We start from the raw sequence: 56,086 nt of genomic DNA on the forward strand, positions 1-56,086 counted from the left end.
GACGACCGGGTTGATAGGCCGGAGGTGGAAGCACGGTAACGTGTGGAGCTGACCGGTACTAATAGGCCGAGGACTTGACCACAAAGCAGACTTTTTTGAGAAGTGTCTTGCTCGCGTCCACTACGCAATTCTGAGACAGCAAACAACTGCTGTCTGACAGGGTTGCGGCGGTTATGGCGGGAAGGAAACACCCGGTTACATTCCGAACCCGGAAGTTAAGCTTCTCAGCGCCGATGGTACTGCACTCGGGAGGGTGTGGGAGAGTAGGTCATCGCCGCACAATTCTTGTGAGAGAGGGCCACCCTTCGGGGTGGCCCTCTTTTTTTGTTTGTCCTTCTTCTCACACTGCGAGAGTCCTCGCCTGACGTCCACTCCGACGTCCTCGAGGCTGTAATCGGCCGGCCACCGGGCAAGCGGCCTTCATCCGGCTCATGGACGTTCCTGGGCTTGCTAGGCTGGAAGACACCGGGCCACCCCAGGGGTGGCCTTCGTCGCGTAAGGCCCGTGGGCGGGCGGCGACCAGCCACGGTGGACCGTCGTTGTGAGTCCGCTGGGTGAGCCAACGAAATGGACCAGAAGTGAACAGAGATAACGGATCGGACGGCGGACAGCGCGGGCGCGGCGACTACGGGGACAGGCGCTCCAGCGGAGGCGACAGGAGCGGGGGGTACGGCTCTCGCGGGCGAGACTCTGGCGGTGACCGTCCGTTCCGTTCTGACGACAGGTCGCGTTCCTACGGGCGAGACCGGGCGCCACGGCGGGACGACGGCTATCGGGACGATCGCGGTCCCCGGCGAGAAGGTGACGAGCGTCGTTCGTTCCAGGATCGGGATGATCGTGGTCCGCGTCGTGAGGGCGGCTACGGCGATCGTCGCGAGGGCAGGTACGGGGACCGTCGCGAGGGCGGATCCCGTGACGATCGAGGCCCGCGCCGGGAAGGCGGCTACGGCGATCGTGGCCAGGGCCGTGAGGGCGGATACCGGGACAACCGTGGCCCTCGACGCGAGGGGGACGATCGCGGACCTCGCAGTGACGATCGCCGTACCTATCGGGACCGTGATGACCGGGGTCCACGCCGTGAGGGTGACGAGCGTCGTTCGTTCCGGGATCGGGATGATCGTGGTCCGCGTCGTGAGGGCGGCTACGGCGATCGGCGCGAGGGCAGGTACGGGGACCGTCGCGAGGGCGGATCCCGTGACGATCGAGGCCCGCGCCGGGAAGGCGGCTACGGCGATCGTGGTCCGCGTGAGGGCGGTTTCGGTGATCGTGGTCCGCGTCGTGAGGGCGGTTTCGGCGATCGTGGTCCGCGTCGTGAGGGCGGCTACGGCGATCGTCGTGAAGGGAGGTCCGGGGACCGTCGCGAGGGTGGATTCCGTGATGACCGGGGTCCGCGCCGTGAGGGTGACGAGCGTCGTTCGTTCCGGGATCGGGATGATCGTGGTCCGCGTCGTGAGGGCAGCTACGGCGATCGGCGCGAGGGTGGCCCCGCGCGCTCGTTCTCACGCGACGATCGAGGCCCTCGTCGTGAAGGCGGCCACGGCGATCGTGGTCCGCGTCGTGAAGGCGGCTACGGTGATCGTGGTCCGCGTCGTGAAGGCGGCTACGGTGATCGTGGTCCGCGTCGTGAAGGTGACTACGGTGATCGTGGTCCGCGTCGTGAAGGTGACTACGGTGATCGTGGTCCGCGACGTGAGGGCGGTTTCGGTGATCGTGGTCCGCGTCGTGAGGGCGGCTACGGCGATCGGCGTGAAGGCAGGTCCGGGGACCGTCGCGAGGGCGGGTTCCGTGACGACCGAGGCCCGCGTCGTGAGGGCGGCTACAGCGGCCGACGCGAGGGCGATGGAGGCTCGCGTCGTGGCGGCGGTTATGGCGACCGTCGTGAGGGCGAGCGCGGTCCCCGGCGTGAGGGTGGCCCCAGCCGCCCGTTCTCGCGGGATGACCGCGGTGAGCGCCCCAGCTCCCCGGGCACCCGTGCCAGGTACGGCAGGTCCGACCGGGAGGACGAGGCTCCGAAGCGCGAGAAGCTGCCCGATGTCCCGCTCGACATCACCGCGGACGAGCTCGACAAGGAAGTCCGCGAAGAACTGCGTTCCCTCCCTGGCGACCTCGCCGAGCTGGTGGGCCGGCACCTCGTCGCCGCTGAGCGGGCGCTCGAGGACGACGACCCCGACCGGGCGCACGAGCACACGAAGGTGGCACGCAGGTTCGCGGCCAGGATCGGCGTCGTACGTGAGGCCGCCGGCATCGTCGCCTACCGCGCGGGGCACTTCTCCGAGGCGCTGAGCGATCTGCGCGCGGCCAGGAGGATGACGGGCTCGGAGGCGTACCTGCCGGTCATGGCCGACTGCGAACGCGGTCTCGGCCGCCCCGAGCGGGCGATCGACCTCGTACGTTCACCAGAAGCCGAACGACTCGACCGAGCCGGACGCATCGAGCTGACCATCGTCGAGTCCGGCGCCCGCCGTGACCTGGGCCAGCACGACGCCGCTGTGATCACCTTGCAGCGGCTTCCCGAGCTGCGGGATCCGCAGCCCAGGCCGTGGTCGGCGCGGCTGGCGTTCGCGTACGCGGACGCGCTGGCCGATGCCGGGCAGCAGGAGGCGGCCGCGGAGTGGTTCGGCAGGGCGATGGCGTTCGACGAGGACGGGGAGACGGACGCGGCGGAACGGTACGCCGAGCTGACCGGTGCCGTCATCGAGGACGTCGAGGAGGACTTCGACGACGACGCCGACGCCGATGAGGCGGGTGCGGAAGCGGACGGCCTCCTGGAGGAGGAGCCGGTCTCCGAGGGTGGCGCGGCGGAAGAGCCCGCCGACGTACTGGATCGAGAGCCGCGGTCAGAGGACCCGTCCGACGGCCCCGAGCCGGAGCGAGCGGGCCCGGCTGAAGCACCGGATCAGGAGGGTTCGGCTGCCGTACCCGATCGGGAGCCGGCGCAGGCGAGCACGGACGAGGTGCGGGACGGAGGACCCGAGCAGCCCGGCCCGGCCGGCGCCGCAGAGGGCCCGGCCGATCAGCAGGACACGCCAGAGGCAACGGCACAGGTCCAGGCTCCGGGCATCACCCCGGCGTTCATCGAGCCGAACTTCGGCGACGTGCTCGACGAGCGTGACGATTCCGCCTCGGAGGACAAGCCCAAGACCGACGACTGACGTCTGAAGGGCTCTCCCGCGTCTCGCCGTACTGGGACCACCCCGCGGTGCCGCTGCCGTCGTGGCGCGTTGCTGCCGCACCGCTGTAATCGCGGTGTTCCGGTATGGCGGGACGCGGGGTGTGGCTCCACACGGCTCCCGCCGCCCGGATACGTACACCCGCGCATCCCGCTGTGCCGCTGCATAGCTGCGATCCCGCCGTACCGCTATGAACCCGCCGTACCCCTGCTGTCGCTGTATTCCGGTACGGCGGGATGCGCGGGTGTGGCCCTTCACGGGCCCTTTGCCAGGGGACGGCCCCGGAGCTGAGCCGTCCCACACATATGGGGCGATGAGGTGACGACTCCCCCAAACGGAACTGTGGTACGGCGGGGGCTGGGCCGCTACGGTGAGACGCGGTTGAGCCAGTGGAGGATCCCCGCCACGTTCGACGGAGCACCGCTCAACATCTCCAGCTGCTCACCCGCACCACCGTCGTCATCCGGCTCCGGCGCACTGTAACGCTCCTTCGTACGCTCCCTGACCATGGCCACGGCGTGGTCCAGATCCATCCCCTCAGAATGGGCCTGCTTGGTGAGATCCACCCAGATGCGAAGCTCCTCCGCGGACCGTTCGAGAATCTCCTGCACGGCGTCAACCGGCCCGTAGTGGCTGAACAGCAGCCGTTGTGGCCCAAGCGCCTCGAACAACGCGATCGAGTCGAGCGCCGTCTGCAGGTCGAAGTCCGGGGGCGGCGTCGCGGGACGGAGGTCGCCTGTTTCGGGCAGGTAGACACCGGCCGCATCACCGACGTACAGATCGCCGGTGGCGGAGTCGATCAGCCCCACGTGATGTTTCGCGTGGCCGGGCGAGTAATGGCTGTTCAGCGTACGTCCGTTGCCCAGGTCGATGGCCCCGGTGTCGCCGAGGGCGACGATGCGTTCAGCGTCAGTGGGGGACAGTTCGCCGAAAAGCGTGTCGAGCTTGTCGCCCCACACCATCCGCGCACTGGCCATCAACCGTGACGGATCAGCGAGGTGGCGGGCGCCCTTCTCGTGTACGACGATTTGCGCGGACGGGAAGAACTTGGCGATGTCGCCCACCCCGCCCGCATGGTCCAGATGAATGTGGGTCACCACGACGGTGGCCAGATCCTCCGGTCCGACACCGAGCGAGGCGAGCGCATCACGCACTACGGGCGCCGAGGTCGACGTACCCGTCTCCACCAGGCACGGTCGATCACCCAGAATCAGATAACCGGCGGTGATGCCCGTGTATCCAGCCATTTTGGTGTCGATTTCATAGACGTCGCCGCCCAGCGCGGTGATGTTGTCCACAGGCACTCCCGAGCGTCCAGCTGTTGTCCCCAGAACGGCGTTCCAGCCGATCCGGACTCCTCCTCATCGTAGAGAGTGATCCCATCAGAGCACCGACAGGAGGACAACAGTGGACAGAAACGAAGTCTTGCTGGTGGGCCGGCTCTCCGCGGCGGTCGAAGAGCACCCCATGCCCAGCGGCGACACCGTGACGAAGTGGCGCATCACTGTGCGCCGCCGCCGCCACAGACGCGGAGCCGCCCTGACGGACAGCATCCCGTGCGTCACCTTCGACCCGGAGACGGCCGCCATAGTCCGCAGTCTCAAACCGCGCGACTACATCGAGGTGACAGGGGCCTTCCGCTGTCGTGTCTTCGGCCCGTCCGCAGGCAAGATCTGGCGATACGAGGTGGAAGTGAGCTCCGCCAAACCGTACGAAGCCGACCTCCCTCGACCCGACGCCCTCCCGGACGACCCCACCCTCAGCCCCAACGGAAGCCTCGCCGCCCTGATCCCCCGTCAGGTGGCCTACCTGGCACCGGCCAGCTGACCCCGACACCGGCGGCTGGTCTTGCGGCGTGGAACGGGCAGCAGATCGAGGACCGCTCGCGCCAGGCGGACGGCGCCGGAAGGTGGCCGCTGAAGGCGCCCGCGTGCCCAGCGCGACAGGGGAGGGTGCTCCGCCTCGGTGTGTGGAAGGCGCTGGATGTGATCGCGAGGACCGCGTGTCCCGCCGAGTGCGGGGCGCTGGGTCAGTCGATGGCGAACGTACGGAGGACCAGGCCAGTCCTGGGCTTTGGGCCGAAGGAGGTGGATTTGCGGGGCACTCGTTCACCGCCCGCGGCGACGGCCAGCACGTCCTCGACCGCGAGGGGCTTGAGGAGCACTGCTGTGCCGCCGGTACGGATGGCCAGCCGCACTGCTGCGTCCGTGTCGTGGTGCACGACGCGTACGGCCTGTTCGTCGTCACGCATGCCCCAAACCTTGGGCAGCACGAACTCCGTGAGGATGGAGGTGTTGAGGGAGTTCCAGCGCTCGGAGCGGTCGGGCGGCATGGCGCGGGCGAGCTGCATCGGGTCAGGGTCGGTGAGCAGGTGTGCGCCGCCTTCACCGGCGAGCAGAAAGGCCGGTTCGGGAGCCTCCTCCAGCGCGGCCAAGCCCTGCGCCAGGTCGTCGAAGTCGCGAACACGCCATGAGCCCTTGGCCTTGGCCGCCGCCTCGGCGAGGGGAAGGTCAGGGATCACGCGGTGGATGGCCTGGAGGTTGGGCGGGTACGCGGTGGAGTCGACGAGCAGGGCCAACCCGAAGTCCCACGGTCCGACGACGGGCTCCGCGTCCTCCGGTGGCCTGGTCTGTGCGCGGTGGTGGGTGGCGTGCTCCTGCCGCTGGAGTACGCGGTACGTCGCGTACCGGTGGTGGCCGTCGGCGATCAGCGCTTGGCGGTTGTGAAGGTCGGCGTTTATGGCATCGATTTCGGACGTGTCCGTGATCGCCCATAGGCGGTGCGTGAGGCCGTCTTCCGTGTGTGCGGATACGAGGGGAGACCGCGTCGAAGCCACCTCGTCCACCACGCGGGTGGCCGTGCCGTGGTCGCCGTCGTAGAGGAGGAAAATGGGTTCGAGGTTGGCCTGGGTGGTGCTCATGAGGGCGTGCCGGTCGGCGATCGGTCCCGGCATGACGTCCTCGTGGGGCAGGATGATGCGCTGCCCCGGGTCGGCCAGGCCTACGTCGCCGATCAAGCCGCGTTGCAGAACACCTGGCCCGCTCTGCTCGTACACGTAGAGCGCCGGCGCCTCGTCCGGCACCAGGATGCCGGAGTCGAGCCAGGCCCTCAGCGTGTCCCTGGCCCCGGTGTAGCGGTTTTCGACCGCTGTCTCGTTCGGCGGGGAAGGGGCGGCTTCTGCCATGGGGGCCGGTTCGGCGTCGGTTGAGGGGCTGCCGTTGGTTGTGATGTCCGTTGGGATTCGGCGGCTGAGCGAGGGCTCTGGTTCCCCTTGCCGGTGGGTGGCCGGGCGCTGGGCTGGGGAGTCGCCGCGAGGGGAGCGGGGAAGGATGAGGCGGACGACGTTGTTTGGATGGGAGTCCAGGAGGGCGTCAACGTCGGAGTCGGAGATCAGGTCGTACGGTGGAGAGGTCACCTTGGCGGGATCTTCGACAGCGAAACGTACGCCTCGGAAGGGCCGTAGCACGAGTCCATCCGGCAACGGCAGTTCAGGAGTCCCCATACCGGGCATGCTCCCATAAATGCTTGTGCCTTCCGGAAGTCACCCCTTGGTTGCAGTCGTGCCCGTTCCGCAGCAGGGCGGGGCGGGATCGCCGCTCACCGCTGAAGGAGTCCTCACGCATGACCCACGATGGAAACGTTCACGATGACGACTCGGGCGCTCCCCGAGGTGGTGTCTACGATTGGTACCAGCGTGGGGTGAAGTTGCTGAAGGAAGGCAGCCCGGCTGCCGCCGCCGCGTTGCTGGAGCGCGCCGCCGCGGCTGAGCCGGAGTCGCGCAGCATTCTGGAGGCGTTGGCTCGGGCGCAGTTCAACTCACGGCAGTACGCGGAGGCCGCGGCCAGTTTCCGGCAGATCGTGGACGCTAATCCGGCTGAGGATTATGCCTACTTCGGGCTGGGGTTGTCGTTGTGGCGGACTGGGGATGTGGAGGGCGCCCAGGAACCGCTGGCCATCGCGGTGGCCATGCGTCCGGATGAGCGGCACTATGTCTCGGCCTTGAAGAGTGTTCGCGCTACCTTGCGGGCTCGCCGAGAGATGTAGCCAGGGAGTGCCGGGACGACGTAGGTTGGCTGGCCCTTTCTCCTTTGCGGTCGGTCTCGTCCTTGTTCGGAGCGGGTGTGGGTCGGGACGCGAGGCCGGTCGGTTGGGATCGGGCGTTCGTGCGGTGGTGTCTGGGCTGAGATGCGCGGTCTGGGGGTATCGGTGGGTGCGCAAACCCGTCGGCACGTTGGTCTAGTTGGGCTGCGAGCTGGTGCGGGGCCTCCCTGGTAGGCGGGGTGAGCGTAGCGGCTGGGCCTGGGAAGTGCGCAGGGCAGGGTGGGAGTTGAGGTGAGGTGTGCGTGGATGGTCGGCCCTTCTGCAGATGGGTGTAGGGCTGGCGCTAGAGTCTCACGCGGCGAAAAAGGCGAACGGGGAGAGGCGCTGTGCTGATCGACGGCTATGACACCCTGCTGCTCGACCTCGACGGCGTGGTCTACCTCGGCAGTCACGCGGTTCCCGGGGCTCCGGCGGCGTTGGAGGAGGCTCAGCGGCGAGGGGTGCGGCTCGCGTACGTCACCAACAACGCCTCCCGTACGCCTGCCGCCATCGCCACCCACCTGCGTGAGCTCGGAGCGCCTGCGACGGCCGGTGACGTGGTGACCTCGGCGCAGGCGGCCGCCCGGCTGATCGCCGAGAGGGTGCCGCCCGGGTCGAACGTGCTCGTCGTCGGCGGCTCGGGGCTGCGGCTGGCCGTACGGGATCGAGGATTGCGGCCTGTCTCGACGGCTGCCGAGTCGCCCGTCGCCGTGGTGCAGGGGATCGCGCCCGGCTTGTCGTACGGGCTGCTGTCGGAAGGGGCGCTGGCCGTGCGGCAGGGGGCGTGGTTCGTGGCCTCCAACGGGGACAGCACGATGCCTACGCAGCGGGGGGAATTGCCGGGGAACGGGGCGATGGTCCGGGTGATTGCCGCAGCCACCGGGGTCGAGCCCGTTTACGCGGGCAAGCCGGACCCGCCGCTGCATCGGGAGTCCATGATCCGTACGGGGGCTCGCCGGCCACTGGTCGTGGGAGATCGGCTGGACACCGATATCGAGGGGGCATCCAATGCGGGCGTCGACAGCCTGCTGGTGCTGACCGGGGTGGCCACGGCCGTCGATGTGCTGACGGCGGGTCCGCGGCATCGGCCCACCTATGTCGGTGCGGACCTGCGCGCGTTGCTCCTGCCGTATCCCGAGGTGCGGGACGGGGTTTGCGGAGGGTGGCGGGCCTGGTGGCAGGACGGCGTTCTGCGCCTCGACGGTGACGGGAGCCGGATCGACGGGTTGCGGGCCGCCTGCGACGCGGCCTGGGCTGTGGCTGGTACGGGGCGGATCGAGGAGGACGCCGTCAAGCCCGTGCTGGATCGGCTCGGTTGAGCGGATGGCGGCATCGTGCCGGAGCAGGGCGACCAGGTCATCCGGGTGGCTGAGCTGAAGCTGAGCTGCCCGGTCGGGTGGTCGGCTCAGGCGATTCTGTGGCTTGTGTGGCGGGTGAACTGCCAGGCGCCCACCGCCAGCAGCAGCGACGAGGCAGCCACCAGCGCCCCCAGTGACAGCGGCACCCCGCCGCTCCACCCCCGCAGCACCAGCAGGCGCATGGCCTCGATCGCGTACGTGAGCGGATTCACCCGCGCCACCACCTCCATCCACCCCGGCATGGCCGACAGGGGCACGAACGCGTTGCTCATGAACAGCAGCGGCAGCGACGCGAAGCCGGTGATCGCGAAGAACGTCCCGTGCGAGGGCACCGCGCACGCCAGCGCCATCGCGGCAGCCGTCAGCGCCAGCGTCAAGAGCGCCGTCGCCACCAGGATCGCCAGCACGCCCAGAAGCCCCGACGCGGGCCGCACGCCCAGGGCGAACGCCACCAGCAGGATCCCGACCACCTGGGCCGAGTTCATCCCCACCTGGAACACGAACCGCGACACGATCAGCGAACTACGCCTGATGGGCATGCTGAGCAGCTTGTCCAGATAGCCCGACTCCTTGTCGAACAGCAGCGGCATCGCCGCCGTCACCCCGTTGCCCACCACCGTGAAGGCGATGATGCCCGGCACCGAGAACGCGATGTAGTCGCCCGTGCCCACCACCCGCGGATCGACCGCGCCGCCCAGAGCGCCCGAGAAGAACACCAGCCACACGGCCGGCTGCAGCACGCTGAACAGCAGGTTCAGGCGCTCTCTGAGCGTCATCAGCAGCCAGCGCCGCGACAGCGCCAGCACCTCCTGCGACCACATCGTCAGCCCTCCTCTCGAAGCGCGTGTCCCGTGTGCTGGAGGAACACCTCGTCGAGGGAGGGCGCTCCCATCGCGGCCTTCAGCTCGGCGGGCGTCCCGCTGACCACCTGCCGGCCATGGTCGACGATCGTCAGCCGGTCGCAGAGCCGGTCCGCCTCGTCCATGTAGTTGGTGGCCAGCAGCACGGTCATCCCGTCGTCGCAGAGGGAGCGGATGTGGTCCCACATGTGGTGGCGGGACTGCACGTCCAGGCCGAGGGTCGGCTCGTCGAGGATCAGCAGCTCGGGCCGGTGCAGCAGTCCGCAGGCCAGGTCGAGGCGCTTCTGCATGCCGCCGGAGTACTCCTGGACGAGCCGGTCGGCGCTCTCCGACAGCCCTACGAGCTCCAGCACCGCGCCGGCCCTGGCCCGCACCTGCCGCCTCGGCACGTGGTACAGGGCCGCCTCGATCTCGGCCTTCTCCCTGCCCGTCAGCATGTAGTGGCCCATGGGCGAGACCTGCTGCATCACGTACCCGATGCGCCGGCGCACCTCCCCGGCCGCCCGCACCACGTCGAACCCGCACACCCGCGCCCTGCCCCCGCTCGGGGGGAGCAGCGTGGAGAGCATCCTGATCGTGGTGGTCTTGCCCGCGCCGTTCGGGCCGAGCAGGCCGAAGATCTCCCCGCGCTCGATCGCCAGGGCCAGGCCGTCGACGGCGAGGCGGTCGCCGAAGGCGCGGCTCAACTGATCTGCCTCGATGATCAGACCCATTTGATTTGCCTATCAGTTAATGGTTAATGAAGACATTAAATAACTGAGCGGGTGGCAGGTCAATCGGGTCCAGTGGGATGGATGAGGCCGGTGCGGGGTCCTTGGAGGAGGTGGGGGCGGGCGGGGCGTTGCGGGGGTGAATGCGCGATTTCGGGGTCGGTAGAGGGCGAAGGAGTCAGAGAAGTTTGCGCAGGCGGAGCAGGTCGCCGAAGCTGGCGTCGATCTTCACTCGTCCGCCGAGCAGCGCCCTGGCCAGGTCCAGCTCCCCGTCCGCCAGCGCGATCAGGTCGTCGCTCGCGATCGTGAGCTTGACGTCGGCCGGCTTGCCGTCCGGCGGCGGCTGCTCCGTGAACGGCTCGAGCCCCCCGTGGTGCAGGCGGCCGTAGAAGATCACGTCGAGATCGCTGACCCGGCAGCTGACCGTGCGCTCGACCACGTGTTTGGCGCGGTCCTCCTCGTCGATCTCGTCGAACTGGGCGACGAGCTTGGCCAGTGCCGACCGGCACTCCTCGACGCTTGCCATGATGCGCATCCTTTCTTCCTTTTGCGGAGGGTAGCGTTCCACATGAGTAGCACCACCGTATGAGCTTCAACGAATGACACGCCTGCCGAGGTCCCGGGCGCTCGCGGGAGGCGTTACGGTCGAGTCATGAGTGAGCTGCAGGAGGAGACCGGCGACGAGCGGGTCGACGCCATCGTGGCCGGTCTGGGCCGTCTGGCCGAGCTGCCGGTGAGCGAGCATGTGCAGGTCTTCGAGGAGGCGTTCTCCGGGCTCGAGTCCACACTGGCCGCCGTGGAAGAGCAGTGAGCCGCAGGATCCGCCTCGACAGCGAGCTGGTACGCCGCGGCCTGGCCAGGTCGCGCGAGCAGGCCGGCCAGCTCATCGAGGCAGGCCGGGTCACCGTCGGCGGCCAGCAGGCCCGCAAGCCCGCCACCCAGGTCGACACCGCCTCCGCCATCGTCGTCGCGCTCTCGGAAGAGGGCCCCGACTATGTCTCGCGAGGAGCGCACAAACTGCTCGGTGCGCTGGAGGCGTTCGAGAGCCTGCGGGTGGAGGGCCGGCGCTGCCTCGACGCGGGCGCCTCCACCGGCGGCTTCACCGACGTGCTGCTGCGCCGCGGCGCCGCCCACGTGCTCGCCGTGGACGTCGGCTACGGCCAGCTCGCCTGGTCGCTGCGCACCGACGAGCGGGTGACGGTGATGGAGCGCCTCAACGTCCGTGACCTGGCCCCTGACATGCTCGGCGAACCGCCCACGCTGATCGTCGGCGACCTGTCGTTCATCTCGTTGCGGCTGGTGCTGCCTGCCCTGGCCTCGGTCGCCGCGCCGCGGGCCGACTTCGTGATGCTCGTCAAACCGCAGTTCGAGGTGGGCAAGGACCGCGTGGGGGCGGGCGGCGTCGTACGCGATCCCGAGCTGCGCAAGGGCGCCGTGCGTGACGCCGCCGCGAAGGCCCGGGAACTGGGGTTGACCGTGCGGGGCGTGACCGCGAGCCCGCTGCCGGGACCGTCGGGAAATGTCGAATATCTGCTCTGGCTGGGCAAGGGGGAGGGCGAGCCGCCGGTCGCCGACCTCGAAGCCGAGATCCAGCGTGCCGTCGCGGAAGGGCCGCAATGAAACGGACCGTGCTGGTCGCCGTACACACCGGGCGTGACGCCGCAGTCGAGAGCGCCCGCCTGGTCATCAACCGGCTGGTCGACGCCGGGATCGCCGTGAGGGTGCTCGAGTCGGAGTTCGGCGAGATCGGCTGCCGCGGGGTCGAGTCGGTGCCAGGAGACCCGGGCGCCGTCAAGGACGCCGAGGTCATGATGGTGCTCGGCGGCGACGGCACGCTGCTGCGCGCGGCCGAGCTGGCCAGGCCTGCCGGCACGCCGCTGCTGGGGGTCAATCTCGGGCATGTCGGGTTCCTGGCCGAGGCGGAGGTCGCCGACCTGGCGGCCGCGGTCGACAGCGTCGTGGCGGGCCGCTACGACGTCGAGGAGCGCATGACGATCGATGTTCTCGCCAGGCTGAACGGGCGGGTGCTGGCCGACACGTGGGCCCTCAACGAGGCCACCGTCGAGAAGCAGGAGCGCATGCTCGAAGTGGTCGCCGAGATCGACGGCCGGCCGCTGTCGCGGTGGGGCTGCGACGGTGTGATCTGCGCCACTCCGACCGGCTCGACCGCCTATGCTTTCTCGGCGGGCGGACCCGTCGTGTGGCCGGAGGTGGAGGCGCTGCTCATGGTGCCCATCAGCGCGCACGCGCTGTTCGCCAGGCCACTGGTGGTCTCCCCGCGCTCCACGCTGGCCGTCGAGATCCTGCCCGACACGCCGGGCGGCGTCCTGTGGTGCGACGGCCGCCGCCGCTTCGAGCTGCCGTCGGGCTCTCGGGTGGAGGTGCGCAGGGGCGCCGATCCCGTGCGCCTGGCCCGCCTGCACGGCGTGGAGAGCACCGGCGCGCCGTTCACCGACAGGCTGGTCGCCAAGTTCGAGCTTCCTGTTCAGGGCTGGCGCGGAAGGGTGCGACCCTGAGTCAATAGATGGGAGAGCGCGTAGGATCACATGGGCGCAGGTGTTCGGAAACGACGCGTGTGGCCATCAGACACGGCAGTGAACGGGAGTGGGCAGTGCGACCAAGGGTCGAGGAGGTCCGCATCCAGGGGCTCGGCGTCATCGACGAGGCCGTTCTCGAGCTTTCGCCGGGCTTCAACGTGGTCACCGGCGAGACCGGCGCGGGCAAGACGATGGTCGTCACCGGGCTCGGGCTGCTGTTCGGCGGCCGGGCCGACCCTTCGCGCATCCGCCCGGGGGCCGAGCGCGCCTCCGTCGAGGGCACGCTGGTCATCGAGCCGGGCGGGCGCGTCTCCCAGCAGGTGGAGGACATCGGCGGCCAGGTCGAGGACGGCGAGCTGATCATCTCGCGCACCGTCTCGGCCGAGGGGAGGTCGAGGGCTTGGCTCGGCGGGCGCACGGTGCCCGTCGGCACCCTGACCTACCTGGCCGACGACCTGGTGGCGGTGCACGGGCAGATGGATCAGCAGCGGCTGCTCCAGCCCGCCAGGCAGCGCGCCGCGCTCGACCGCTACGCGGGTGACGAGCTCGTCAAGCCGCTGCGCGCCTACTCTCAGGCGTACAAACGGCACAAGCAGGTCGGCGCGCTGCTCGAGGAGCTGACCACCAGAGCCAGGGAGCGGGCGCAGGAGGCCGATCTGCTGCGCTTCGGCCTGGAGGAGATCGAGAAGGTCGATCCCAAGCCGGGTGAGGACGCCGAGCTGCGCGGCGAGGAGGAGCGGCTCTCGCACGCCGACGCCCTGCGCAGCGCCGCCACGACCGCGCACACGGCGCTGCTCGGCGACCCGATGGAGGCGGCGGGCAGCCCTCATGACGTGATCTCCCTGCTCGGCGAGGCGCGGGCGGCCGTGGAGGTCGTGCGCGACTTCGACCCCCAGCTCGCCTCCGTGGCCGACCGGCTGGCCGAGGCCGGATACCTCATCTCCGACGTGGCCACCGATCTGGCGGCGTACGCGGAGTCCGTCGAGGCCGACCCCGCCCGGCTGGCGGCCGTGCAGGAACGCCGGTCGGTGCTGTCCGGGCTGATCCGGAAATACGCGGAAGACAGCGCGGGTGTCCTGGCATGGGCGCAGCAGGCCGCCACGCGGCTGTCCGAGCTCGAGGGCGACGACGAGCGCATCGAGGAGCTGACTCGCGAGCACGAGGAGCTGACCGCCCGGCTCACCGACCTGGCGGGCGAGCTCACCAGGGTCCGCGAGGCCGCCGCCGAGCGGTTCGGCCAGGCGGTGACCGAGGAGCTGACGGCGCTGGCCATGCCCCACGCCAGGGTCGTCGTCCAGCTCGCCCAGAGCGAGGACTTCGGTCCTGAGGGCCGCGACGAGGTGGAGCTGCGGATGGCCGCCCATCCTGCCGCGCCGCCCCTCCCGCTCAACAAGGGTGCCTCCGGCGGCGAGCTGAGCCGCGTCATGCTGGCGATCGAGGTGGTGTTCGCCGGCGCGGACCCGGTGCCGACGTTCGTGTTCGACGAGGTCGACGCCGGTGTGGGCGGCAAGGCCGCGGTCGAGATCGGGCGCCGGCTGGCCAGGCTCGCCCGCACCGCGCAGGTCATCGTGGTCACGCACCTGCCGCAGGTCGCCGCGTTCGCCGACCAGCACCTGGTGGTCGAGAAGGCGAGCGACGGCAGCGTCGTGCGCAGCGGGGTGGTCACGCTCGACCACGAGGGCCGCGTACGCGAGCTCTCCCGCATGCTGGCCGGTCTGGAGGACTCCGAACTCGGCCGGGCACACGCGGAGGAACTACTCGGTCTGGCCGCGGCAGACAGGTGATCCTGAGTGACATAGTGGACACGCCGCGTGATGCGTGGCCTCCGCGCTGTTTCGCTCTGGCAGGATGGTCTTGATGAAGGTTCCGGGGAGCAAGATGCCGGGCCTCCGCGGCAGGAAGGTTGGTGACCTTCCCGGTGTAACGGCAGTGGCGAGAATCGATCGGCGTACCAAGAGGCTGACAAAGCGTCTCCAGCCCGGGGAAATCGCGATTATCGACCACGTCGACGTTGACCGGGTCAGCGCGGAGGCACTCGTCGCGTGCGGTGCCGCGGCCGTAGTCAATGTGGCCAGCGGCATCAGCGGCCGTTACCCCAACATGGGGCCACAGATCCTGCTCGAAGCGGGCGTGCCGTTCGTCGACAACGCCACCCGCGATCTGTTCGAACGGGTCAAGGACGGCGACGTCGTCCGCGTCAACGACGGCGTTGTCTATCTCGACGACGACATCGTCGGCAAGGGCGACGAGCAGACCGCTGAAGCTGTCGAGGCGGCCATGGCCGAGGCCCGCGCCGGGCTCGCCGTGCAGATCGAGGCTTTCGCCGTCAACACGATGGAGTACGTCCGTGGTGAGGGCAGGCTTCTCATCGACGGAGTCGGCGTGCCTGAGATCCGCACCCCCATGGAGGGCAGGCATGTCCTCATCGTGGTGCGCGGATATCACTACAAGGAAGACATCGCCACGCTCCGCCCCTACATCCGCGAATACCGCCCCGTCCTCATCGGCGTCGACGGCGGGGCCGACGCGCTGCTGGAGGCCGGCTACCTGCCCGACGTGATCGTGGGCGACTTCGACTCGGTCTCGACCAAGGCCCTGACCAGTGGCGCCGAGCTGATCGTGCACGCCTACCGCGACGGCAGGGCGCCGGGCCTGGAGCGCGTGCACCAGCTCGGCCGCGAAGCGGTGATCTTCCCCGCCACCGGCACCAGCGAGGACATCGCGATGCTCCTGGCCGACCGCAAGGGCGCCGAGCTGATCGTCGCCGTGGGCACCCATGGCACGCTGGAGGAGTTCCTCGACAAGGGGCGCCCCGGCATGGCCAGCACCTTTCTCACCCGGCTGATCATCGGCAGCAAGCTCATCGACGCCAAGGGCGTGAGCAGGCTCTACCGCAGCCGCATCTCCACCCCGCAGTTGCTGCTACTCGTGATCACGGCGCTGATCACGATGAGCGTCGCGCTCTTCCTCTCGCCGATCGGCCAGACCTGGCTGAACGGACTGCAAGATGCCTGGAACGCGTTCATCTTCTGGCTGGTCGGACTCTTCTCGTGATCGATTTCCGTTATCACCTCGTCTCCATCGTCGCGATCTTCCTGGCGCTCGCGGTGGGGATCGTGCTGGGCACCACGCTGCTGCAGGAGCCGGCGGTCAAGTCGGCGCAGGAGGTGGCCGCCCAGCTCACCAAGTCCAAAGAGGACCTGCGGACGCAGCTCGACGCCCTCCAGGGCCGCGAGGCCGGCAACGACGCGGTCATCGCCGCCATCACGCCGAGCCTGGTGGCGGGCGGTCTGACGGGCCAGCGGGTGCTCCTGGTCGAGACGCCCGGCTCCAGCACCTCCGTACGCGAGGCCGCGCAGCAGGTGCTCACCCAGGCGGGCGCGCAGATCTCCGGGCGGGTCGCGCTGACGGAGAAGCTCCTCGACCCCAAGGGCACCGGCGTGCTCGACGGCCTGGTCAACCAGCTCAAACCGGCCAACATGATGTTCCCCGCCACGGCCACCTCCTGGGACAGGGCCGCCACGCTGCTGTCGGCCGCCTTCGTCACCACCGACCAGGCGCAGGTGGGCACCCCCAACCCGGCCACCGCCGACGTCGTCAGCGCGTTCGAGACCGGCGGGCTGCTCACCACCGAAGGCGACCCGCTCAAGCGGGCCACGCTCGCCGTCATGTTCGCGCCGGAGAAGCCGTACGAGGGCGAGAACGCCGAGCTCCAGGCGGGCGCGCTCGTCTCCATGGCGAACGGCCTCGACGTGGCGGGCAAGGGCACGGTGCTGGCCGGGATCGCCGCCGCCACCGCCGTCCCCGGCGATCCGATCGCCGCGCTGCGCGACGACAGCGAGATCGCCAAGCGCGTCACCGCGGTCGACACCGCAGACATGCCCGCGGGCCGCGTCGCGATCGTCTACTCTCTCCGGGAGCAGATGAGCGGCCGCGCCGGCCAGTACGGCATCGGCAAGGGCATCTCCGCACCGCTGCCCTCGGTGCCGGCCGCCACCCCGTCACCCACCACCCAGTCAGGGAGCTGACATGCCTGCCACCCGGGTCCGTGGCCTGCTCTACGCCCTCGCCGGTGCCGCGATCGGCGCCGCGGCCGCCCGCGTCGCGTACACCGCGTTCACCCGCAACCGCCCGGCCGAGCTGACCGACCGCTGGACGCGCAAGAACCACCGCGGCGAGCCCATCACACTTCTCGAAGGCCCCGCGTTCGTGGCCGGGGCCGGCGCCGCGGCGGCGCTCACGCCCGGCCTGCCGGGCCGCCTGCGCCTGGCCGCGCTCGTCGTCGGCGGGGGCAGCGGCGCGCTCGGCGTGTACGACGACCTGTACGGCACCACGTCCTCCAAGGGCTTCAAGGGCCACCTGACCGCGCTCGCCCGGGGCGAGGTCACCAGCGGCGCCGTCAAGATCCTCGGCATCGGCGCCACCGGGCTCGGCGCGGCCGCCCTCGTCTCCCGGGGACCGGCCGACATCCTCGTCAACGGCGCCGCCATCGCCGGCGCCGCCAACCTCGCCAACCTCTTCGACCTGCGCCCCGGCCGGGCCATCAAGGTGGGCCTGCTGACGGGCGGGCCGCTGCTGGCCGCCTCGCTCTTCCGCGACGCGCCCGCCGCCGCCGCGCTGGCCGCCGTGCCGCTGGGAGCCGCCGCGGCGCTGCTGCCGGAGGACCTCGGCGAGCGCGCCATGCTCGGCGACGCCGGCGCCAACGCCCTGGGCGCCCTGCTCGGGCTCGCCGCCGTCACCAAGCTGGGCAGGCCCGGCCGGTACGTCCTGCTGGGCACCGTCGTGGCGCTGACCGCCGCCGCGGAGAAGGTCAGCTTCACCAAGGTCATCGCGGGCAACCCCGTGCTCAACCGCATCGACATGCTCGGCCGCCGTCCCGCCGACCCTGTGTGAGCCCGCGTTTGTCGGTACGGCCTGCCAGGATGTTCTGCGTCAGCGTGGTCGGGAGCGGGGCTGAGGGGGCCGGGTGGCTGTGGTGACGGCGCGCGGGGTCGCGGGCGGCGCCATGCTCATCGGGGCCATCACCGTGCTGGCGCGCATCGCCGGCTTCGCCAAGCAGTACGCCTTCGCGCAGACGGTGGGCACCAACTGCCTGGCCACGGCCTACATGACGGCCAACCAGATTCCCAACATCGTCTTCGAGGTGGTCGTCGGCGGCGCTCTGGCGGGGATGGTCGTCCCGGTGCTGGCCGGGGCCGCCGCCCGCACGCCGGCTCCGGATGAGGGCGTCACCGGTCCTCACCCGGCCGGCCGTTCGGTGGAGCGGGTCGGGTGGATCAGCTCGGCGCTGCTGACCTGGGTCGTCGTGGTGCTCGTCCCGCTGGGCGTGCTCACCGCGCTGTTCGCCGGTCCGATCATCGGGCTGTTCTTCGGCGCGGCCATCGACGGGTGCGAGGACGTCGGGGCGGTGACGGCGGTCGCCGCCCGGATGCTGGTCGTCTTCGCCCCCCAGATCCCCCTGTACGGCGTCGCCGTCGTGCTCTACGGCGTGCTGCAGGCGCACAAGCGCTTCGCCGGGCCCGCGGTGGCGCCGCTGGTGTCCAGCATCGTGGTCATCATGGCCTACCTGCTGTTCGTGCCGCTCAGCGGCGGAGCGTCCGATCCTGCCACGGTGCCGGGCCCGGCCGAGCTGGCGCTGTCGGCAGGCACGAGCCTGGGGGTGCTGTCGCTGGTGCTGGCCGTGATCGGGCCCACGGCCCGGCTGGGGCTGCGGTGGCGGCCCACCCTGAGATTCCCCGCCGGGGTGGCCGCCCAGGTGCGCAGGCTCGCCCTGGCCGGGATCGCCGCGCTCCTCGCCCAGCAGGCCGCCATGATCGTGGTGCTGGTGCTGGCGAACAAGGCGGTCGGCAACGGCGCCATCGCCGTCTACAACTACGCGTGGGCGATCTACCTGGTGCCGTACGCGGTGTTGGCCGTGCCCATCGCCACCAGCGCGTTTCCCCGGCTGGCCGCGCAGGCCGGCGAGCCGGAGGCGTTCTCCGAGCTGGCGGCGCGCACCACGCGGGCCGTGGTCCTGGTGTCCGGGCTGGCGGCCGGCGTGCTGGCCGCCGCGTCCTGGCCCGGCGCCGTGGTGTTCCTCGGGTTCAAGTCCGAGGTCCCGGCGGACGAGCTGGCCCGGGCCATCGCGCTGTTCGCGCCGGGGCTGGTGGGATACGGGCTCATCGCGCACCTGAGCCGGGTCCTGTACGCGGCCGGGCGCGGCCGGGCGGCGGCCACCGGGACCGTCGCCGGGTGGCTGGTCGCGATGGTCGCGCAGGTGGTGTTCGCGCTGGCGCTGCCCGACGGGTGGCGGATCGGGGGGATGGCGCTCGGCATGAGCGTGGGCATGAGTGTGGGCGGGGCGCTCCTGCTGGGCTCCGTGATCCGTGCCCGGGGGAGCGGGGCCGTGGCCGGGCTGCCCAGGGCCGCCGGCGCGGCGCTTGGCGGCGGCCTGCTGGGGTACCTGGCGGGAGCCGGCGTCGTGGGGCTGATCGGGGCCGGCGGCATCTGGCCGAACGCGTGGGCCGCCGTGCTGGCCGCTCTCGTGGCGCTGGTGGTGGGTGCGGCGGTCATGGCCGTCGTGGACAGGGCCGATGCCGCCACCGTGGCCGCATTGCTGCGACGGAGCGGGGCGCGTGATGGCGCCGGCTGAGCAAGGGGCGGCGCGTGATGGTGCCGGCTGAGCCAGGGACGGGGCGTGTGATGGCGCTGGCTGGGCAAGGGACGGTGCCTTCCGTGCCGGGCATCGCATATGGAACGGCGTTCGCGTTGGGCGGCACCTAAGGAGCGGGTTGTGCGGGTGGCATTCGTGCTGGGCACCACGTCCGGCGGCACCGGGCGGTATGTCCTGATGCTGGTCGAAGGGTTGGTGCGGCGCGGGCACCAGGTTGCCGTCATCGGGCCGCGCAGCGTGGAGGAGCAGTTCTCCTACACCCGTGCGGGAGCCCGTTTCGCGGAGGTGGCCGTGTCGGATCGGCCGCACCCGGTGAACGACCTGCGTGCGGTCCTGACCATCAGGCGGTTGACCCGGGACGCCGACGTCGTGCACGCCCACGGACTGAGAGCCGGAGCGCTGGCAGGGCTGGCGACGCTGGGGCGGGGCGGGCGCGCGAGGCTGGGGCGGGACTGTGGGCCGCGGCTGGTTGTCACCCTGCACAACGCGCTGACCGCCGGTGGGTTCATCGGGTTCGTCTACGGGGTGCTGGAGCGGATCGTGGCGCGGCGGGCCGACCACGTGCTCGTGGTGTCGCCGGACCTCGGCGAGGGCATGTCCAGGCTCGGCGCCCGGGACGTGCGGGCCGCCGTGGTGCCCGCACCCGCGCCTGGGCCGGCGAAACGCACGCCTCAGGAAGTCAGGGACGAGCTGGGCGCGGGTGAACGGCCTGTTCTGCTGACGGTCGCCCGGCTGGCCCAGCAGAAAGGGCTCGAGACGCTGCTCGACGTCGCCGCCGGGCCCTGGCCGTCCGGAGATCCGCTGTTCGTGATCGCGGGCGACGGGCCGCTGCGCGAGGAGCTGCGGCGCAGGATCGAGGCCGAGAAGTTGCCCGTGCTGTTGCTGGGGCACCGGAAGGACGTGCCCGACCTGCTCGGGGCCGCCGTCGCCCTGCTGATGCCGAGCCGCTGGGAGGGCCAGCCGCTCACCCTTCGCGAAGCGCTCATGTCGGGAACACCGGCAATCGCCTCGGAAGTAGGGGGGATTCCAGAAATTTTGGGGGATGCCGGGATCCTGGTCCCTTACGGGGATGTCGAGGGGCTGCGCGCGGCCGTACGAGAGCTGATCACAACGCCGGGACCTGCGGAAACTCTGGCAGCGGCGGCCGAGCGGCGGGGGCGGGAGATGCCCGGCGCGGATGATGCCGTGGAGAGCGTGCTGGCCGTGTACGGCCCTCAAGATCGGGAGGATGATTAGGCCGGGTGAGGGCGTTCTCATATACTGCCTGGGTTAGGGAGGGGAGTATCCCTTCGCGACAGCCTCGTCATCACGGTGCAGCCCCACTCCACGGGGCCCCCGGGGCTGCCGGTCCGCGGTTGTGAGCGGGCGGGAGAGACCTCCGGCAATGAGTCGTGCATGCCGGAGGGTCGTGAGACGTGGCTGTACCCATGTGGGCCTGGATCGCCGTGATCGGCGGTCTTCTTGTTGTCCTCGCAATTGACTTGTGGATCGTCGACCGCGGAGAAGCCCGAGAGTTCTCCATGCGGCAGGCCGGATACTGGGTAACGTTCTACGTCGCCCTCGCCGCGGCGTTCGGTGTGATTCTGTGGACCACGGCCGGTGCCGGCACTGCCGGGGAGTTCTTCGCCGGCTACATCACCGAATACAGCTTGAGCGTCGACAACCTCTTCGTCTTCTTCATCATCATGAGCAGGTTCGCCGTGCCGCGGGCCTACCAGCACAAGGTCCTGCTCGTGGGCATCCTGCTCGCGCTCGTGATGCGCGGCATCTTCATCGCGCTCGGAGCCGCGGCGCTGGAGCGCTTCAGCTGGCTGTTCTACGTGTTCGGCGCCTTCCTCGTCTACACGGCGGTCAATCTCATCCGCCAGCACCTCAAGGGTGAGGAAGATGAGTTCAACGAGAACGTCGTGCTGAGGTGGGTGCGCCGGGCGTTCCCCACCACCGAGGGGTACGTCGGCTCCAAGGTCACCGTCAAGATCGACGGCAGGCGCATGGTGACTCCGATGCTCATCGTGATGGTCGCGATCGGGAGCACCGACCTGTTGTTCGCGCTCGACTCGATTCCCGCGATCTTCGGGCTCACCAAGGACCCCTTCATCGTCTTCACGGCCAACGCGTTCGCCCTGATGGGGCTGCGTCAGCTCTACTTCCTGCTGGGCGGGCTGCTCCAACGACTGGTGTACATCAGCTATGGTTTGGCGTTCATCCTCGGGTTCATCGGGGTTAAGCTGATATTGGAGGCGTTGCATGCCAGCCATGTCTCCTGGGCGCCCGAAATCCCCATCTGGGTGTCGCTCTCGGTCATCGGTGCCACCATGGTCGTCACCACCGTGGCCAGCCTGGTCAAAGCACGTATCGACGCGCGCCAGGACGAGCAGCCGCACCCGGAGCAGGTCTAGCGAAAAGGACTTCGAGGCGCTTTGCTTGTGTAGTTGCGCCGTGTCATAGTTGCTTGTTCTGTAACATCACGGCAAAGCGCCCAATTCAGTCTCCACCAAAGGTTGTACGTGTCAGACGATTCTGCCAAGTCGAGCCGCGTCCGGCTCGCACGCGGGGTCTCCCCGTGGCTCATCCCGACGGCGGCCGCGGCGGCCGCCACCGCGCTGCTGACGCGCAAGGACCGGCGATGGGCGCTCGCGGCGGCGCCGCTGAGCGCGCTCACCGGGGGCATGCTCTGGTTCTTCCGCGACCCTGACCGCACGCCGGGCGAGGGTCGCATCCTGTCGCCCGCCGACGGGGTGGTACAGAGCATCGACCCGTGGCCGGACGGCCGCACCAGGGTCGCGATCTTCATGAGCCCCCTGAACGTACATGTCAACCGCGCCCCTCTTGCGGGAAATGTCGCATCCGTGCAGCATGTGGCAGGTGGGTTCCTGCCGGCGTTCAACAAGGACAGCGACCAGAACGAGCGCGTGGTGTGGCATTTCGAGACCGCGCTGGGCGACATCGAGATGGTGCAGATCGCGGGCGCGGTCGCGCGCAGGATCGTGCCGTACGTGAGCAGCGGGGCGAAGGTCGCGCAGGCCGAGCGGATCGGGCTCATCAGGTTCGGTTCGCGCGTCGACATCTACCTTCCCGAAGGGATATCTCCCGCGGTGTCCGTGGGCGAAAAGACGGTTGCGGGGGTGACCAGAATTGACCGCGGCTGACGCCGGTAGTTGGCAGGCGGACGAGGAGGAAGAACCTCGTGGTCCGGTCGGCAAGGCGTTCCGCCTGTCGGCTGCGGACTCCCTCTCGCTGGGCAACGCGGTCTGCGGGTTCCTCGCCGTGTGCGTCCTGGCGTACTCCGCGATCCAGCAGCTCCAGGGCGGTCACCGTTTCACGCCCGACCCGAGCTACTTCGCCACCGCCATCGTGCTGCTGCTGATCGGCGCGACGTGCGACCTGTTCGACGGCCTCGTCGCGCGGCGCTTCCGCGCCTCCGCGATGGGCGCCGAGCTCGACAACCTGGCCGACGTCATCAGCTTCGGGTTCGCGCCCGCGTTCATGGTCGTGATCTGGGGCGGGTTCACCGACCAGGTGCCGTTCACGATGGTGGTCGCCGCGGCGGCGGCAGTGCTGGTGGCCGGGGTCGTACGCCTGGCCAGGTTCGCCTGCGTCAAGACCAAGAGCGGCGACTTCATGGGCCTGCCCATCCCCATGGGCGCCATGACCGTGATCTCCATCGTGCTGCTGTTCCAGCCGAGCATCTGGTCGCTGCTGGCCGTGCTCGGGGTGGCGTGGCTGATGGTCAGCCGGATCGAGTACCCCAAGCCGAAGGGGCAGCTCGCGGCGGGCGTCCTGGGCTGGATCATGGTGAACGTGGCGTTCTTGACCTTCTGGGTGGCCTGGCCGGAAGGCGGCGACCTGCCGATCAAGATCGGCGCGAGCATGCAGATCGCGCTCGTGGCGGCGATCCCGCTCCGGATGATGGTCTACAAGCGGGAGCAGCGCCGGGAAGCGGCCACGCGCGTCGGCAACTGACGGGATTTTTCGTCTTACTTCGGCTTTGATGGAGCCATGTCGGCTACGCCGCGCGAGCACACGCGCACGTACTATCTCGGCAAGCTGGCCACGGAGCTGGAGCAGCGCGGGCTGACCGCCACGTTGCGGTCCTACCCGCCCGCGTTGCGCATCAGCGACCCCGACACGGTGATGCTGGCGGAGACCGTCGACTGCGTTCCGCTGCCGGAGGGATGGTTCTACCGGTGGTCATGGGGCGACCTCGTGGGGATCGCCGACGACCCGGCCCTCGCCGCCGACCGCATCGTCCACGTCCTGGCCGCGCGCCACTGATCCCGCCCTTCGCCCTGGACTGTCAGCGGGCCCGTACAACCGGCCGTGACAGATGGTCACCGGCTTCGGTCCGGACGCCAAGGGCGGCGCTACCAGCCGCGGGCCTCCCATTCCGGGAGGGCGGGGCGCTCGACGCCCAGCGTGGTGTCCTTTCCGTGGCCCGGATACACCCACGTCTCGTCGGGGAGGCGGTTGAAGATCCGCTCTACCACGTCGTTGTAGAGCTGGGTGAAGCGCTGCGGGTCCTTCCAGGTGTTGCCCACGCCGCCCGGGAACAACGAGTCGCCCGTGAACAGGTGGTGGCCCGCCTCGCCCCCGTCGTACAGCAGGGCGATCGAGCCGGGCGTGTGGCCGCGCAGATGGATGACCTCCAGGGTGATCGCGCCGACGGTGATCGTGTCGCCGTGCTCGACCATGCGTTCCACCGGCACCGGGAGGGCGGGCGCGTCGAGCGGGTGGGCGATCACGTCGGCGCCTGTCACCTTGCTCACCTGCTCCAGAGCCTGCCAGTGGTCGCCGTGCTGGTGCGTGGTGACGATCGAGCGCACCGGCTGGTCGGTGATCAGCGCGAGCAGGCGGTCGGCGTCGGCGGCCGCGTCGATCAGCAGCCCTTCGCCGGTCTCCGTGCACCGCAGCAGGTAGGCGTTGTTGTCGTACGGGCCGACGGCCAGCTTGCAGATCGTGAGCGCGGGCAGCTCGCGCACGTCGGCGGGACCGCCGACCTGGACGTCACCTGTGTAGGTCATATGTAGTCCTCCGGGGGTGTCGCGGGCAGATCAGCGGGGGCCGGCATCGTCAGCCACGGCGGCGGCTCTGGAAGGACGGCGCCGCCGGGCGTGCACGGCTGCCCCACGGGGACCAGCGTAACGCCCTCGCCGCTGGATCTTCCGGTCAGCCAGGCCAGCATGTCGGCGGGCGCGCCCTCGACCGCGGGGCCGGGGCCGGGCCACCTGTCGATGACGCCGCCGGAGCGTTCTTGAGTACGACCTCGCTCACCGTGCTGCGGGCGTGTGGCCGGCATGCGCGGCAGTCGTGGAGTTCGCGCAGGACGAACGGCTCCGGCCAGTTCCGGGGGCCGTACCCGGCGGCCAGGCCCATGTGGTGGAGGCCGGTCTCGCGCAGGCGGCGTGCCAGGAGGTACCGGCAGGATGCGCGGGTGGGCGCATGCCCTCCACCGGCGCGGACCAGCACTCGCGCGGCAGGCCGCGGACGGCGGCGGTCACCATGGGCACGGAGCGGCGAGCCTGGGGCGGAGAGCGGCAGCTTGCGTGACCAGCGGAGCCCCGTGCGAGCGCGACCATGGGCACGGAACGGCGAGCCTGGGGCGGAGAGCGGCAGCTTGCGTGACCAGCGGAGCCCCGTGCGAGCGCGACCATGGGCACGGAGCGGCGAGCCTGGGGCGGAGAGCGGCAGCTTGCGTGACCAGTGAGGAGGTGTTCTGGGCGAGGTGGGCGAGCACGTGGCCCCTGGTCCAGCCGGGCAGGAGGAAGGGCGCGGTGATGTCGGCGTCGGACAGGGACGCGTCGTGGCCGGCAACTGGCCGGTGGCTGAGGTCAGTTGGGCCTGCAGCGCGGGTAGAACGGTCATGTCTGGATATTTCATCAGTTAGGGTTCTGGGCCGGGGCCGGCATAAAGCCGCAGGTCAGCTGGTTGAATGCGGAAGGGCTCCTGCCAGGGTGGGAGATGGTCGTAGTCTGTGAAGGACGGATTTTCGGGGGCCGGGCAACGGTCCGCCGAAATTGTCGGAGCCCCCGTCTACCATCCCCGTGGACCTATCCGCCTTTTGACCTCCGGGATCGCCGTGGCTGACCGCCTGATCGTGCGTGGTGCACGAGAACACAACCTCAAGGACGTCTCGCTCGACCTGCCGCGAGACTCGCTGATCGTCTTCACGGGCCTGTCCGGCTCCGGCAAGTCGAGCCTGGCCTTTGACACGATCTTCGCTGAGGGTCAGCGGCGCTACGTCGAGTCCCTGTCGGCGTACGCCCGCCAGTTCCTCGGCCAGATGGACAAGCCCGACGTCGACTTCATCGAGGGCCTGTCGCCCGCGGTGTCGATCGACCAGAAGGCGACCAGCAAGAACCCCCGTTCGACCGTCGGCACGATCACCGAGGTCTACGACTATCTGCGCTTGCTCTGGGCGCGCATCGGCAAGCCCCACTGCCCGGTGTGCTCGCGTCCGATCGCGCGGCAGACGCCCGAGCAGATCGTCGATCGCGTGATGGACCTGGAGGAGGGCACCCGCTTCCAGGTGCTCGCGCCGGTGATCAGGGGCCGCAAGGGCGAGTACGCCGAGCTGTTCCGCGAGCTGCAGACCAAGGGCTTCGCCCGGGCCAGGGTCGACGGCACCGTCGTGCGGCTGGAGGAGCCGCCGACGCTGAAGAAGTACGAGAAGCACGACATCGAGGTCATCGTCGACCGCCTGTCGGTCAAGGAGTCGGCGCGGCGCAGGCTCAACGACTCGGTCGAGACGGCGTTGCAGCTGTCGGGCGGCACGATCACGCTGGAGTTCGTCGATCTGCCCGAGGACGACCCGGGCCGTGAGCGTTTCTACTCCGAGCACCTCTACTGCCCGTACGACGACCTGTCGTTCGAGGAGCTTGAGCCCCGCTCGTTCTCGTTCAACTCGCCGTTCGGCGCCTGCCCCGAGTGCACGGGCCTCGGCACGAAGATGGAGGTGGACCCCGACCTGGTGGTGCCCGACCCCGAGCGCACGCTCGGCGACGGCGCGCTCCACCCGTGGTCGGGCGGTCACACCAGCGAATACTTCGTCAGGCTGATCGAGGCGCTCGGCCACACGGTCGGGTTCACGCTCGACACGCCGTGGGAGAAGCTGCCGAAGAAGGCGCAGAAGTCGCTGCTGTACGGGCACGACGAGCAGGTGCACGTCCGCTACAGCAACCGCTACGGCAGGCAGCGCTCCTACTACACCACCTACGACGGTGTCATCCCGTGGGTGCAGCGCCGGCACGCCGAGGCGGAGAGCGACTCGACCCGCGAGCGGTTCGAAGGCTACATGCGCGAGATCCCGTGCCCGGCCTGCAAGGGCGCCAGGCTCAAGCCGGTCACGCTGGCGGTCACGGTCGCCGACAAGTCGATCGCCGAAGTGGCGGCCATGTCGATCGGCGAGTGCGCGAAGTTCCTGGCCGGGCTCAAGCTGTCCGACCGCGACATGCAGATCGCCGAGCGGGTGGTCAAGGAGATCAACGCCCGCATGGGCTTCCTGCTCGACGTCGGCCTCGACTACCTGACCATGGACCGCGCCGCCGCCACCCTGGCGGGAGGCGAGGCCCAGCGCATCAGGCTGGCCACGCAGATCGGCTCCGGCCTGGTCGGCGTCCTGTACGTGCTCGACGAGCCGTCCATCGGGCTCCACCAGCGCGACAACATGCGGCTGCTCGACACGCTGATCAGGCTGCGCGACATGGGCAACACGCTGATCGTGGTGGAGCACGACGAGGACACGATCGCCGCGGCCGACTGGGTGGTCGACATCGGCCCCGGCGCCGGTGAGCACGGCGGCCAGGTCGTCGTGTCCGGCACCGTCCAGGAGCTGCTGTCCAGCGAGGAGTCGATCACCGGCCAGTACCTGTCCGGGCGCAAGAGCATCCCGATCCCGCCCAAGCGCCGCAAGCGCGACAAGAAGCGGCAGATCACGGTCAAGGGGGCGCGCGAGCACAACCTCAAGGGGGTCGACATCGACTTCCCGCTGGGTGTGTTCACGGCGGTCACGGGCGTGTCGGGGTCGGGGAAGTCGACACTGGTCAACGACATCCTCTACAACGCGCTGGCCAAGGAGCTCAACGGGGCGCGCACGGTGCCGGGGCGGCACTCGCGGATCAACGGCATGGACCACGTGGACAAGGTCGTCCACGTCGACCAGTCACCGATCGGGCGCACCCCCCGCTCCAACCCGGCCACGTACACCGGCGTCTTCGACCACATCCGCAAGCTGTTCGCGGCCACGACCGAGGCGAAGGTGCGCGGCTACCAGCCCGGGCGCTTCAGCTTCAACGTCAAGGGCGGGCGCTGCGAGGCGTGCGCGGGCGACGGCACCATCAAGATCGAGATGAACTTCCTGCCGGACGTCTACGTCCCCTGCGAGGTCTGCCACGGCGCCCGCTACAACCGGGAGACGCTGGAGGTCCACTACAAGGGCAAGACGATCTCCGAGGTGCTCGACATGCCGATCGAGGAGGCCCTGGGCTTCTTCGACGCGATCCCCGCGATCAAGCGCCACCTGCAGACGCTCCACGATGTCGGCCTCGGCTACGTACGGCTCGGGCAGCCCGCCACCACGCTGTCCGGCGGTGAGGCGCAGCGGGTCAAGCTCGCGTCGGAGCTGCAGCGGCGGCAGACGGGGCGGACCATCTACGTGCTGGACGAGCCGACCACCGGCCTGCACTTCGAGGACATCCGGCGGCTGCTCGGCGTGCTCGGGCGGCTCGTGGACGGCGGCAACACGGTGATCGTCATCGAGCACAACCTCGATGTGATCAAGACGGCCGACTGGATCATCGACATGGGGCCCGAGGGCGGGTCCCGCGGTGGGACGCTGGTCGCGAGCGGGACGCCCGAGGAGGTCGCCCTGGTGGACGAGAGCCACACGGGGCGCTTCCTGCGGAAGATCCTCGCTTTCTGAGCGGGCTCGCGCGGCACCTGTCTTGCGGGGCCGCGCGTGACGACACGCCCAGGGCCGGCCGAGGTCACGTCCGGGGCGCGCCGGAACGGTGGTGCCTGCGGCGTGCGTGCTGACGCCGCTCGACGGTTTCCCTCGGTGCCGGAGCCCGTGAGCCGGGCGGCTCCGGCGCAGGGCTGCGTGCCGCTTTTCGGCGCGTCGGGCCGGGCCTGCGCCGCTCGATCGGCGCGGTGGTCGGTGGCGATGGGTGGCTGACGGCTTGTGAGCCGGTGCAGGCGCGCCAGAAGCGGTCACGGGCCCGTGCGTGGCGATGTGTGATCAGCGGGTGGTGCTGGTGCGGGCGGGTGTGATCTGCGGGCGGCGCGGGTTCGGGCGTGGTGGCGTGTGATCAGCGGGTGGCGCTGTGCGGGCGGATGTGATCAGCGGGTGGCGCGGGCGCGGGCGCGGCGTTTGGCGGCGTCGCCGCGCTCCAGCCACCACTCCGCCACCAGCAGCGGCAGCACCCAGCCCAGCCACGCGCTCAGCGCCGCCACCGTGCTCGCCAGCAGCGTCTCGTCGCCGTGGAAGGTCGTGTCCAGCTGCGGCGACAGGGCGATGAAGAACACGACGCCCCAGAGGCGGTTCGTGACGATGGACATGGTCAGGGCGAAGCTGCGGACCATCCATCGGCGGTGATCGACGAACCTGCGCTGCCTCGCCATCCGCCAGCCCGCCAGCGTGCAGCCCACCCAGACGGACGCCAGGACGACGCCGCTGGCCGCCGTCACGGGGCCGAAGAACGGGGTGGTCACGCTGACCACCACTGCGAGCAGGCCGCTCGGGAGGCAGCCGCCGAAGACGTACACCCGGCCGATCATCCGGTGTGCGCGCGGGTAGCGTCCGCGGAACCACGGCCAGATCTGCAGGCAGCATGTGATCATCGCGATCGAGCCGAAGACGACGTGCAAGGAGAGCACCGCGAAGTGCGGCGGGAAGAAGTCCGGAGCGGGCACGCGGGACTGGGCCGGGTCCAGGGACAGGTACGGCGGCAGCGAGTACGCGACGAACACGGCCGACACCACCGCCAGCGGGGCCACCCAGGGACGCCGCCACCAGCGGGGCCTGGACGGGGAGGCGGGCGGGCGTTCTGTCGTAAGAGTCATGCACGCAGGCTCGGCCCCGCCGCTGACCGCCGGCCTACCGCTCACTGACCGCCGACGCGTCTGTGGCGGCCGGGCTCGCGGCCGCCACCCGCGCATCGGACCGAGGGGTGCCGCCAATAAGGTTGAGTATCGGTAACGGCCTGACCTGCAGGGGGTCAGCGGCGACGCGGAGGGTCGGCAAATCATGACGGTTACTGAGCGGGGCGGAGCCATGCCCGAAAACGGGTTCGGGCGGCGCGAGGCGCTGGGCGCGGCCGGGATCGCGGTGTGCGGGCTGGCGCTGGCCGGGTGCGGCGGGGGAGCGAGCAAGGCCCAGCCGAGCATCAAGGGCAAGGTCATCGCCAAGACGGCCGACGTGCCGGTGGGCGGCGGCACGGTGATCGAGGACCTGCAGGTCGTGGTGACGCAGCCCACGCAGGGCGTCTACAAGGCGTTCAGCTCCGTCTGCACGCACAAGGGCTGCGCCGTCAGCACCCCCAAGGACAACGTCATCAGGTGCGCCTGCCACGGCAGCGAGTTCTCCGCCGACAGCGGCAAGGCCACCAAGGGACCCGCGACCGCCCCGCTGGCGTCCTACAAGGTGAAGGTCGAGGGCGACGGCATCGTGGTCGCCTGAACGCGTACTTATGCATGGTGACCCGGATTGGGCTCGGGCACGCTGAACCGGCACGAGGGCGCCGGCCGTACCTGAAGTGAAAGCCAATCTGGGAGGAACGCACCATGACGGATACGACGCGCCGGACAGTGGTCTTCAGCGCCGGAGGCGCCGGACTCGCGGCGGTTCTGACGGCATGCGCGAGCTACGGGGCGCCGACGACGGAGGCGAGTGCGGAGCCGCCGGCGGAGGAGCCCTCGGAGTCGTCGTCACCGAAGAAGAAGAAAACGGCTCCGCAGAGCAAGGCCCTGGCCGACACGGCTGACATCCCCGAGGGCGGCGGGAAGGTCTTCGAGAGCGAGAAGGTCGTGGTCACGCAGCCGACCGCCGGGGAGTTCAAGGCGTTCACGGCGGTCTGCACCCACCAGGGCTGCACGGTGGCCAGCGTCTCCAACAAAACGATCAACTGCCCGTGTCACGGCAGCAAGTTCAACATCAACGACGGCTCCGTCGAGGACGGGCCCGCCAGCGAGCCGCTCGCGGAGAAGAAGATCACCGTGGACGGCGACAAGATCCGGCTCGCATAGGCCGCGTCTCATGAATTTCTCACCTGAGTGCGGTTGGGTGAGCACATGGGAGAAGACCTACAGAGTCGCCGTGTCATGATCGCTGGTGTCGGAGCCGGTGGCCTGGCGCTGGCCCTCACCGCCTGTGGCGGCAGCACTGAAACCGCACAGCCCGCAGCCGCCGGGTCGAGCGCGCCGCAGTCCGGCGCGCCGTCCGGTGGTGCGCTGGCCAAGACCGCCGACATCCCCGTCGGCGGCGGCACGGTCTTCAAGGAGCAGAAGATCGTGGTCACCCAGCCCACGTCGGGCGAGTTCAAGGCGTTCAGCGCCGTGTGCACGCACAACGGGTGCACGGTCGGCAGCGTCTCGGACGGGATGATCGTCTGCCCGTGCCATAACAGCAAGTTCGCCATCGCGGACGGCTCGGTCAAGGCCGGGCCCGCCGACAAGCCGCTGCCCGCGCAGCAGATCAAGGTGGAAGGCGACCAGATCACGCTCGCGTAGCCGGGCGTCCCCGGCGGGGGGCTCGTCGCGCCCGCGGAAGGCGCGGCGGGTCACCTTGTCGGTACGGGCTACTAGGCTTTGAATGTGGCGAGATCAGCGGGCAGTCCCTTGAGTTTCCGGCCCAAGCCGGGTTCGATCCCCGATTCCCCGGGGGTCTACCGGTTCAGGGACGCGCACGGCCGGGTGATCTACGTCGGCAAGGCCAAGAGCCTGCGCCAGCGGCTCAACTCCTACTTCGCCGACTTCTCCGCGCTCCACCCCCGCACCCAGTCGATGCTGACCACGGCCGCCGACGTCGACTGGACGGTCGTGGGCACCGAGGTCGAGGCGCTGCAGCTCGAATACTCCTGGATCAAGGAGTTCGACCCGCGCTTCAACGTGAAGTACCGCGACGACAAGTCGTATCCCTATCTCGCGGTCACCATGGGCGAGGACTTCCCGCGCGTGCAGGTGATGCGCGGGGCCAAGCGCAAGGGCACGCGCTACTTCGGCCCCTACTCCCACGCGTGGGCCATCCGCGAGACCGTCGACCTGCTGCTGCGGGTCTTCCCGGTGCGCACGTGCAGCGCCGGGGTGTTCAAGCGGGCCGGCCAGATCGGCCGCCCGTGCCTGCTCGGCTACATCGACAAGTGCTCGGCGCCCTGCGTCGGCCGGGTCACCCCGGAGGAGCACCGCGAGCTGGCCGAGGACTTCTGCGACTTCATGGCGGGCAACACCAGCCGCTTCATCAAGCGCCTGGAGAAGGAGATGCGCGAGGCCGCCGCGGAGCAGGAGTACGAGCGCGCGGCCCGGCTCCGTGACGACATCCAGGCGCTGCAGCGGGCGCTGGAGAAGCAGGCCGTGGTGCTCGGCGAGGGCACCGACGCCGACGTGATCGCGCTGGCCGAGGACCCGCTCGAAGCCGCCGTGCAGGTCTTCTACGTGCGCGGCGGCCGCATCCGCGGCCAGCGGGGATGGGTGGTCGACAAGGTCGAGGAGACCTCGCCAGGCGAGCTGGTCGAGCAGTTCCTCCTCCAGATGTACGCCGAGGCGAGCCCCGACGCGATGCCGCGCGAGGTGCTCGTGCCCGCCCTGCCGCCCGACTGCGAGGCGGTCGCCGAGCTGCTGACCGAGCAGCGCCGCGCCCGCGTCGAGGTGCGCGTGCCACAGCGCGGCGACAAGAGGTCGCTGATGGAGACCGTCGAGCGCAACGCCAAGGAGTCGCTCGCGCAGCACAAGATCCGTCGCGCCAGCGACCTGACCACCCGCAGCAAGGCGCTGCAGGAGATCGCCGACGCGCTCGACCTCGACCAGGCGCCGCTGCGCATCGAGTGCTACGACGTCTCCCACCTGCAGGGCGAGAACGTCGTGGCGTCGATGGTGGTCTTCGAGGACGGGCTGGCGCGCAAGAGCGAATACCGGCGCTTCGCCGTCAAGACCAAGGAGGGCGACGTCGCCTCGATCTACGAGGTGATCATGCGCCGGTTCCGCCGCTACCTTGAGGAGCGCTCGGCCACCGGCGAGCTGGCGCCCGACGACGACGGCGGCCATGGCCCCATCGACCCCGAGACCGGCAAGCCGCGCAAGTTCGCCTACCCGCCCAACCTCGTCGTCGTCGACGGCGCGGGTCCCCAGGCGGCGGCCGCGCAGCGGGCGCTCGACGAGCTCGGCATCGACGACGTTTCGGTGTGCGGCCTGGCCAAGCGGCTGGAGGAGGTGTGGCTGCCCGGCGACGACCAGCCGGTGATCATGCCACGTTCAAGTGAGGGTCTCTACCTGTTGCAACGCGTGCGGGACGAAGCACACAGGTTCGCCATCACCTACCATCGGTCCAAGAGGTCCAAGTCGGTGAAGGAGAGCGCGCTCGACAGCGTGCCGGGCCTCGGGCCGGCGCGCAGGCAGGCGCTGCTCAAGCACTTCGGCTCCGTGAAGAAACTACGCGAGGCCACTGCCGCGGACATCTGTGAGGTTCCAGGCATCGGCCCGTCCATCGCCGAGGTCATCGTGTCGACGCTGAAGGGAGAGTCACCTTGATCTCGCCAGGACGCCAGGGCCTGTCCGGGTGCCTCCGCTATGGTGGTGCGCCCGGGCAGGGCGCGCGGGACGGAGAGAGGAAATGAGCACCGAGCCGGCGTTCGTCATCGTCACCGGCATGTCAGGGGCGGGGCGCAGCACAGCCGCCAAAGCGCTGGAGGACCTGGGCTGGTTCGTCATCGACAACCTGCCGCCCGGGCTGCTGTTCGCGATGGCGGAGGAGGCGGGCAAGGTCAAGCTGGCCGCCGACAAGGTGGCGGCCGTCGTTGACGTGCGCAGCCTGGCCTTCACCACCGACCTCAACGCGGCCATCGAGGAGCTCGAAGGGCGCGGCGTACGGGTGCGGGTCGTGTTCCTCGAGGCCAGCGACGAGGAGCTGGTGCGTAGGTTCGAGAACGTCCGCAGGCCGCATCCCCTGCAGGGCGAGGGGCGGCTGGTCGACGGGATCACCCGCGAACGGGGCATCCTGCGGGAGGTCAGGGCCAACGCCGACCTGGTGATCGACACCTCCTCCCACAACGTCCACGACCTGCGCAACAAGATCGTCGCGTACTTCGGCGGTGAGGACCGGCCGGGGCTGCGGCTCAACATCGTGTCCTTCGGGTTCAAGTACGGGCTGCCGGTGGACGCCGATCTCGTGATCGACTGCCGGTTCCTGCCGAATCCGCACTGGGTGCCCGAGCTGCGGCCGATGAGCGGGCTCGACGCGCCGGTGAGCGAATACGTGCTGGGGCAGCCGGGGGCCAAGGAGTTCCTCGACGCGTACGAGGAGGTCCTGCAGGTGGTCGCCGCCGGATACGCCCGGGAGGGCAAGAGCTACGCCACGCTGGCGGTGGGCTGCACCGGAGGCAAGCACCGCAGCGTGGCCATGGCCGAGCAGATCGCCGCCCGCCTGCACGACCGCGAGATGGAGGTCCAGGTGAGCCACCGGGATGTGGGGCGGGAGTGACCGATGAAGACGGCGCAGCGGCAGCTTTGCCGCATCCGGTAGCGGGCGATCCTCCCGTGCCCGTGGGCGAGGATGCCCTGCCGGTCAGGGACGCGCCTGACTTTGGCCCGGTCTCGGATGGCGGTGGGGAACGGCCTGGTGGCGGTCCAGTCTCGGATGGAGCCGGGGGACGGCCTGGTGGCGGCTCGGCCTCGGACGGCGGTGGCGAACGGGCTGGTGGCGGCCCGGTCTCGGAGGAGGCCGGCGGGGGCGTGTGCCCCGTGCGGCTTTCGCGCTCGGCCGAGGAAAGTCCGGTGCCGGGAGAACGCGGGGTGCATCCGGGATTCGGGCCGCACGTCGTGGCGCTGGGCGGCGGGCACGGGCTCTACGCGTCCCTGTCCGCGTTAAGGATGGTGACCGATCGGCTGACGGCCGTGGTGACCGTCGCCGACGACGGCGGGTCCAGCGGGCGGCTCAGGCGCGAGCTCGGCGTGCTGCCCCCTGGCGACCTGCGGATGGCGCTCGCCGCGCTGTGTGGCGACGACGAGTGGGGCAGCACCTGGAGCGAGGTGGTGCAGCACCGCTTCCGCAGCGAGGGCGAGCTGCACGGGCACGCCGTCGGCAACCTGCTCATCGTCGCGCTGTGGGAGCTGCTCGGCGACCCCGTGGCGGGGCTCGACTGGGTCGGGCGGCTGCTGGGGGCGCATGGCCGTGTGCTGCCGATGGCGTCGGTGCCGCTCGACATCGTGGCGCAGGTCGAGCTCGACGGCGTCATCTCGACCGTGTGCGGGCAGGTGGCCTGCGCGCTGACGCCCGGACGTGTGCAGGCGATCTCCCTCGTGCCGGAGGACCCGCCCGCGCGCCCCGAGGCGGTCGAGGCGGTGCTGGAGGGCGACTGGGTGGTGTTCGGGCCGGGGTCGTGGTTCACCAGCGTGCTGCCGCACCTCAAGGTGCCCGAGCTCGCGAGGGCGCTGCACACGACCAAGGCGCAGCGGCTCGTCACGCTCAACCTGGCGCCCCAGCCGGGCGAGACCGACGACTTCTCCCCCCAGCAACACCTGGAGGTGCTCAGGCAACACGCCCCAGACCTGTCGATCGACGTCGTGCTCGCCGACACCGGGGTGGTGGACGACCCCGGTGCGCTGGAGAAGGCCGCCTGGGCACTCGGCGCGCGGCTCGTGATGGCCGACGTGGCCACCGCCGACGGCTCGCCGAGGCATGACCCACGACGTCTTGCCTCCGTCCTGGACGAGATTTTCCTCCAGAAGCGTTGATCCTGGCCGGCGCGGTGCGAAGGTGCGAGAGACTGCTGAGAGCCGGTCTGAATGGGGGAGAGGACTAACGCATGGCCATGACAGGTGTGGTGAAGGACGAGCTGAGTCGCCTGCCGGTGCTTAAGCCGTGCTGCCGTAAGGCGGAGGTTTCGACGCTGCTGCGGTTCGCCAGCGGCCTCCACCTGGTGGGCGGGCGGATCGTGATCGAGGCCGAGCTCGACACCAACGCCACCGCGCGGCGGCTGATCAAGGACATCGGCGAGGTGTTCGGGCACAAGGCCGAGGTTCTCGTGCTCGCACCCGCCGGGCTGCGTAAGGGCTCGCGCTACGTCGTACGCGTCTACCGCGACGGCGAGGCCCTGGCCCGGCAGACGGGCCTGATCGACAACCACGGCCGACCGGTGCGCGGCCTGCCCCGCCAGGTGGTGGCGGGCGCCGCCTGCGACGCGGAGGCCGCCTGGCGTGGCGCGTTCCTGGCGCACGGCTCGCTCACCGAGCCGGGGCGTTCCATGTCGCTCGAGGTCACCTGTCCGGGCCCGGAGGCGGCGCTCGCGCTGGTGGGCTCGGCGCGGCGCCTCAAGATCCACGCCAAGGCCCGTGAGGTGCGCGGAGTGGACCGCGTCGTGGTGCGCGACGGCGACGCGATCAGCGCGCTGCTCACCCGCCTGGGGGCGCACGACAGCGTGCTGGCCTGGGAGGAGCGGCGGATGCGCCGCGAGGTGCGGGCCACCGCCAACCGGCTGGCCAACTTCGACGACGCCAACCTGCGGCGCTCGGCCCGTGCGGCGGTCGCGGCCGGTGCGCGGGTGCAGCGGGCGCTGGAGATCCTCGGGGACGAGGCGCCGGACCACCTGGTGGTGGCCGGGCGGCTGCGGGTGGAGCACAAGCAGGCGTCCCTGGAAGAGCTGGGGCAGATCGCCGACCCGCCGCTGACCAAGGACGCCATCGCGGGGCGCATCCGCCGCCTGCTCGCCATGGCCGACAAACGCGCCTCCGACCTGGGGATTCCGAACACCGAGGCGAACCTCACCGTCGACATGCTCGCCCCCTGAGCGCTCGCCGTCTTTCGTGGCGCGCCGTCGCCGATCAGGACCCCCGTCCGTTACGGCTGCGTACGGTGGACCGCACGTCGCCGACGCGGGGTGCCGGCTGTCATGGCCGGTCGTCGTGACGACGCCTATTCTGCCCTCCATGGTGGTAGGCCCTGGGGCGTCTCCACGGGAGCCGGCCGAAGTGAGTGGGTGGCTCAGTCCTTGGCGGGCTTGCGGGGAGTGAACAGGTCCGTTGTGGGCTTCGGGGCCGGGGCCTGAGCGGGCTCGAACGGAGCGCGATACTCGGGCTCCTGCTGCTCCGCCTCCTCGGCCGCCAGGGCGCGCTGGGCGCGGCGGACGCGGGCCACGCGGAGGGTGAGCAGGGCGAGCGCGGCCAGAGCGGCCACGGCGATGTAGAGCCAGGCGGCCCATGTCTCAGACAAGGGGTCCCGGTAGAGCGACGGCGCGTAGGGGAGGCCGGCGGAGAAGTTGTCCAGGGTGATGTCGGCCAGGTCGGCGGGGCCGCGCTCGGCCGGCGGGGTGCGCAGGGTGGCGCCGATCATGATCGACGCTCCCGCGATCTGGCCCGCGGCCACGGCGCCGCCCGCGTACAGGGCCGCCACGGGGACCAGGACGACACTGCGGGGGCGTGCCGCGCCCATCGCCAGGACGACGATCAGGGCGATCGCGAGGGACGAAACCAGCGAAAGAGGATGGCCGTTCCCGAACGTCGCGACGGCCTCGGGAAGGCGGTTCTGGAACAGGACGGCCGCCCCCAGCGCCGCCGCGCAGACCAGCGCGGCGAGCAGCCCTGCGACCAGCCCGGGCAGCAGGCCCGACCGCTTGTGTGACATCTCAGCCCCCAGAGAATGCACGAATTTACATCGATGAGTCGGGCACTTTACTCGAACGCCGCAAAACGCGCCCCCTGAACACGGATTCAGACTGGGTACCTGTAGTGGTCTAAACCAATTTGCGTCCGATAAGGTTCGTGGTTGAGGTTTCAGCCCGCCATCTGGTTCGAGGAGATCGGTTCCCGTGAGCATCCGCGTAGGCGTCAACGGCTTCGGCCGTATCGGCCGCAACTTCTGGCGCGCTGTCGCCGCCAGCGGCAAGGACATCGAGATCGTCGCGGTCAACGACCTGACTGACAACGCGACGCTCGCTCACCTGCTGAAGTACGACAGCATTCTGGGCCGCCTGCCGTACGAGGTGAAGGCCACGAGTGACGAGATCACCGTCGACGGCAAGGCGATCAAGGTCTTCGAGGAGCGCGACCCGGGCAAGCTGCCCTGGGGCGACCTCGGTGTCGACGTGGTGGTGGAGTCGACGGGTCTGTTCACCGACGCCAACAAGGCCAAGGTGCACGCCGAGAACGGCGCGAAGAAGGTCATCATCTCCGCCCCGGCGAAGAACGAGGACGTCACGATCGTGCTCGGCGTCAACGAGGGCTCGTACGACCCGGCCAGCCACACGATCATCTCCAACGCCTCCTGCACCACCAACTGCCTGGCGCCGATGGCCAAGGTCCTCCACGACACCTTCACCATCGAGAAGGGTCTGATGACCACCATCCACGCCTACACGCAGGACCAGAACCTTCAGGACGGCCCGCACAAGGACCTGCGCCGCGCCCGCGCCGCCGCGCTCAACGTGGTGCCCACCTCCACCGGCGCCGCCAAGGCCATCGGCCTGGTCCTGCCCGAGCTCAAGGGCAAGCTCGACGGCTTCGCCATGCGCGTGCCGATCCCGACAGGCTCGGCCACCGACCTCACGGTCGACGTGAGCCGCGAGGTCACCGTCGAGGAGGTCAACGCCGCGGTCAAGGCCGCCGCCGAGGGCCCGCTCAAGGGCATCCTCAGCTACACCGAGGACGAGATCGTCTCCTCCGACATCGTCACCGACCCGGCCTCGTGCATCTTCGACGCCGGCCTGACCAAGGTGATCGGCAACCAGGTCAAGGTCGTCGGCTGGTACGACAACGAGTGGGGCTACTCCAACCGCCTCGCCGACCTCGTCGAGCTGGTCGGCCGCGGCCTCTGATCCCACCGCGCCCGCGCGAGAGAGCGCCGTTGCCTGGACTGAGGAGCGCAGGGAGCGTAGCGACCGGAGTGACGAGGGAAGGCGACGGCTCCCAGCGACCGAGCGCGCCTCACGGGAGTGAGGCCATGGACGCTGCAGCGCCGTTGCCTGGACTGAGGAGCGCAGGGAGCGTAGCGACCGGAGTGACGAGGGAAGGCGACGGCTCTCCAGCGACCGAGCCGCCTCCACGGAGTGGAGGCAATGAACAGGAGCATGAGCATGCGCACGCTCGACGATCTCGACGTGAAGGGGCGGCGCGTGCTCGTGCGCGCCGACCTCAACGTCCCCCTCGACGGGGAGACGATCACCGACGACGGCCGCATCCGGGCGTCGGTGCCGACGATCAAGGCGCTGGTGGAACGTGGCGCCAAGGTCGTCGTCTGTGCCCACCTGGGCAGGCCCAAGGGCAAGGCCGATCCGAAATACTCGCTCAGGCCGGTCGCCGGTCGCCTGGGCGAGCTGCTCGGCCAGGAGGTGGCCTTCGCCGCCGACGTGGTCGGTGACAGCGCCCTGAGCACGGTTGAAACGCTCCAGGACGGCCAGGTGGCGCTGCTGGAGAACCTGCGCTACGAGCCGGGCGAGGAGTCCAAGGACGACGCCGAGCGGGCCGCGTTCGCGGCGAAGCTGGCCGGGCTGGCCGAGCTCTACGTGGGCGACGGGTTCGGCGCGGTGCACCGCAAGCACGCCAGCGTCTACGACGTGCCCAAGCTCCTGCCGCACGCGGCGGGCGGGCTCGTCGTGGCCGAGGTCGAAGTGCTGAAGAAGCTGACCGAGAGCCCGGAGCGGCCCTACGCCGTGGTGCTGGGCGGCGCCAAGGTGTCCGACAAGCTCGGCGTCATCGCCAACCTGCTGACCAAGGTCGACCGGCTGCTGATCGGCGGCGGCATGGCGTACACCTTCCTCAAGGCCCAGGGCTACGAGGTCGGCAAGTCGCTGCTCCAGGAGGACCAGCTCGACCAGGTGCGCGGCTTCCTCAACGAGGCCGCCGAGCGCGGCGTCGACCTGGTGCTGCCCGTCGACATCCTGGCGGCGGTCACGTTCGCGCCGGACGCCGAGCACGACGTGGTCGAGGCCACCGCGATCCCAGCCGACCGCGAGGGGCTCGACATCGGGCCCAAGACGCGCGAGCTGTTCGCCGCCAAGCTGGCCGACGCCAGGACCGTCTTCTGGAACGGCCCCATGGGCGTGTTCGAGTTCGACGCGTTCTCCGGCGGCACCAGGGCGGTGGCGGAGGCACTGATCACCTCTGGAGCGTTCACCGTGGTGGGCGGCGGCGACTCGGCGGCCGCCGTACGGAAGCTGGAGCTTCCCGAGGACGGCTTCTCGCACATTTCCACCGGTGGCGGGGCCAGCCTCGAATATCTCGAGGGCAAGACCCTTCCCGGACTCGCGGCTTTGGAGGACTGAGACACCCATGAGCACCCGGAAGCCGCTCATCGCCGGCAACTGGAAGATGAACCTCAACCATCTCGAGGCCATCGCGCTGGTCCAGAAGCTCGCCTTCGCCCTCAACGACAAGGACTTCGACAAGGTCGAGGTCGCCGTCCTGCCGCCGTTCACCGATCTGCGCAGCGTGCAGACGCTGGTCGACGGCGACAAGCTCAGGATCGAGTACGGCGCCCAGGACCTGTCGCAGTACGACGCCGGCGCCTACACCGGTGAGATCTCGGGCGCCATGCTGGCCAAGCTCGGCTGCACGTACGCGGTCATCGGCCACTCCGAGCGCCGCCAGTACCACGACGAGGACGACGACCTGGTCAACGCCAAGGTGCAGGCCGCCTACCGCCACTCGCTCACCCCGATCCTCTGCGTCGGGGAGGGCCTGGCGGTGCGCCAAGAGGGCGGCCACATCGCGCACAGTCTCGGTCAACTCGACGGCGCGCTGCGCAAAATCACCGCCGAGCAGGCAAAATCGATAGTGGTGGCCTACGAGCCGGTGTGGGCGATCGGCACCGGCGAGGTGGCCACCCCGGAGGACGCCCAGGAGGTCTGTGGCGCGCTGCGAGTCAGACTCGCTGAGCTCTACGACTCCGAAGTGGCCTCCGGTGTCCGTATCCTTTACGGTGGCTCGGTCAAGTCAGGCAATATCGCGGGGATCATGGCTCAACCCGATGTCGATGGCGCGCTCGTGGGCGGTGCCAGCATCGACGCCGGGGAGTTCGCGAAGATCTGCCGCTTCTACGATATGCCGGGCTAACTGAGCCGTTCCGGGGGTGCGACTTGACAACAGGCCGTACCCTCAGAAGGCAAGTCTGAATCGTCACGCGTAACAAAGCATTGAAGGAACAGGCATACCGTGGAAATCGGAATCTCCATCGCCCTCATCCTGGCGAGCGGTCTCATGATCCTGCTCGTGCTGCTCCACAAGGGCAAGGGTGGCGGCCTGTCTGACATGTTCGGCGGCGGTTTCTCGTCGAACTTCGGTGGTTCCTCGGTGGTGGAGCGCAACCTCGACCGGCTGACCGTGATCACGGGCACGATCTGGTTCGTCTGCATCATCGCTCTCGGCTTGCTCATGAAGCCCTGAGCAACAAGTTAACGCGTGACAGTGATTCTCCCCCCGTGTCTGCGCGCGGGGCGATCGAGCGAGGAGTTCATCCGTGGGTAGTGGCAACGCGATCCGTGGCAGCCGAGTCGGCGCCGGCCCTATGGGGGAGGCCGAGCGCGGCGAGGCAGCTCCGAGAGTGCGGGTCTCGTTCTGGTGCGCCAACATGCACGAGACGCGCCCCAGTTTCGCCAGTGACGCGGCGGTCCCCGAGATGTGGGACTGCCCACGTTGTGGCCTTCCTGCCGGACAGGACGAGTCGGCCCCACCTGCCCCGCCGAAGAACGAGCCGTACAAGACGCATCTTGCCTACGTGAAGGAGCGCAGGAGCGACAAGGACGGCAAGGCGATCCTCGAGGAGGCACTGGAGCGCCTGCGTAACAACAAGTCCCCCTGGTAGTTGGCTGAGTTCGGCGAAAGGGTCTCGGGTCTGCCGAGGCCCTTTCGCCGTTTCCCGGCCGCTCAGCGGCGCTCGTAGACCGCGTCGCCGTCCACGAACGTCATGCGTGTGCGCGTCATCCAGATGTCGCCGGTCGGGAGCTCGAACGGGTCGCGGTCCAGCACCACCAGGTCGGCCGGGCGGCCAGGCTCGACGGCGCCGGCGGGGGAGCGGTTGATCCAGGCCGAGCCCGCCGTGTAGGCCGTCATGGCGGTGGCCAGGTCGATGCGCTGGCCGGGCAGGAACGGGGTCTGCGCGGTCGGGTAGGTCGCGTGGACCGAGCCGCCCGGCTCCGTGCGGTTCACCGCGACGTGCATGCCCTGCAGCGGGTCCGCGTTGGAGACGGGCCAGTCGCTGCCCGCGCAGAAGCGGGTGCCGTGCGCCAGCAGGTCCGCGAACGGGTACTGCCACGACGAGCGCGGCTCACCCAGGTACGGCAGCGTCAGCTCGTCCATCTGGGCGTGGTGCGTGGCCCACAGCGGCTGCAGGTTGGCCGTGACGCCCAGGGCGGCGAAGCGCGGCACGTCCGACGGCTCGATGATCTGCAGGTGGGCGATGTGGTGCCGGTTGCCGGGGCTCGTGCCCTCGAGGCTGTCCAGGGCCTCGCGCACGGCCCGCTCGCCGATGGCGTGGAAGTGCACCTGGAAGCCGAGCCTGTCCAGCTCGGCGACGTACTCCTTGAGCTTGTGCGGGTCCACGTACGACAGGCCCGTGCCGCCGCACAGGCAGTACGGCTCCAGCGTGGCGGCGGTGAAGTTCTCGGTGATGCCGTCCTGCATGATCTTGACAGAGGTGGCCGTGAAGCGGTCGAGGCCCTCGGCGGCGGCCCGGCGTTCGACCAGCTCCTCGATCTGGTCCAGGCCGCGCGTCCTGTCCCACCACAGGGCGCCCACCACGCGCGCCCTGAGCCTGCCTGAGCGGGCTGCGGACACGTAGGTGGGCAGTTGGTCCTGGGAGCCCGCGTAGGAGCCCACGATGGCGTCCTGCCAGCCCGTGATGCCCAGCGAGAACAGGTACTGCTGCGCGTCCGCCAGCGCGTCGTCCAGGTCCTGGGCGGTCGGGCGGGGGGTGAGCAGGCCGACGAGGTCCATCGCGCCCTCGTGCAGGACCCCGGTGGGCTCGCCTGCGGCGTCGCGCTCTATGCGGCCGTCGGCCGGGTCCGGCGTGTCCTTCGTGATTCCGGCTTCGCGCAGAGCTCGGGTGTTGACCCAGGCGGCGTGGTGGTCGCGCTGGATGAGGTAGGCGGGGCGGTCGAGGAAGTCGAGCTGGTCACGGTGGGGGAGGCCGCCGGGGAACGCCGACATGTCCCAGCCGCCGCCATCGATCCACTCTTTGCCAGGATTTTTCGCGGCATAGTCGGCAATCACGGCTATGTACGCGTCAAGGCCGAAATCTTCTGACAAGTCGCACTTCGCCCGTTCGAGGCCCGCCTGGACCGGGTGCATGTGCGCATCCGTGAAACCCGGCACCAGCAGGCCGCCGTCCAGGTCCACCGTCTCGTGGGACGGCGCCTGCCGGGCCAGCTCGGCCTCCGGCCCCACTGCGGCGATCACGCCGTCGCTCACCAGCACGGCCTCGGCCCGCGCGCCCTTCGGTGTGAAGACGCGGCCGCCTCGGAAGAGGATCTTCATGGGGGCTTCCTTTCTCAGCGGTGGATCCGGCTCGCGCACCCCGAGCCCGCCGTACATCCTCCCGCCCACCGCGGTGACCTGCGACAAGCGGGGTGACGCCGGGCCGTGGCGGGACGGCCGGGCCGGTGGCCCGGAGCAGGGGCTCGTGGCGGCGATGTCGCGCTATATCGGGATAAATCGTCGCTTCTCGCGATGAAATACGCGATGAAACACATCGTTAGCGGTTGCGTAACAGCCACCGGTCATGCTCATCTGCATGGGATTCTTGCGCATCCGTACCACGGTGGACGAGCGGCCCGGCCGGCTGGCCTCACTCGCCGAGGCCCTGGCAGCCAGGGGCGGCAACATTCTCGGCCTGAGCGTGCAGTCTGACACGGACGGCACCGTCGACGAGTTCGTCGCTGACATCCCCGCCGGCCCCGAGACGGTGCGCGAGGCGCTGGAGGCGGCCGGTGGCCGCCGGGTCCAGGTGGTCCCCGCCACCGCCCACGAGCTGACCGACGAGCCCACCAGGGCGCTGCTGCTGGCCTCCAGGCTGCGCTCCATGCCGTGGCGGCTGCCTGAGCTCCTGGCCGAGTTGCTGCGCGCCGACGACGCCAGGTGGATCTATGGTGAAGCGGTGAGTGATCTTCCCGACCCGACCCAGCTCGTCGTGCCCGTGGCCCCCAGGCGTGCGGTACGCCTGCGCCGCGCGGAGCTGCCGTTCACGCTGACCGAGGCGGCCAGGGCTGCCTCCTTCGCCCGGCTCGCCCAGCCCGCCACCGAGCAGGCCACGGCCGACCGCGCGATCAAGCTCTCCGGCGACGCGGAGGTCACGATCCGCCCGCTCACCTCGATCTACCGCGAGGCCGTGCGCGACCTGCACGACAGGTGCTCGCCCGAGTCGCGCAGGTTCCGCTACTTCACCTCGATGCCCGCGCTGCCGGCGAGCACGTTCGACCGGCTGTGCGACAGGAGCAAGGGATATTCGCTGGTGGCCGGGCACGACGGGCAGGTCGTGGGGATGGCCAACCTCATGTTCACCCCCGACCCCGGCATCGCTGAGATGGCCTTCCTGGTCGAGGACCGCTGGCAGGGGCGCGGTCTGGGCACGGCGATGGCCAGGATGCTGGTGCGGGGGGCTCGCGATCTCGGGTACGCGGAGGTCAGGGCCACCATGTTGTCCGACAACGCCAGGATGCGCAGGATGCTGATCTCCCTGGGCGCCACGCTCGGCTACACCGAGGATCCCGGCGTCATGGAGGCCAGGCTGCCGGTCGGCGCGATGGCGTCAGCCTAGGTCCTCTTCGGCCGGCGGCGGCTCTTCTGAAGGCTTCCTGGCGACGTCAGAGGGCCTCTTGGCGTCGGAGGGCTTCTCGGCGTCGGAGGGCTTCTCGGTGGCGGGCGGCCGGATGCCCAGGTGGCGTTCGATGCGCTCCAGGCTCTCCTCGATCCGCGCGAGCCGCTCGCCCAGCACCGAACCGCCGGCGAAGAACATCTCGCTCGGGCGCTCCTTGGAGGCGCGCCCCACGCGGTCGATCAGGCGCTGCCGTACGTCCGCCAGATCCGCGCCCGCGTCCACGAGCGCCTGCGCGGCCAGCCCCTCGCCCTCCCTGATCAGCCCGAGCAGGATGTGCTCGGTGCCGATGTAGTTGTGGCGCAGCTGCAGGGCCTCACGCAGCGACAGCTCCAGCACCTTCTTGGCGCGCGGCGTGAACGGGATGTGCCCGCCGGGCGCCTTGGCGCCGTGGCCCACCTCACGTTCGACGAAGGCACGTACGTGCTCCAGCTCCACGCCGCAGCCGTCGAGCACCAGCGAGGCCAGGCCCTCGCCCTCGTGGATGAGGCCGAGCAGGATGTGCTCCGTGCCGATGTGGTTGTGGCTCATCATCCGCGCCTCCTCCTGGGCGAGGACGACGACCCTGCGCGCACGGTCGGTGAAGCGTTCGAACACGGGGGGCCTCCGTTCGACAGCCACTGCCTCCACTATGCGCTACAAACCAGCGGATGTGGGGTATTTGTCCTGTGTGGATCTTGACGAGGTGGCCGGCAGGCTTTATGCGCTGCCGCCGTCCGAGTTCACCGCCGCGCGCGAGGCCGAGGCCCGCGCGGCGAAGGAGGCGGGCGACGTACGGCTCGCGCGCGAGATCGCGAAGCTGCGCAAGCCGACGGTGTCCGCCTGGGCCGTGAACCGGCTCGCCCGTGAGCGCTCCACGGAACTGGCCGAGCTGCTCGACGTGGGGGAGCGGCTGCGCGCCGCCTGGCAGGAGCAGGACGCCGACGCGCTGGCGGAGCTGACCCGGCGCCGCGGCGACGTGACCGCCAAGGTGGGCCGGCTGGCGAGGCAGGACAGTGGCCTGTCGCCCGCGGCGGCGGCCGAGGTGGACCAGACGCTGGAGGCCGCCGTCGTGGACGCCGACGCGGCTGGGCAGGTGCGTGGCGGCCGCCTGGCCAAGCCGCTCAACTACAGCGGCTTCGCTCCCGCGCCCATCCCCCGCGAGCGGCCCGCCGCCAGGCGCAAGCCTACCGAGGCGGAGGCGAGAGAGCGCGAGGAGGCCGAGGTCAGGAAGGCCAAGGAGCGCCAGGAGGCCGAGGCCGCGCACAAGGAGTGGCAGGAGGCGCTGGAGGCCGCCGTCAAGGAGCACGACGAGCGTGCCGAGCGGGTCGCCCGGCTGGAGCGGAAGCTGGCCAAGGCCCGCAAGCGGCTCGCCGAGGCCGAGCAGCGGCTGGAGGTCACGCGGCGAGAGGAGCGCCACGCGCGTCAACGACTAGGCTAGAGTGGTGTACGAAACCGTTTCGTACACCAAGCCGCGTTTAGCGGCTTGGTGCAGGTAGCGGTTTGTGCACCTACACCGTGTCGCGTTCAGTGGCTCGGTGCAGGTAGCGGTTTGTGCACCTACACCGAATTGAGGAGTGGCGATGATTGGCTGGACCCCTGACTCCATGCCCGACCTGACCGGCAAGACCGCCATCGTGACCGGCGCCAACAGCGGCATCGGGCTCCCCACCGCACTGGAGCTGGCCAGGCACGGCGCCCGTGTCGTCGTTGCCGCGCGCTCGCCGGAGAAGGGCGGCGCGGCCGTCGCGGAGATCCTGCGGGCGGTCCCCGGGGGCCAGGTCGAGTACGGCCGCCTCGACCTGGCGGACCTGGCCTCGGTCAGGCGGTTCGCCGAGGGCGTCGACAAGGTCGACCTGCTGATCAACAACGCCGGCATCGGCCTGATCCCCAGGCAGGAGACCAAGGACGGCTTCGAGATGCAGTTCGGCACCAACCACCTGGGCCATTACGCGCTCACCGGCCTACTGCTGCCGCTCCTGCTCGCCTCTCCCGGCGCCCGCGTGGTCACTGTCTCCAGCGACGCGCACGCGTGGGGCGAGATCGACTTCGACAACCTCGACCTGAAGCGCGGTTACCGCCGGATGAGCTCGTACGGACGCTCCAAGCTCGCCAACCTGCTCTTCACCCTGGAGCTCCAGCGACGCGCTGAGCGGGCCGGTGTGGCCCTGACGAGCGTCGCCAGCCACCCAGGCGCCACGGCCACGAACATCGTCAAGATAGGGCCGCTACAGCCCCTCGTGGGGGTGTTCCTCAAGTCGGCGGCGGTCGGTGCGCTGCCCTCGCTCTACGCCGCGACCTCTCCCGACATCCACGGCGGCGAGTTCGTCGGCCCCAAGCTCAAGATCCTCACGCCGTCGGCCGCGGCCAGGTCGGAAGAGCTCGCCAGGAGGCTCTGGGACGTGTCCGCTGAGCTGACGGGCGTACGATTCGGGGAAATCGCCTACAGCTAGAAGGACGTGTACGTGGCTCCACTCGACCCCGAGCGTGAAAGGGCCATCCTCGACGCCACGATGGAGCTGCTGTCGGAGGTCGGCTACGACCGGATGTCGGTCGACCAGATCGCCAAGCGGGCCAAGGCCAGCAAGGCCACCATCTACCGGCGCTGGGCGGGCAAGCCCGAGCTGGTGGTGGACGTCATCTGCCGGCGGTTCGACATGGACGCGCCGCAGGGCGCCGACACCGGCTCGCTCCGTGACGACCTGGCCGCCGTCTTCCGTAGCATCTGCGAGACGGTGGAGCGCAAGCACACCCTCATCATCGGCCTGTCGTCGACACTGCTGTCCCACCAGGAGCTGGCGCGCACACTGCGCGAGCACCTGCGCATGAGAGACCTCGACGCCGTCCGCGACCCGCTGGAGCGGGCCGTGAAGCGCGGGGAGCTGGCCGGGCCGGTCAACCCCGGGCGGCTCTTCGCGCTCGCCGAGGCGCTGGTGTGGCATCAAATGATCTTCGCCGGGCCGCCGTTCAGTCAGGAGTTCGTCGCGGAGTCGGTCGACGGGGTGCTGATGCCGGTGGCGACCGCCTGGTCAAAGGGCACGCCCGACCTGGGTTGAGCGGGTGGCGTGCGCCAGATAGGCGCACACGGGGAATCCCTCCCGCTCGTACGGGGCCGCCAGCCGGGTGTAGTGAGCCCTGATCCGCTCGACGGTCTCCGGCGGCTGCCGCGCGATCACCGCGAAGCGCGGACCGCCCGCCTGCACGATGTCGGCCCACCACGTCGCGAGGTCCACCTGGTGGTGCCAGCGCAGGGTCTCAACGCCAGCGCCCTCGAAACCCGCCTGCGCCAGCAGCTCCATGAAGCGCTGCGGTGTGTCGTTGCCGGTGAACGGCCGGGCGGGGGGCTCGTAGGGGACCTCAGCGGCGGCGATGGCGTCGGCGAAGACGTTTGTGGCGGTCATCTCGTCGGACTTCCACCAGGTCAGGGCGAGCGTGCCGCCGGGGCGCAGCACGCGGTGGAGCTCCTTGAGCGCCCTGGCTGTGTCGGGCACATGATTGATGACGAAATTTCCCGCTATGGCGTCAAATTCCTCGTCCTTGAACGGGAGGTCGGGGAGCGCGGCCCGCAGGATCGTCGCGTACGGATGGCGGCGGGCGGTCAGCTCCAGCATGGCCGGATTGACGTCCACGGCGGTGACCTCGGCGCCTAAGGCGAGCGCTGCCGCGGTGACCACGCCGGTGCCGCAGCCGACGTCGAGCAGGCGGGGAGCGCATGTCCAGTCGAGGAGAGGGCCGACGGTGTGGGAGCTCAGCTGGGCGAAGCCGCGATCGTACGCTTCGGCGTTGGTCACGGGCTCAGCTTAACGCAGCGGCCGAACCTGACATGTGGATGTGAAATTTCGCGCTTAACGCTGTTTTTCGGAAATTCCGACCGGATGGCCGGCCGTCGAGCTCGCCGCCCGGCTGACGGACGGGGCGCGCCGCCTCGACCGCGACACGATAGCTCTGGCCGTGACGTCGTGGCTGCTACGGATGGCCACCACCGCCGGGGACCGTTTCTTGTAAGGCTTCCTAGGAGAACCAGTTGGCGCCGAGCTCCTGGATGGTCCTGCTGCCCTTGGGCACCAGTAGCGCCTCACTCAGGACCTGGTTGACGCTCTTGGCGTCGTTGACCATGGCGAACAGGAAGAACGAGCCGCCGTCCGCGGTACGGAAGCCGAAGACCGAGCCGTGGCCGGCGAACGCGACGTACAGCCCCTTGTTGACGGCGGGGAACGCCTTGCGGCTGTAGCTGTTCTTGGCCAGGCGGTAGCCGGAGGCGCCCTCCTTCTTCTTGTTGTTCCAGAAGTTGAGGTACTCCTTGGCCACGGCGCGCGCCACGGCGTTGTCCATGTCGGTGATGTAGCCGTCGGCGTCGAGGCGCGGCTTGGGCATCCGCTGGACCCAGTGGATCGGGGTCGCGACGGCCAGCTTGAAGGGCTGCCCGGGGGAGCGGAAGAACGCGAGCACGTGCGGGCGGGCATGACCCTTGGTGTCCTTGTAGGTCGCCTGCGCGATGAACCAGTCACCGATCTGCGGCTGCTGCTCCGGCCTTGGCAGGTAGATCGTCGGCGTGCCGGTCAGGTTGATCGGCTTGTGCCCCGGCTTCCACTTGAAGGTCTCGTGGTTGCGTTCGATCACGCCCTCGTGCAGCGCCGCCTCGATGAACAGCGCTTCCAGCCCGGCGTTCTGCCGCCACCACTTGCGCTTCTTGAGCGTCGCGTTGTACTTGCCCACCCACTCCTGCATCGCCTGCCTCGCCTGGGGGACGGTCAGCGCCGCCTTGGCCGGGGAAGGGGTGGGGGTGGTGCCCGATGAAGGGGGCTGTGACGTGACCGGGGTCGGCGTGGGCGCGTCGGCAGGCCTCGCGGCCAGCCTGGAGACCACACCGCAGCCGGACAGGCTCAAGACAAGAGCCACGGTCAGCAGCATTCCGCGCACGGCACCGTCCCCCAAGACCGTCTATAGAGATGACCAAAAGAGACCATATCGGACATCCGAGAACAGGTAAGCAGCTTGCGCACTTCGGCGTGAGCGGGCCGAGGCGCCCGCCGGGCGACGGTTCGCGATGCCGTGAACGGCAGGTGTCAGAGGGAGGTCAGAGGCCCGCGCCCACGTTGACGGTGGCGTCATTCGGCACCTTGACCAGGGGCTTGGAGACCTTCCTTACGAGGTTTCCGGTGGAGACGACGGTCAGCGACGCGCCGCCCTTCTTCTCGTAGTGCAGACCGGTCTGGTCTCATCCGCAGCCCACGTGTCCGAGGCCAGCATGGCGGGCAGGTTCGCCCCGTCCGCCTGCCTGATCGTCAGGCCGGTTCGCGAGTCGCCGCGGTACGTACGGTCTCCGCGCAGCACGATGGTCTTGTTGATGACGCACACGGCCGGCTTATCCGGTGCCACCGACTGGCCTAAGATCACGATCTCGTCGCCCGCCTTCGAGGCTTCGATGGCGTTGTTGATGGTCGTGGCGTCGTCCGTCCCGGTGCATTGCACTTCCTTGCGGGCGGCCGCGGCGGGGGTCCGCTGTGACGCTTCGGCGTTGGTTGCGGGGCTCGGCTTGACTTGGCGGGGGAAACCTAACATTTGTGTGTGAAATTTCCCGCCTAAGACTGTTTTTTCGGGAAATTTCGACCGTATCGTCGTCGCCATGACCATCGACGCCTTCATCGACGCCCTCCCCAAGGTCGAGCTCCACGTGCATCTGATCGGCTCGGCCTCGGTCCCCACCGTCCTCGAGCTCTCCCGCCGCCACCCCGGCGGCCCGGTCCCCTCGACGGAGGAGGAGCTGCGCGCCTTCTACACCTTCCGCGACTTCCCCCACTTCGCCCAGGTGTACCGGGCCGTCAACGCTCTCGTCCGCGAGCCCGAGGACGTGGCCACGCTCGTCCTCGGGCTGGCCCGCGACCTCGCCCCGCAGGGCGCCCGTTACGTGGAACTGCAGGTGACCCCGTACGCCCACCACATCGTCGGCATGCCCATGCGCGAGGTCACCGAGGCCCTCGACCTGGCCGCCCGCCGCTCCCTGAGCGACCACGGGGTGGAGATGGCCTACATCTTCGACATCCCCGGCGAGTACGGCGAGGAGGCCGCCAAGGTGACGCTCGAACACGCCCTCCAGGAACCTCCCGCCGCGCTGGTAGGTTTCGGCATAGGCGGCATCGAGCAGGAGCGGCCGAAATATCGTGACGCGTACCGCTCGGCGTTCTCGGCCGCCCGCGCGGCGGGCCTGCACAGTGTCCCGCACGGCGGCGAGATGTCCGGCCCTGAGACGATCTGGGAGGTAATCGAGGGCTACGGCGCCGAGCGCATCGGACACGGGATCAACTGCCTCGCGGACCCGCGCCTGGTCGCCTACCTGCGCGACACCGGGATCCCGCTGGACGTGTGCCCCACCTCCAACCTCTGCACGGGCCAGATCGCCCGCATCGAGGACCACCCGCTGCCGCGGATGCTGGAGGAGGGCCTGTACGTGACGCTCAACAGCGACGACCCGCCCATGTTCGCCACGACGCTGGCGCAGGAGTACCGAGTGGCCGCGCGGACCTTCGGCTTCGGCAGGAAGGAGCTCGCGCAGTTCGCCAAGAACGGCGTCCAGGCGTCCTACCTGGCGGAGGAGCGCAAGCAGGCGCTGGTCAAGGAGATCGACGACTTGCTGGCGGCCCAAGGGGCCTGATGCCGGGGTCTGGACGCGGCTCGGCCGCCGCTGACGTGACGGCCGGCTTTCGCAGCCGGGAAAGGCGCGGGTGAGCAGAACGCGGCAGCGAGCAGGAAGCGGCCGGGTCAGCAGGAAGCGGCTGGGAGAGGGGCACGTGCCCGGCCGAGCAGGCTGGGGCTGGGGGTCAGGGTGACGAGATGCGGCCCAGCTCCGGTGGGATCTTGCTGGCCGCCCCTCGGTCCAGCAGGAACAGCGTGCGCGCACGACCCCTGGCGCCCGACGCGGGCACCTGTACGTGCCCCGAGTCCGACAGCGCCAGGCGTACCGCGCCCGACTTCTCCTCACCGGCCGCCACCACCCAGACCTCGCGCGCGGACTGGATGGCGGGCAGCGTCAGCGAGATGCGGGTCGGCGGCGGCTTGGGCGCGCCGTGCACGGCCACCACCGAGCGGGTGTCGTACAGGGCGGGCATGCCCGGGAACAACGACGCCACGTGGGCGTCCGGGCCCATGCCGAGCAGCATCACGTCGAAGCTCGGCACGGGGCCGTGGTCCTCCGGCCTGGCGGCCTTGCGCAGCTCGGCGGCGTAGGACTCGGCCGACTCCTCCGCCGTCATCCCCGAGTCGGGGCCGCGCATGACGTGGACCCGGTCCGGGTCCACGTCCACGTGGTCGAGCAGGGCCTCGCGGGCGCCGGTCTCGTTGCGCTCCTTGTCGCCGGTGGGCAGGAAGCGCTCGTCGCCCCACCAGATGTCCAGGCGGCGCCAGTCCACGGCGTCGCGGGCCGGCGTGGCGGCGATGGCCGCCAGCGTCGCGATGCCGACCGTGCCGCCCGTGAGCACGATCGACGCCGACCCCTTGGCCGACTGCACGTCGACCAGCCGCGTGATGATCCGCGCCGCCGCCGCCTTGGCCAGGATGTCGGCGTCGCGGTGGACCACTACGTTGGGAACGCTCACGGGTACTACTCTCTCAGCCACTGAGGTCACAGGTCATCCCTTGTACGTACGGGCGAACCGCTTGACCGCGGCCTCATAGATCTCGTCGCTGTCGAGCCTGCGCAGCTCCTCGGCCATCAGCTCCGAGGTCTGCCGCCTGGCCAGGGCCACGTTCCTGTCGGGCTGGCCGGGCCGCGACAGCGTGGCCAGCCGGGCGTCGTGCCTGGAGATGGTCAGCTCGCCGTCGTTCAGCTGCAGGCGCACGGCCGTCAGCCCCGGGCCGGAGGAGTCGGTCACCTTCATCGGCGCGCCGAGCCGCTCCGACAACCAGGCGGCCAGCAGCGGCGCGCTCGGGTTGCCAGGAGAGGCCTCCACGACGCCCTTGCGCACCTTGCCCACCGGCTGGTCGAACGCGGCCGCCAGCAGGCTGCGCCACGGCGTCAGCCTGGCCCAGGCCAGGTCGGTGTCGCCGCGGGCGTACCCCTTGGCCCTGGTCACCAGCGACTTGACGCCGCCGTGGTCGAAGCCCCTGGCGTCCGTGATCCGGCGCTGGGCGAGGGCGCCGACCGCGTCCTGGGACGGCACGTCGGGGGCCGCGCCCGGCCACCACACCACGACCGGCGTGTCGGGCAGCAGCAGCGGGCTGACCACGGAGTCGCCGTGCTGGGTCAGCTCGCCGTACAGGCGCAGGACCACGACCTCGCCGGGCGTGGACTCGCCGATGCGCAGCTCGGCGTCCAGCCGGTTCGGCTCCTCGGCCTCGCGGTTGATCACGACGATGATGCGCGACGGGTGCTCGCGGGCGGCCTCGGTGGCGGCGCGGAGCGCGTCGTACTGGTGGCGCTCCTCGCAGACCACCACGAGCGTCAGCACCATGCCGATGGCCGGCGCGCCCATCTGGTGGCGCAGGTGGGTGAGCTGCGCCGAGATCTTGCCGGCCGTCGTGTCCGCCAGCATGAAAGTAGTCACTAGAGTCTCCTCCAGACGCGGCCGTCGCGGGCCATCATCGCGTCGGCCGACGGCGGCCCCCACGAGCCGGACTCGTACGGCTCGGGCTGGCCCTGCGTGCCCCAGAACTCCTCGATCGGGTCGAGGATCGTCCACGACAGCTCGACCTCCCGCTGGTGCGGGAAGAGCGGCGGGTCGCCGATCATCACGTCGAGCAGCAGCCGCTCGTACGCCTCGGGCGACGACTCCAGGAACGACTCGCCGTAGGCGAAGTCCATGGAGACGTCACGCACCTCCATCGCCGTGCCCGGCACCTTCGAACCGAAACGCACTGTGATGCCCTCGTCCGGCTGCACCCTGATCACCAGCGCGTTCTGCCCCAGGATCTCGGTGTCGGTCTTGCTGAACGGCAGGTGCGGCGCCCGCTGGAACACCACCGCCACCTCGGTCACCCGGCGGCCCAGGCGCTTGCCGGTGCGCAGGTAGAACGGCACGCCCGCCCACCGCCGGTTGGCGATCTCGAGCTTGACGGCCGCGTACGTCTCGGTGGTGGACTCTTGCGAGATGCCGTCCTCCTGCAGGTAGCCGACCACCTTCTCGCCGCCCTGCCAGCCCGCGGCGTACTGGCCGCGCGCCGTGTTGAGCCCCAGGTTGGACGGCAGCCGCACGGCCTTGAGCACCTTCTCCTTCTCCCGGCGCAGCGCGGAGGCGTCGAACGAGGTCGGGTCCTCCATGGCGACCAGCGCGAGCAGCTGGAGCAGGTGGTTCTGGATCACGTCACGGGCCGCGCCGATGCCGTCGTAGTAGCCGGCCCGCCCGCCGATGCCGATGTCCTCGGCCATCGTGATCTGCACGTGGTCGACGAAGCCGCGGTTCCAGATGGGCTCGTAGAGGTTGTTGGCGAACCGCAGCGCCATGATGTTCTGGACGGTCTCCTTGCCCAGGTAGTGGTCGATCCGGAAGATCGAGCTCTCCGGGAAGGCCGAGGTGGTGATCTCGTTCAGCTCGTGCGCCGACTTCAGGTCGTGCCCGAACGGCTTCTCGATGACCACCCGGCGCCACGACCCCTCGGGCGCGTCGGCCAGCCCGGTCCGCTTGAGCTGCTCCACCACCACGGGGAAGAACTTCGGCGGCACCGACAGGTAGAAAGCGTAGTTTCCGCCGGTGCCCCGGGTCTCGTCGATCTCGGCTAGCGCCATGGCCAGCGCGTCGAACGCCCCGTCGTCCGAGAACTCGCCTGGCACGAAATGGATGCCCTCGCGGATCTGCTTCCAGACCTCCTCGCGGAAGGGCGTCCTGGCATGCGCCTTGACGGCGTCGTGCGTCAACTGGGCGAAATCCTGGTCCTTCCAATCCCGCCGGGCGAAGCCGACCAGCGAGAAGCCGGGCGGCAGCAGCCCCCGGTTCCCCAGGTCGTAAATCGCCGGCAGCAGCTTGCGCTTGGCCAGGTCACCCGTCACGCCGAACAACACCATCACGCACGGTCCCGCCACCCGTGGCAGCCGCTTGTCACGCGGGTCACGCAACGGGTTGGCGGCGACCACCTCCTCGGTGGTGGCGGTGCCCGCGACGGCCGCCGCCGCTGTGACGGCTTCCTCCGCGGGTGCTGCCGGGTCTGTCATCTCAAGCCTCCTGTGCAGCTGCGAGCAAGCGCGCGACACCCGCCGCGCGATCGGTCAAATGCAGGCGTACGGCGGGCCGCCCGCGGGTCTCGAGCGCCCCCAGGTCGCCGAGCGCCTGGGCGAGCTGGAGCCGCCCCAGCGTGTACGGCCTGCCGGGGACCGTGACGTCCTCGGCCACCGCCCCGGTGATCTGCAGGAACACCCCGTTCTGGGGCCCGCCCTTGTGATATTGCCCGGTGGAGTGCAGGTAGCGCGGCCCCCACCCGAACGTCACCGGCCGGTTGGTGCGCAGTGCGAGCAGCGGCCGCAACGTCGCCGGATCGGCCCACATCCACGCGTCGGTCATCTGCTCGAAGTCGGCCCCGTCAGGCACCGGGGCGTCGAACGCGGCCAGCCGGTCGAGATAAGCCATGATCGCCAGGTAGCCGCCGGCCGGTATCGCGTGCAGCAGCTCGGCGAACACCCCCGGCAGGTCCTTGGCCGTGGACGACCCGTACACCTCGACGGGGCCGTCCACGAACGCCGGCGCGCCCGTCGGCAGGTCGGGCAGCGCCAGCAGGGCCGCGGTGTTCTCCTTCGACTCGGCCACGTTCGGCTGGTCGAACGGGTCGATCTCCAGCAGCAGCCCCGCGACGGCGGTGGCGTACTCCCAGACCAGGAACTGCGCGCCCAGCGGCCCGTCCACGCGCACGTCCCCGAGGTCGGTCTCGATGGCGACGACCAGCTCGTCGCCGCTCTCGTTCGGCTCGGCGCCCACGACGGGCAGGATCCCCCTGCCCTGCTTGCCGGTGGACTCCGCGACGAGCTGCTCGATCCAGTCGGGCAGCCCGGTGATGGCCGAGAGCTGGTCTTCGAGCAGCAGCTTGTCCCGCCCGGCCAGCACCGCGCCGCCGAGCGCCGCCCCCAGGTCGAGCCCGGGGTTGCCGGTGTGGCGCGACAGCAGCGGCAGCACCTCCTCGGCGTCGTCGAGCAGCCGCCCCACGTCGGCCCCCGCCAGCGCGCTCGGCACCAGCCCGAACGCCGACAGCGCCGAGTAGCGCCCGCCCACGTCGGGCTGGGCGAGCACCAGCTCGAAGCCGCCGTCGGCGGCCCGCTTCGCCAGCGGCGAGCCCGGGTCGGTGACCACCACGATGCGCTCCGCGGGCGCGACGCCCGCGTCGGCGAACAGCTCCTCGTAGATCCGCAGGTGGCAGTCGCTCTCCACAGTCGAGCCGCTCTTGCTCGCCACGACCACGACCGTGGCGTCGAGCCGGTCGGCCAGCGCGCGGCGCACCTGCCCGGGGTCGGTCGTGTCCAGCACGGTGAGCGGCACGTCGGCGGTGGCGCAGATGACCTCCGCCGCCAGCGACGAGCCGCCCATCCCGGCCAGCACCACGTTCGTCAGACCTGCCGCGCGGGCCCGCTCGGCGAGCTTGCCCAGCCGGGGCAGCAGCTCGCGAGAGGTGCGGGGCAGCCGCAGCCAGCCGAGCCTGACAGCCGCCGCCGCCTCGGCGTCCTCGCCCCACAGCGTGGGGTCGCCGGCGGCGAGCCGCGCGGGCACGCCATCGGCGACGAGACGCCCCGCGACGGAGGAGGCGGCCGAGGCCACCCCCTCCTCGC

Annotated in this window: 55 protein-coding genes, 2 rRNA genes and 1 pseudogene (1 of these 58 cut by a window edge); 39 read left to right on the plus strand and 19 right to left on the minus strand. The window is 70.1% G+C overall.

The features are described 5' to 3' along the window. From ACIBVN_RS18655 to ACIBVN_RS18670, 4 genes are all read left to right on the plus strand, one after another. A 23S ribosomal RNA gene (locus ACIBVN_RS18655) occupies window positions 1–82 on the plus strand; the annotation flags it as partial. A gap of 81 nt (window positions 83–163) precedes the next feature. Then, window positions 164–280: ribosomal RNA gene (gene rrf / locus ACIBVN_RS18660) — 5S ribosomal RNA — on the plus strand. A gap of 416 nt (window positions 281–696) precedes the next feature. Beyond that, complete coding sequence (locus ACIBVN_RS18665) at window positions 697–2,283, plus strand: hypothetical protein (protein ID WP_397137864.1); 1,587 nt, start codon at window positions 697–699, stop codon at window positions 2,281–2,283. Then, entirely contained in the window at window positions 2,193–3,152 is a 960-nt protein-coding gene (locus ACIBVN_RS18670; RefSeq protein ID WP_397137866.1) for a hypothetical protein, read from the plus strand. Before ACIBVN_RS18665 ends, ACIBVN_RS18670 begins: the two co-directional genes overlap by 91 nt. 383 nt (window positions 3,153–3,535) lie before the next feature. Here the strand turns inward: ACIBVN_RS18670 and ACIBVN_RS18675 are convergent, their stop codons facing one another. After that, on the minus strand, window positions 3,536–4,468 hold the full coding sequence (locus tag ACIBVN_RS18675) for an MBL fold metallo-hydrolase (RefSeq protein WP_397137868.1): 933 nt from the start codon (window positions 4,466–4,468) through the stop codon (window positions 3,536–3,538). Between the two features lie 109 nt (window positions 4,469–4,577). Here ACIBVN_RS18675 and ACIBVN_RS18680 point away from each other — a divergent pair, with 109 nt between their 5' ends. Beyond that, window positions 4,578–4,997 carry a single-stranded DNA-binding protein gene (locus tag ACIBVN_RS18680; protein ID WP_397137870.1) on the plus strand — a complete coding sequence of 140 codons (420 nt, stop codon included), beginning with the start codon at window positions 4,578–4,580 and terminating at the stop codon, window positions 4,995–4,997. A gap of 202 nt (window positions 4,998–5,199) precedes the next feature. Here the strand turns inward: ACIBVN_RS18680 and ACIBVN_RS18685 are convergent, their stop codons facing one another. Next, window positions 5,200–6,681, minus strand: coding sequence for a DUF1015 family protein (locus ACIBVN_RS18685; RefSeq protein WP_397137872.1), 1,482 nt, complete (start codon window positions 6,679–6,681; stop codon window positions 5,200–5,202). Between the two features lie 110 nt (window positions 6,682–6,791). On the opposite strand from ACIBVN_RS18685, the gene ACIBVN_RS18690 reads away from it, so the two are divergent. Beyond that, entirely contained in the window at window positions 6,792–7,214 is a 423-nt protein-coding gene (locus ACIBVN_RS18690; protein ID WP_349448995.1) for a tetratricopeptide repeat protein, read from the plus strand. A 383-nt stretch (window positions 7,215–7,597) separates the two neighbouring features. Then, window positions 7,598–8,569: an HAD-IIA family hydrolase gene (locus ACIBVN_RS18695; protein WP_397137874.1), complete on the plus strand. Its 972-nt coding sequence runs from the start codon at window positions 7,598–7,600 to the stop codon at window positions 8,567–8,569. Between the two features lie 86 nt (window positions 8,570–8,655). Here the strand turns inward: ACIBVN_RS18695 and ACIBVN_RS18700 are convergent, their stop codons facing one another. The 3 genes from ACIBVN_RS18700 to ACIBVN_RS18710 all read right to left on the minus strand — a co-directional run bounded on the left by ACIBVN_RS18700 (window position 8,656) and on the right by ACIBVN_RS18710 (window position 10,704). Further along, window positions 8,656–9,429: an ABC transporter permease gene (locus tag ACIBVN_RS18700; RefSeq protein WP_397137876.1), complete on the minus strand. Its 774-nt coding sequence runs from the start codon at window positions 9,427–9,429 to the stop codon at window positions 8,656–8,658. A gap of 2 nt (window positions 9,430–9,431) precedes the next feature. Further along, the gene (locus tag ACIBVN_RS18705) at window positions 9,432–10,181 is read right to left on the minus strand and encodes an ABC transporter ATP-binding protein (protein WP_397137878.1); all 750 of its coding nucleotides are present in this window, start codon (window positions 10,179–10,181) and stop codon (window positions 9,432–9,434) included. Between the two features lie 175 nt (window positions 10,182–10,356). Then, window positions 10,357–10,704 carry an SCP2 sterol-binding domain-containing protein gene (locus ACIBVN_RS18710; protein ID WP_397138382.1) on the minus strand — a complete coding sequence of 116 codons (348 nt, stop codon included), beginning with the start codon at window positions 10,702–10,704 and terminating at the stop codon, window positions 10,357–10,359. A 126-nt stretch (window positions 10,705–10,830) separates the two neighbouring features. Between ACIBVN_RS18710 and ACIBVN_RS18715 the strand changes: the two genes are divergently transcribed. From ACIBVN_RS18715 to ACIBVN_RS18775, 13 genes are all read left to right on the plus strand, one after another. Further along, a complete protein-coding gene (locus ACIBVN_RS18715) occupies window positions 10,831–10,989 on the plus strand; it encodes a hypothetical protein (RefSeq protein ID WP_397137880.1) in 159 nt (52 codons plus the stop codon). Beyond that, entirely contained in the window at window positions 10,986–11,798 is an 813-nt protein-coding gene (locus tag ACIBVN_RS18720) for a TlyA family RNA methyltransferase (protein ID WP_397137882.1), read from the plus strand. The genes ACIBVN_RS18715 and ACIBVN_RS18720 overlap by 4 nt, the downstream gene beginning before the upstream one ends. Next, window positions 11,795–12,694: an NAD kinase gene (locus ACIBVN_RS18725; RefSeq protein WP_397137884.1), complete on the plus strand. Its 900-nt coding sequence runs from the start codon at window positions 11,795–11,797 to the stop codon at window positions 12,692–12,694. The genes ACIBVN_RS18720 and ACIBVN_RS18725 overlap by 4 nt, the downstream gene beginning before the upstream one ends. A 95-nt stretch (window positions 12,695–12,789) precedes the next feature. Continuing rightward, window positions 12,790–14,499, plus strand: a complete 1,710-nt coding sequence (gene recN / locus ACIBVN_RS18730) for a DNA repair protein RecN (RefSeq protein WP_397137886.1) — start codon at window positions 12,790–12,792, stop codon at window positions 14,497–14,499. Window positions 14,500–14,572: 73 nt separating this feature from the next. Further along, complete coding sequence (gene steA / locus ACIBVN_RS18735) at window positions 14,573–15,769, plus strand: putative cytokinetic ring protein SteA (RefSeq protein WP_397137888.1); 1,197 nt, start codon at window positions 14,573–14,575, stop codon at window positions 15,767–15,769. Beyond that, window positions 15,766–16,743 (plus strand): copper transporter, encoded by a 978-nt coding sequence (locus tag ACIBVN_RS18740; RefSeq protein WP_397137890.1) that lies wholly within the window; start codon window positions 15,766–15,768, stop codon window positions 16,741–16,743. The genes steA and ACIBVN_RS18740 overlap by 4 nt, the downstream gene beginning before the upstream one ends. Before the next feature lies 1 nt (window position 16,744). Beyond that, entirely contained in the window at window positions 16,745–17,608 is an 864-nt protein-coding gene (locus ACIBVN_RS18745; protein ID WP_397137892.1) for a hypothetical protein, read from the plus strand. 73 nt (window positions 17,609–17,681) lie between these two features. Next, on the plus strand, window positions 17,682–19,346 hold the full coding sequence (gene murJ / locus ACIBVN_RS18750; RefSeq protein WP_397137894.1) for a murein biosynthesis integral membrane protein MurJ: 1,665 nt from the start codon (window positions 17,682–17,684) through the stop codon (window positions 19,344–19,346). A gap of 141 nt (window positions 19,347–19,487) precedes the next feature. Beyond that, complete coding sequence (locus ACIBVN_RS18755) at window positions 19,488–20,603, plus strand: glycosyltransferase family 4 protein (RefSeq protein WP_397137896.1); 1,116 nt, start codon at window positions 19,488–19,490, stop codon at window positions 20,601–20,603. Between the two features lie 179 nt (window positions 20,604–20,782). Further along, complete coding sequence (locus tag ACIBVN_RS18760) at window positions 20,783–21,766, plus strand: TerC family protein (RefSeq protein WP_397137898.1); 984 nt, start codon at window positions 20,783–20,785, stop codon at window positions 21,764–21,766. Between the two features lie 108 nt (window positions 21,767–21,874). Continuing rightward, the gene (locus ACIBVN_RS18765) at window positions 21,875–22,516 is read left to right on the plus strand and encodes a phosphatidylserine decarboxylase (RefSeq protein WP_349448981.1); all 642 of its coding nucleotides are present in this window, start codon (window positions 21,875–21,877) and stop codon (window positions 22,514–22,516) included. Then, on the plus strand, window positions 22,503–23,330 hold the full coding sequence (pssA, locus tag ACIBVN_RS18770; protein WP_397137900.1) for a CDP-diacylglycerol--serine O-phosphatidyltransferase: 828 nt from the start codon (window positions 22,503–22,505) through the stop codon (window positions 23,328–23,330). Before ACIBVN_RS18765 ends, pssA begins: the two co-directional genes overlap by 14 nt. Window positions 23,331–23,366: 36 nt before the next feature. Next, window positions 23,367–23,642, plus strand: a complete 276-nt coding sequence (locus tag ACIBVN_RS18775; protein ID WP_349448979.1) for a hypothetical protein — start codon at window positions 23,367–23,369, stop codon at window positions 23,640–23,642. 89 nt (window positions 23,643–23,731) lie between these two features. Here the strand turns inward: ACIBVN_RS18775 and ACIBVN_RS18780 are convergent, their stop codons facing one another. The 3 genes from ACIBVN_RS18780 to ACIBVN_RS18790 form a co-directional block, all read right to left on the minus strand. Beyond that, window positions 23,732–24,388, minus strand: coding sequence for an MBL fold metallo-hydrolase (locus ACIBVN_RS18780; protein WP_397137903.1), 657 nt, complete (start codon window positions 24,386–24,388; stop codon window positions 23,732–23,734). Then, on the minus strand, window positions 24,385–24,663 hold the full coding sequence (locus ACIBVN_RS18785; protein ID WP_397137905.1) for a hypothetical protein: 279 nt from the start codon (window positions 24,661–24,663) through the stop codon (window positions 24,385–24,387). The genes ACIBVN_RS18780 and ACIBVN_RS18785 overlap by 4 nt, the downstream gene beginning before the upstream one ends. Before the next feature lie 198 nt (window positions 24,664–24,861). Beyond that, the gene (locus ACIBVN_RS18790) at window positions 24,862–25,239 is read right to left on the minus strand and encodes a maleylpyruvate isomerase N-terminal domain-containing protein (RefSeq protein WP_397138384.1); all 378 of its coding nucleotides are present in this window, start codon (window positions 25,237–25,239) and stop codon (window positions 24,862–24,864) included. Between the two features lie 204 nt (window positions 25,240–25,443). On the opposite strand from ACIBVN_RS18790, the gene uvrA reads away from it, so the two are divergent. Then, window positions 25,444–28,284, plus strand: a complete 2,841-nt coding sequence (uvrA, locus tag ACIBVN_RS18795; RefSeq protein WP_397137907.1) for an excinuclease ABC subunit UvrA — start codon at window positions 25,444–25,446, stop codon at window positions 28,282–28,284. 416 nt (window positions 28,285–28,700) lie between these two features. Here the strand turns inward: uvrA and ACIBVN_RS18800 are convergent, their stop codons facing one another. Next, complete coding sequence (locus ACIBVN_RS18800; protein WP_397137909.1) at window positions 28,701–29,423, minus strand: DUF2306 domain-containing protein; 723 nt, start codon at window positions 29,421–29,423, stop codon at window positions 28,701–28,703. Between the two features lie 211 nt (window positions 29,424–29,634). On the opposite strand from ACIBVN_RS18800, the gene ACIBVN_RS18805 reads away from it, so the two are divergent. The 7 genes from ACIBVN_RS18805 to whiA all read left to right on the plus strand — a co-directional run bounded on the left by ACIBVN_RS18805 (window position 29,635) and on the right by whiA (window position 36,355). Beyond that, window positions 29,635–30,039: a Rieske (2Fe-2S) protein gene (locus ACIBVN_RS18805; RefSeq protein WP_397137911.1), complete on the plus strand. Its 405-nt coding sequence runs from the start codon at window positions 29,635–29,637 to the stop codon at window positions 30,037–30,039. A 104-nt stretch (window positions 30,040–30,143) separates the two neighbouring features. Then, window positions 30,144–30,605, plus strand: coding sequence for a Rieske (2Fe-2S) protein (locus ACIBVN_RS18810; protein ID WP_397137913.1), 462 nt, complete (start codon window positions 30,144–30,146; stop codon window positions 30,603–30,605). A gap of 75 nt (window positions 30,606–30,680) precedes the next feature. Continuing rightward, the gene (locus ACIBVN_RS18815; protein ID WP_397137915.1) at window positions 30,681–31,088 is read left to right on the plus strand and encodes a Rieske (2Fe-2S) protein; all 408 of its coding nucleotides are present in this window, start codon (window positions 30,681–30,683) and stop codon (window positions 31,086–31,088) included. A 108-nt stretch (window positions 31,089–31,196) separates the two neighbouring features. Continuing rightward, complete coding sequence (gene uvrC, locus ACIBVN_RS18820; RefSeq protein WP_397138386.1) at window positions 31,197–33,101, plus strand: excinuclease ABC subunit UvrC; 1,905 nt, start codon at window positions 31,197–31,199, stop codon at window positions 33,099–33,101. A gap of 82 nt (window positions 33,102–33,183) precedes the next feature. Beyond that, the gene (gene rapZ, locus ACIBVN_RS18825; RefSeq protein ID WP_397137917.1) at window positions 33,184–34,050 is read left to right on the plus strand and encodes an RNase adapter RapZ; all 867 of its coding nucleotides are present in this window, start codon (window positions 33,184–33,186) and stop codon (window positions 34,048–34,050) included. Between the two features lie 293 nt (window positions 34,051–34,343). Beyond that, window positions 34,344–35,303: a uridine diphosphate-N-acetylglucosamine-binding protein YvcK gene (gene yvcK, locus ACIBVN_RS18830; protein ID WP_397137919.1), complete on the plus strand. Its 960-nt coding sequence runs from the start codon at window positions 34,344–34,346 to the stop codon at window positions 35,301–35,303. 71 nt (window positions 35,304–35,374) lie between these two features. Further along, window positions 35,375–36,355, plus strand: coding sequence for a DNA-binding protein WhiA (gene whiA / locus ACIBVN_RS18835; RefSeq protein ID WP_138670245.1), 981 nt, complete (start codon window positions 35,375–35,377; stop codon window positions 36,353–36,355). A 194-nt stretch (window positions 36,356–36,549) separates the two neighbouring features. Here the strand turns inward: whiA and ACIBVN_RS18840 are convergent, their stop codons facing one another. After that, complete coding sequence (locus ACIBVN_RS18840; protein WP_397137921.1) at window positions 36,550–37,188, minus strand: hypothetical protein; 639 nt, start codon at window positions 37,186–37,188, stop codon at window positions 36,550–36,552. Between the two features lie 184 nt (window positions 37,189–37,372). Between ACIBVN_RS18840 and gap the strand changes: the two genes are divergently transcribed. From gap to ACIBVN_RS18865, 5 genes are all read left to right on the plus strand, one after another. Then, a complete protein-coding gene (gap, locus tag ACIBVN_RS18845; protein ID WP_397137923.1) occupies window positions 37,373–38,377 on the plus strand; it encodes a type I glyceraldehyde-3-phosphate dehydrogenase in 1,005 nt (334 codons plus the stop codon). 258 nt (window positions 38,378–38,635) lie between these two features. Beyond that, window positions 38,636–39,823, plus strand: a complete 1,188-nt coding sequence (locus tag ACIBVN_RS18850) for a phosphoglycerate kinase (protein WP_397138388.1) — start codon at window positions 38,636–38,638, stop codon at window positions 39,821–39,823. A 7-nt stretch (window positions 39,824–39,830) separates the two neighbouring features. Then, window positions 39,831–40,613 carry a triose-phosphate isomerase gene (gene tpiA / locus ACIBVN_RS18855; RefSeq protein WP_397137925.1) on the plus strand — a complete coding sequence of 261 codons (783 nt, stop codon included), beginning with the start codon at window positions 39,831–39,833 and terminating at the stop codon, window positions 40,611–40,613. A gap of 99 nt (window positions 40,614–40,712) precedes the next feature. After that, on the plus strand, window positions 40,713–40,943 hold the full coding sequence (secG, locus tag ACIBVN_RS18860; protein WP_139630497.1) for a preprotein translocase subunit SecG: 231 nt from the start codon (window positions 40,713–40,715) through the stop codon (window positions 40,941–40,943). Window positions 40,944–41,016: 73 nt separating this feature from the next. Next, window positions 41,017–41,361, plus strand: coding sequence for an RNA polymerase-binding protein RbpA (locus ACIBVN_RS18865; protein WP_185076998.1), 345 nt, complete (start codon window positions 41,017–41,019; stop codon window positions 41,359–41,361). A gap of 62 nt (window positions 41,362–41,423) precedes the next feature. Here the strand turns inward: ACIBVN_RS18865 and ACIBVN_RS18870 are convergent, their stop codons facing one another. Continuing rightward, on the minus strand, window positions 41,424–43,031 hold the full coding sequence (locus tag ACIBVN_RS18870) for an amidohydrolase (RefSeq protein WP_397137927.1): 1,608 nt from the start codon (window positions 43,029–43,031) through the stop codon (window positions 41,424–41,426). Between ACIBVN_RS18870 and ACIBVN_RS18875 the strand changes: the two genes are divergently transcribed. Then, the gene (locus ACIBVN_RS18875; RefSeq protein WP_397137929.1) at window positions 43,030–43,227 is read left to right on the plus strand and encodes a hypothetical protein; all 198 of its coding nucleotides are present in this window, start codon (window positions 43,030–43,032) and stop codon (window positions 43,225–43,227) included. The two genes, ACIBVN_RS18870 and ACIBVN_RS18875, sit on opposite strands and share 2 nt — an antisense overlap. 60 nt (window positions 43,228–43,287) lie before the next feature. Then, the gene (locus ACIBVN_RS18880) at window positions 43,288–44,310 is read left to right on the plus strand and encodes a GNAT family N-acetyltransferase (RefSeq protein ID WP_397137931.1); all 1,023 of its coding nucleotides are present in this window, start codon (window positions 43,288–43,290) and stop codon (window positions 44,308–44,310) included. A 237-nt stretch (window positions 44,311–44,547) separates the two neighbouring features. Here ACIBVN_RS18880 and ACIBVN_RS18885 read toward each other — a convergent pair. Continuing rightward, window positions 44,548–44,964 (minus strand): annotated as a pseudogene (locus ACIBVN_RS18885) (Clp protease N-terminal domain-containing protein); the annotation flags it as partial. 73 nt (window positions 44,965–45,037) lie between these two features. On the opposite strand from ACIBVN_RS18885, the gene ACIBVN_RS18890 reads away from it, so the two are divergent. From ACIBVN_RS18890 to ACIBVN_RS18900, 3 genes are all read left to right on the plus strand, one after another. Continuing rightward, window positions 45,038–45,787 (plus strand): hypothetical protein, encoded by a 750-nt coding sequence (locus ACIBVN_RS18890; protein WP_397137933.1) that lies wholly within the window; start codon window positions 45,038–45,040, stop codon window positions 45,785–45,787. Between the two features lie 142 nt (window positions 45,788–45,929). After that, window positions 45,930–46,799, plus strand: coding sequence for an oxidoreductase (locus ACIBVN_RS18895; RefSeq protein WP_397137935.1), 870 nt, complete (start codon window positions 45,930–45,932; stop codon window positions 46,797–46,799). 12 nt (window positions 46,800–46,811) lie between these two features. Then, complete coding sequence (locus ACIBVN_RS18900; protein WP_397137937.1) at window positions 46,812–47,402, plus strand: TetR/AcrR family transcriptional regulator; 591 nt, start codon at window positions 46,812–46,814, stop codon at window positions 47,400–47,402. On the opposite strand, the gene ACIBVN_RS18905 is transcribed toward ACIBVN_RS18900, so the two are convergent. From ACIBVN_RS18905 to ACIBVN_RS18915, 3 genes are all read right to left on the minus strand, one after another. Further along, window positions 47,376–48,137 carry a class I SAM-dependent methyltransferase gene (locus tag ACIBVN_RS18905; protein WP_397137939.1) on the minus strand — a complete coding sequence of 254 codons (762 nt, stop codon included), beginning with the start codon at window positions 48,135–48,137 and terminating at the stop codon, window positions 47,376–47,378. The genes ACIBVN_RS18900 and ACIBVN_RS18905 overlap by 27 nt on opposite strands. A 220-nt stretch (window positions 48,138–48,357) precedes the next feature. After that, window positions 48,358–49,245: a hypothetical protein gene (locus tag ACIBVN_RS18910; RefSeq protein WP_397137941.1), complete on the minus strand. Its 888-nt coding sequence runs from the start codon at window positions 49,243–49,245 to the stop codon at window positions 48,358–48,360. Window positions 49,246–49,518: 273 nt separating this feature from the next. Beyond that, window positions 49,519–49,992: a hypothetical protein gene (locus tag ACIBVN_RS18915; RefSeq protein WP_397137943.1), complete on the minus strand. Its 474-nt coding sequence runs from the start codon at window positions 49,990–49,992 to the stop codon at window positions 49,519–49,521. Here ACIBVN_RS18915 and add point away from each other — a divergent pair. Beyond that, window positions 49,973–50,998, plus strand: a complete 1,026-nt coding sequence (gene add / locus ACIBVN_RS18920; protein WP_397137945.1) for an adenosine deaminase — start codon at window positions 49,973–49,975, stop codon at window positions 50,996–50,998. The two genes, ACIBVN_RS18915 and add, sit on opposite strands and share 20 nt — an antisense overlap. A gap of 166 nt (window positions 50,999–51,164) precedes the next feature. Here add and pgl read toward each other — a convergent pair whose 3' ends face one another. The 4 genes in view from pgl to ACIBVN_RS18940 are tightly spaced (at most 33 nt apart) and all read right to left on the minus strand, a layout consistent with a single transcriptional unit that may run on beyond the window. Next, complete coding sequence (gene pgl / locus ACIBVN_RS18925; RefSeq protein WP_397137947.1) at window positions 51,165–51,938, minus strand: 6-phosphogluconolactonase; 774 nt, start codon at window positions 51,936–51,938, stop codon at window positions 51,165–51,167. Between the two features lie 33 nt (window positions 51,939–51,971). Continuing rightward, window positions 51,972–52,886, minus strand: coding sequence for a glucose-6-phosphate dehydrogenase assembly protein OpcA (locus ACIBVN_RS18930; RefSeq protein ID WP_397137949.1), 915 nt, complete (start codon window positions 52,884–52,886; stop codon window positions 51,972–51,974). After that, window positions 52,886–54,487, minus strand: coding sequence for a glucose-6-phosphate dehydrogenase (gene zwf / locus ACIBVN_RS18935; RefSeq protein WP_397137951.1), 1,602 nt, complete (start codon window positions 54,485–54,487; stop codon window positions 52,886–52,888). The genes ACIBVN_RS18930 and zwf overlap by 1 nt, the downstream gene beginning before the upstream one ends. A 1-nt stretch (window position 54,488) precedes the next feature. Then, window positions 54,489–56,086: the 3' portion of a glucose-6-phosphate isomerase gene (locus ACIBVN_RS18940; protein ID WP_397138390.1), read on the minus strand. The gene runs 16 nt beyond the window's last position; 1,598 of the gene's 1,614 nt are visible here — the last part of the coding sequence; its start codon lies beyond the right edge, outside the window; its stop codon occupies window positions 54,489–54,491.

Source organism: Nonomuraea sp. NPDC049400 (assembly GCF_044466425.1).
Lineage (GTDB): Bacteria > Actinomycetota > Actinomycetes > Streptosporangiales > Streptosporangiaceae > Nonomuraea.

Coding starts and splice junctions, on each gene's coding strand:
- ACIBVN_RS18685 (WP_397137872.1), bottom strand. CDS start 6,681: ATGCCCGGTATGGGGACTCCTGAACTGCCGTTGCCGGATGGACTCGTG.
- ACIBVN_RS18690 (WP_349448995.1), top strand. CDS start 6,792: ATGACCCACGATGGAAACGTTCACGATGACGACTCGGGCGCTCCCCGA.
- ACIBVN_RS18700 (WP_397137876.1), bottom strand. CDS start 9,429: ATGTGGTCGCAGGAGGTGCTGGCGCTGTCGCGGCGCTGGCTGCTGATG.
- ACIBVN_RS18705 (WP_397137878.1), bottom strand. CDS start 10,181: ATGGGTCTGATCATCGAGGCAGATCAGTTGAGCCGCGCCTTCGGCGAC.
- ACIBVN_RS18710 (WP_397138382.1), bottom strand. CDS start 10,704: ATGGCAAGCGTCGAGGAGTGCCGGTCGGCACTGGCCAAGCTCGTCGCC.
- ACIBVN_RS18715 (WP_397137880.1), top strand. CDS start 10,831: ATGAGTGAGCTGCAGGAGGAGACCGGCGACGAGCGGGTCGACGCCATC.
- ACIBVN_RS18725 (WP_397137884.1), top strand. CDS start 11,795: ATGAAACGGACCGTGCTGGTCGCCGTACACACCGGGCGTGACGCCGCA.
- steA (WP_397137888.1), top strand. CDS start 14,573: ATGAAGGTTCCGGGGAGCAAGATGCCGGGCCTCCGCGGCAGGAAGGTT.
- ACIBVN_RS18745 (WP_397137892.1), top strand. CDS start 16,745: ATGCCTGCCACCCGGGTCCGTGGCCTGCTCTACGCCCTCGCCGGTGCC.
- ACIBVN_RS18775 (WP_349448979.1), top strand. CDS start 23,367: ATGTCGGCTACGCCGCGCGAGCACACGCGCACGTACTATCTCGGCAAG.
- ACIBVN_RS18780 (WP_397137903.1), bottom strand. CDS start 24,388: ATGACCTACACAGGTGACGTCCAGGTCGGCGGTCCCGCCGACGTGCGC.
- ACIBVN_RS18785 (WP_397137905.1), bottom strand. CDS start 24,663: ATGCCGGCCACACGCCCGCAGCACGGTGAGCGAGGTCGTACTCAAGAA.
- ACIBVN_RS18800 (WP_397137909.1), bottom strand. CDS start 29,423: ATGACTCTTACGACAGAACGCCCGCCCGCCTCCCCGTCCAGGCCCCGC.
- ACIBVN_RS18805 (WP_397137911.1), top strand. CDS start 29,635: ATGCCCGAAAACGGGTTCGGGCGGCGCGAGGCGCTGGGCGCGGCCGGG.
- ACIBVN_RS18810 (WP_397137913.1), top strand. CDS start 30,144: ATGACGGATACGACGCGCCGGACAGTGGTCTTCAGCGCCGGAGGCGCC.
- ACIBVN_RS18815 (WP_397137915.1), top strand. CDS start 30,681: ATGATCGCTGGTGTCGGAGCCGGTGGCCTGGCGCTGGCCCTCACCGCC.
- rapZ (WP_397137917.1), top strand. CDS start 33,184: ATGAGCACCGAGCCGGCGTTCGTCATCGTCACCGGCATGTCAGGGGCG.
- whiA (WP_138670245.1), top strand. CDS start 35,375: ATGGCCATGACAGGTGTGGTGAAGGACGAGCTGAGTCGCCTGCCGGTG.
- ACIBVN_RS18840 (WP_397137921.1), bottom strand. CDS start 37,188: ATGTCACACAAGCGGTCGGGCCTGCTGCCCGGGCTGGTCGCAGGGCTG.
- ACIBVN_RS18850 (WP_397138388.1), top strand. CDS start 38,636: ATGCGCACGCTCGACGATCTCGACGTGAAGGGGCGGCGCGTGCTCGTG.
- tpiA (WP_397137925.1), top strand. CDS start 39,831: ATGAGCACCCGGAAGCCGCTCATCGCCGGCAACTGGAAGATGAACCTC.
- ACIBVN_RS18875 (WP_397137929.1), top strand. CDS start 43,030: ATGGGGGCTTCCTTTCTCAGCGGTGGATCCGGCTCGCGCACCCCGAGC.
- ACIBVN_RS18870 (WP_397137927.1), bottom strand. CDS start 43,031: ATGAAGATCCTCTTCCGAGGCGGCCGCGTCTTCACACCGAAGGGCGCG.
- ACIBVN_RS18880 (WP_397137931.1), top strand. CDS start 43,288: ATGGGATTCTTGCGCATCCGTACCACGGTGGACGAGCGGCCCGGCCGG.
- ACIBVN_RS18895 (WP_397137935.1), top strand. CDS start 45,930: ATGATTGGCTGGACCCCTGACTCCATGCCCGACCTGACCGGCAAGACC.
- add (WP_397137945.1), top strand. CDS start 49,973: ATGACCATCGACGCCTTCATCGACGCCCTCCCCAAGGTCGAGCTCCAC.
- ACIBVN_RS18915 (WP_397137943.1), bottom strand. CDS start 49,992: ATGAAGGCGTCGATGGTCATGGCGACGACGATACGGTCGAAATTTCCC.
- zwf (WP_397137951.1), bottom strand. CDS start 54,487: ATGACAGACCCGGCAGCACCCGCGGAGGAAGCCGTCACAGCGGCGGCG.